The organism is Microbacterium sp. NPDC089189 (genome assembly GCF_040685095.1).
In the GTDB taxonomy this organism is placed as follows: Bacteria; Actinomycetota; Actinomycetes; order Actinomycetales; family Microbacteriaceae; genus Microbacterium.
Genome location: NZ_JBFBHG010000014.1, coordinates 53,916 through 97,741 on the forward strand (window position 1 = coordinate 53,916; position 43,826 = coordinate 97,741).

At 69.4% G+C, this 43,826-nt stretch carries 41 protein-coding genes, 2 tRNA genes and 1 rRNA gene (1 of these 44 only partly in view); 10 read left to right on the plus strand and 34 right to left on the minus strand.

Annotated features, from left to right (window positions below):
* The 4 genes in view from AB0N73_RS09740 to AB0N73_RS09755 are tightly spaced (each overlapping or abutting the next) and all read right to left on the minus strand, a layout consistent with a single transcriptional unit that may run on beyond the window.
* On the minus strand, positions 1 to 708 hold the 5' portion of the coding sequence (locus tag AB0N73_RS09740) for an ABC transporter permease (RefSeq protein ID WP_363562848.1). The gene continues 480 nt to the left of window position 1, outside the view; 708 of the gene's 1,188 nt are visible here — the first part of the coding sequence; the start codon lies at positions 706 to 708; its stop codon lies beyond the left edge, outside the window.
* Positions 705 to 1,418 (minus strand): ABC transporter ATP-binding protein, encoded by a 714-nt coding sequence (locus tag AB0N73_RS09745; protein WP_363562850.1) that lies wholly within the window; start codon positions 1,416 to 1,418, stop codon positions 705 to 707. Before AB0N73_RS09745 ends, AB0N73_RS09740 begins: the two co-directional genes overlap by 4 nt.
* Entirely contained in the window at positions 1,415 to 2,518 is a 1,104-nt protein-coding gene (locus tag AB0N73_RS09750) for a peptidoglycan-binding domain-containing protein (RefSeq protein WP_363562852.1), read from the minus strand. The genes AB0N73_RS09745 and AB0N73_RS09750 overlap by 4 nt, the downstream gene beginning before the upstream one ends.
* Positions 2,515 to 3,240, minus strand: coding sequence for a hypothetical protein (locus AB0N73_RS09755; protein WP_363562854.1), 726 nt, complete (start codon positions 3,238 to 3,240; stop codon positions 2,515 to 2,517). Before AB0N73_RS09755 ends, AB0N73_RS09750 begins: the two co-directional genes overlap by 4 nt.
* Before the next feature lie 140 nt (positions 3,241 to 3,380).
* Between AB0N73_RS09755 and AB0N73_RS09760 the strand changes: the two genes are divergently transcribed.
* Both AB0N73_RS09760 and AB0N73_RS09765 read left to right on the plus strand, forming a co-directional pair.
* Positions 3,381 to 4,046, plus strand: coding sequence for a response regulator transcription factor (locus AB0N73_RS09760; RefSeq protein ID WP_363562930.1), 666 nt, complete (start codon positions 3,381 to 3,383; stop codon positions 4,044 to 4,046).
* Positions 4,043 to 5,290, plus strand: a complete 1,248-nt coding sequence (locus AB0N73_RS09765) for an ATP-binding protein (RefSeq protein WP_363562856.1) — start codon at positions 4,043 to 4,045, stop codon at positions 5,288 to 5,290. The genes AB0N73_RS09760 and AB0N73_RS09765 overlap by 4 nt, the downstream gene beginning before the upstream one ends.
* Before the next feature lie 49 nt (positions 5,291 to 5,339).
* On the opposite strand, the gene AB0N73_RS09770 is transcribed toward AB0N73_RS09765, so the two are convergent.
* A complete protein-coding gene (locus AB0N73_RS09770) occupies positions 5,340 to 6,620 on the minus strand; it encodes an MFS transporter (RefSeq protein WP_363562858.1) in 1,281 nt (426 codons plus the stop codon).
* Positions 6,587 to 7,090, minus strand: a complete 504-nt coding sequence (locus AB0N73_RS09775) for a PaaI family thioesterase (protein ID WP_363562860.1) — start codon at positions 7,088 to 7,090, stop codon at positions 6,587 to 6,589. The genes AB0N73_RS09770 and AB0N73_RS09775 overlap by 34 nt, the downstream gene beginning before the upstream one ends.
* A 103-nt stretch (positions 7,091 to 7,193) precedes the next feature.
* On the opposite strand from AB0N73_RS09775, the gene AB0N73_RS09780 reads away from it, so the two are divergent.
* On the plus strand, positions 7,194 to 7,679 hold the full coding sequence (locus tag AB0N73_RS09780) for a helix-turn-helix domain-containing protein (RefSeq protein ID WP_363562862.1): 486 nt from the start codon (positions 7,194 to 7,196) through the stop codon (positions 7,677 to 7,679).
* Between the two features lie 174 nt (positions 7,680 to 7,853).
* Here AB0N73_RS09780 and AB0N73_RS09785 read toward each other — a convergent pair.
* From AB0N73_RS09785 to AB0N73_RS09815, 7 genes are all read right to left on the minus strand, one after another.
* Positions 7,854 to 7,927 (minus strand) — tRNA-Pro (locus tag AB0N73_RS09785).
* 317 nt (positions 7,928 to 8,244) lie between these two features.
* Positions 8,245 to 10,230: a hypothetical protein gene (locus AB0N73_RS09790; RefSeq protein ID WP_363562864.1), complete on the minus strand. Its 1,986-nt coding sequence runs from the start codon at positions 10,228 to 10,230 to the stop codon at positions 8,245 to 8,247.
* 11 nt (positions 10,231 to 10,241) lie between these two features.
* The gene (locus AB0N73_RS09795) at positions 10,242 to 11,237 is read right to left on the minus strand and encodes a PD-(D/E)XK motif protein (RefSeq protein ID WP_363562866.1); all 996 of its coding nucleotides are present in this window, start codon (positions 11,235 to 11,237) and stop codon (positions 10,242 to 10,244) included.
* Between the two features lies 1 nt (position 11,238).
* Complete coding sequence (locus AB0N73_RS09800; RefSeq protein WP_363562868.1) at positions 11,239 to 13,377, minus strand: Z1 domain-containing protein; 2,139 nt, start codon at positions 13,375 to 13,377, stop codon at positions 11,239 to 11,241.
* The gene (locus AB0N73_RS09805) at positions 13,374 to 14,978 is read right to left on the minus strand and encodes an ATP-binding protein (protein ID WP_363562870.1); all 1,605 of its coding nucleotides are present in this window, start codon (positions 14,976 to 14,978) and stop codon (positions 13,374 to 13,376) included. Before AB0N73_RS09805 ends, AB0N73_RS09800 begins: the two co-directional genes overlap by 4 nt.
* A 9-nt stretch (positions 14,979 to 14,987) precedes the next feature.
* Positions 14,988 to 16,322: a DNA (cytosine-5-)-methyltransferase gene (gene dcm, locus AB0N73_RS09810; protein WP_363562872.1), complete on the minus strand. Its 1,335-nt coding sequence runs from the start codon at positions 16,320 to 16,322 to the stop codon at positions 14,988 to 14,990.
* 229 nt (positions 16,323 to 16,551) lie between these two features.
* Positions 16,552 to 17,181: a tyrosine-type recombinase/integrase gene (locus AB0N73_RS09815; RefSeq protein WP_363562874.1), complete on the minus strand. Its 630-nt coding sequence runs from the start codon at positions 17,179 to 17,181 to the stop codon at positions 16,552 to 16,554.
* A 36-nt stretch (positions 17,182 to 17,217) separates the two neighbouring features.
* Here AB0N73_RS09815 and AB0N73_RS09820 point away from each other — a divergent pair, with 36 nt between their 5' ends.
* Positions 17,218 to 17,766 (plus strand): tyrosine-type recombinase/integrase, encoded by a 549-nt coding sequence (locus AB0N73_RS09820; protein WP_363562876.1) that lies wholly within the window; start codon positions 17,218 to 17,220, stop codon positions 17,764 to 17,766.
* Positions 17,767 to 17,942: 176 nt separating this feature from the next.
* Here the strand turns inward: AB0N73_RS09820 and AB0N73_RS09825 are convergent.
* Positions 17,943 to 18,016: transfer RNA gene (locus AB0N73_RS09825), tRNA-Pro, on the minus strand.
* 122 nt (positions 18,017 to 18,138) lie between these two features.
* Here AB0N73_RS09825 and AB0N73_RS09830 point away from each other — a divergent pair.
* The 3 genes from AB0N73_RS09830 (at position 18,139) to AB0N73_RS09840 (ending at position 20,764) form a co-directional block, all read left to right on the plus strand.
* Positions 18,139 to 18,852, plus strand: a complete 714-nt coding sequence (locus AB0N73_RS09830) for a lysoplasmalogenase family protein (RefSeq protein ID WP_363562878.1) — start codon at positions 18,139 to 18,141, stop codon at positions 18,850 to 18,852.
* A complete protein-coding gene (locus tag AB0N73_RS09835) occupies positions 18,849 to 19,232 on the plus strand; it encodes a S4 domain-containing protein (RefSeq protein ID WP_363562880.1) in 384 nt (127 codons plus the stop codon). The genes AB0N73_RS09830 and AB0N73_RS09835 overlap by 4 nt, the downstream gene beginning before the upstream one ends.
* 110 nt (positions 19,233 to 19,342) lie before the next feature.
* The gene (locus AB0N73_RS09840) at positions 19,343 to 20,764 is read left to right on the plus strand and encodes a DUF222 domain-containing protein (RefSeq protein ID WP_363562882.1); all 1,422 of its coding nucleotides are present in this window, start codon (positions 19,343 to 19,345) and stop codon (positions 20,762 to 20,764) included.
* 58 nt (positions 20,765 to 20,822) lie between these two features.
* On the opposite strand, the gene AB0N73_RS09845 is transcribed toward AB0N73_RS09840, so the two are convergent.
* Positions 20,823 to 21,731: an NUDIX hydrolase gene (locus AB0N73_RS09845; RefSeq protein ID WP_363562884.1), complete on the minus strand. Its 909-nt coding sequence runs from the start codon at positions 21,729 to 21,731 to the stop codon at positions 20,823 to 20,825.
* 170 nt (positions 21,732 to 21,901) lie between these two features.
* Between AB0N73_RS09845 and AB0N73_RS09850 the strand changes: the two genes are divergently transcribed.
* On the plus strand, positions 21,902 to 23,716 hold the full coding sequence (locus tag AB0N73_RS09850) for a ribonucleoside triphosphate reductase (protein WP_363562886.1): 1,815 nt from the start codon (positions 21,902 to 21,904) through the stop codon (positions 23,714 to 23,716).
* 1 nt (position 23,717) lies between these two features.
* Positions 23,718 to 24,461 carry an anaerobic ribonucleoside-triphosphate reductase activating protein gene (locus AB0N73_RS09855; RefSeq protein ID WP_363562888.1) on the plus strand — a complete coding sequence of 248 codons (744 nt, stop codon included), beginning with the start codon at positions 23,718 to 23,720 and terminating at the stop codon, positions 24,459 to 24,461.
* 152 nt (positions 24,462 to 24,613) lie between these two features.
* Here AB0N73_RS09855 and der read toward each other — a convergent pair whose 3' ends face one another.
* From der to AB0N73_RS09945, 18 genes are all read right to left on the minus strand, one after another.
* Positions 24,614 to 26,137 (minus strand): ribosome biogenesis GTPase Der, encoded by a 1,524-nt coding sequence (gene der, locus AB0N73_RS09860; RefSeq protein WP_363562890.1) that lies wholly within the window; start codon positions 26,135 to 26,137, stop codon positions 24,614 to 24,616.
* Positions 26,127 to 26,816: a (d)CMP kinase gene (gene cmk, locus AB0N73_RS09865; protein ID WP_363562892.1), complete on the minus strand. Its 690-nt coding sequence runs from the start codon at positions 26,814 to 26,816 to the stop codon at positions 26,127 to 26,129. The genes der and cmk overlap by 11 nt, the downstream gene beginning before the upstream one ends.
* Positions 26,809 to 27,933 (minus strand): prephenate dehydrogenase, encoded by a 1,125-nt coding sequence (locus tag AB0N73_RS09870; protein WP_363562894.1) that lies wholly within the window; start codon positions 27,931 to 27,933, stop codon positions 26,809 to 26,811. Before AB0N73_RS09870 ends, cmk begins: the two co-directional genes overlap by 8 nt.
* On the minus strand, positions 27,930 to 28,706 hold the full coding sequence (locus AB0N73_RS09875) for a pseudouridine synthase (protein WP_363562896.1): 777 nt from the start codon (positions 28,704 to 28,706) through the stop codon (positions 27,930 to 27,932). Before AB0N73_RS09875 ends, AB0N73_RS09870 begins: the two co-directional genes overlap by 4 nt.
* A complete protein-coding gene (scpB, locus tag AB0N73_RS09880) occupies positions 28,703 to 29,332 on the minus strand; it encodes an SMC-Scp complex subunit ScpB (protein ID WP_363562898.1) in 630 nt (209 codons plus the stop codon). The genes AB0N73_RS09875 and scpB overlap by 4 nt, the downstream gene beginning before the upstream one ends.
* Positions 29,322 to 30,143 carry a ScpA family protein gene (locus AB0N73_RS09885; protein ID WP_363562900.1) on the minus strand — a complete coding sequence of 274 codons (822 nt, stop codon included), beginning with the start codon at positions 30,141 to 30,143 and terminating at the stop codon, positions 29,322 to 29,324. The genes scpB and AB0N73_RS09885 overlap by 11 nt, the downstream gene beginning before the upstream one ends.
* Positions 30,127 to 30,999 carry a ParA family protein gene (locus AB0N73_RS09890; protein ID WP_363562902.1) on the minus strand — a complete coding sequence of 291 codons (873 nt, stop codon included), beginning with the start codon at positions 30,997 to 30,999 and terminating at the stop codon, positions 30,127 to 30,129. The genes AB0N73_RS09885 and AB0N73_RS09890 overlap by 17 nt, the downstream gene beginning before the upstream one ends.
* A gap of 104 nt (positions 31,000 to 31,103) precedes the next feature.
* A complete protein-coding gene (locus tag AB0N73_RS09895) occupies positions 31,104 to 32,759 on the minus strand; it encodes a M28 family peptidase (protein WP_363562904.1) in 1,656 nt (551 codons plus the stop codon).
* A gap of 105 nt (positions 32,760 to 32,864) precedes the next feature.
* Positions 32,865 to 33,461, minus strand: coding sequence for a vitamin K epoxide reductase family protein (locus tag AB0N73_RS09900; RefSeq protein ID WP_363562906.1), 597 nt, complete (start codon positions 33,459 to 33,461; stop codon positions 32,865 to 32,867).
* Between the two features lie 60 nt (positions 33,462 to 33,521).
* Positions 33,522 to 34,445, minus strand: a complete 924-nt coding sequence (gene xerD / locus AB0N73_RS09905; RefSeq protein ID WP_363562908.1) for a site-specific tyrosine recombinase XerD — start codon at positions 34,443 to 34,445, stop codon at positions 33,522 to 33,524.
* A gap of 1 nt (position 34,446) precedes the next feature.
* A complete protein-coding gene (locus tag AB0N73_RS09910) occupies positions 34,447 to 35,040 on the minus strand; it encodes an NUDIX hydrolase (protein WP_363562910.1) in 594 nt (197 codons plus the stop codon).
* Positions 35,033 to 36,739 (minus strand): CTP synthase, encoded by a 1,707-nt coding sequence (locus AB0N73_RS09915; RefSeq protein ID WP_363562912.1) that lies wholly within the window; start codon positions 36,737 to 36,739, stop codon positions 35,033 to 35,035. The genes AB0N73_RS09910 and AB0N73_RS09915 overlap by 8 nt, the downstream gene beginning before the upstream one ends.
* 14 nt (positions 36,740 to 36,753) lie before the next feature.
* Positions 36,754 to 38,451, minus strand: coding sequence for a DNA repair protein RecN (recN, locus tag AB0N73_RS09920; protein ID WP_363562914.1), 1,698 nt, complete (start codon positions 38,449 to 38,451; stop codon positions 36,754 to 36,756).
* Complete coding sequence (locus AB0N73_RS09925; RefSeq protein ID WP_363562916.1) at positions 38,448 to 39,386, minus strand: NAD kinase; 939 nt, start codon at positions 39,384 to 39,386, stop codon at positions 38,448 to 38,450. The genes recN and AB0N73_RS09925 overlap by 4 nt, the downstream gene beginning before the upstream one ends.
* Positions 39,383 to 40,183, minus strand: coding sequence for a TlyA family RNA methyltransferase (locus AB0N73_RS09930; RefSeq protein ID WP_363562918.1), 801 nt, complete (start codon positions 40,181 to 40,183; stop codon positions 39,383 to 39,385). The genes AB0N73_RS09925 and AB0N73_RS09930 overlap by 4 nt, the downstream gene beginning before the upstream one ends.
* The gene (locus tag AB0N73_RS09935; RefSeq protein ID WP_363562920.1) at positions 40,180 to 40,341 is read right to left on the minus strand and encodes a hypothetical protein; all 162 of its coding nucleotides are present in this window, start codon (positions 40,339 to 40,341) and stop codon (positions 40,180 to 40,182) included. Before AB0N73_RS09935 ends, AB0N73_RS09930 begins: the two co-directional genes overlap by 4 nt.
* Before the next feature lie 38 nt (positions 40,342 to 40,379).
* Positions 40,380 to 41,408, minus strand: a complete 1,029-nt coding sequence (locus tag AB0N73_RS09940) for an HAD-IIA family hydrolase (RefSeq protein WP_363562922.1) — start codon at positions 41,406 to 41,408, stop codon at positions 40,380 to 40,382.
* Entirely contained in the window at positions 41,408 to 42,355 is a 948-nt protein-coding gene (locus AB0N73_RS09945) for a hypothetical protein (RefSeq protein ID WP_363562924.1), read from the minus strand. The genes AB0N73_RS09940 and AB0N73_RS09945 overlap by 1 nt, the downstream gene beginning before the upstream one ends.
* Between AB0N73_RS09945 and AB0N73_RS09950 the strand changes: the two genes are divergently transcribed.
* Complete coding sequence (locus tag AB0N73_RS09950; RefSeq protein ID WP_363562926.1) at positions 42,293 to 43,654, plus strand: hypothetical protein; 1,362 nt, start codon at positions 42,293 to 42,295, stop codon at positions 43,652 to 43,654. The genes AB0N73_RS09945 and AB0N73_RS09950 overlap by 63 nt on opposite strands.
* Before the next feature lie 6 nt (positions 43,655 to 43,660).
* On the opposite strand, the gene rrf is transcribed toward AB0N73_RS09950, so the two are convergent.
* A 5S ribosomal RNA gene (gene rrf / locus AB0N73_RS09955) occupies positions 43,661 to 43,777 on the minus strand.
* Positions 43,778 to 43,826: the final 49 nt, after the last annotated feature.

The window sequence follows — 43,826 nt, forward strand, 5'->3', positions numbered from 1 at the left end:
GCGCACCGCGTCGATGTGGCCGGGCTCCGCGCGAACGTAGATGGAGGCGATGTCCCCGGTGGTGTCGCCGGCGATGGTGTCGCGCACCCACCGGTCGCCGAGGATGGCTGCGGTGTCGATGTCGGCCGCCAGGCCCGCGGGGTCGAGGACGCCGAGCACGCCGTACCACTGACCACCGATGTACACGCGGTCACCGGCCCGGTCGATGTTCAGCCGTTCGGCGGCGGTGTGACCGAGGACGGTCACGGGCAGGCTCCGGGTGGCGTCGTCGAACCAGCGACCGGAGGCGAGGCTCGCGTCGATCGCGACGAACACGTCGGGGCGGGCGACGGCGACGTGCAGCCCGCCCGTCTCGGTTTCGGGCACGAGGTCGGTGCGGTAGACGGCGAGATCGGCGGGCGCTGTCTCGAACACGCCCACGCGGGCCACACCATCCTGCCGCGCGATGCTTTGCGGGGCCGTCTCGGGCAGGGGGACGGGTTCGCGGTCGGGTCCGAGCCCGGGGGCGACCACGGCGAGGTCGGCGCCCATCCGGTCGAGCTCGGCGAGCAGGTGGGCACGCTGCGAGGCGGATGCTCCGGTGAGCGCCACGAGCGAGGCGATGCCCAGGGCGATTCCGAGCGCGGCCAGCACGGTGCGCTGCGGGCGGGAGGCCACGCCGAGCCACGCGGTGCGGGCGAGGTCGGCCGGGCGAAGATGGTGGCTCACGGGTGGCCCTCCTGGATGCGCGACGTCTCGGTGGCGACGCCGTCGCGCAGGCGGATGCGGCGGGCGAACCGATCGGCGACCTGCTCGTCATGCGTGACGACGACGACCGTCGTGCCCCGCGCGGCGATGCCGGTCAGCAGTTCCACGACGCCGGCACCGGTGGCGGTGTCCAGCGCCCCGGTCGGTTCGTCGGCGAACAGGATGCCTGGTTCGCGGACCAGGGCTCGGGCGATGGCCACGCGCTGCTGCTCCCCGCCGGACAGTTCGCCGGGACGATGGCCCTGCCGCCGATCGAGGCCGACGGCGGCGAGCGCATCGGCGGCCCGGCGGCGGCGCTCGGCGTGACGGACACCGGAATAGAGCAGACCGGTCGCGACGTTCTCGATCGCGGTGAGGGCGGGCAGGAGGTGGAACTGCTGGAACACGAACCCGACTCGGTCGGCGCGCAGCGCCGACCGTTCTCGCTCCCCCATTCCCGTCACGGCCCGCCCGTCGATCAGCACGGTCCCTGTGGTGGGGTCGTCCAGAGTGCCGAGGATCGCCAGGAGCGTGCTCTTGCCCGAGCCGGACGGGCCGACCACGGCGACCTGCTCGCCGGGCAGAAGAGCCAGGGTCGTCGGGTGCAGCACGGTCACCTCCGGCGGGCCGGGATAGGTCTTCGCCGCCCCTCGCACCTCCACGACGGGCCGGATGGTGGGCGCACCGCTCATCGCGAGAGCACCACGAGATCGCCCACCGTCAGCACGGCACCGGTCGCGCCGTCGATCTCGGTTCCGCTGCGGAGCACCTGGACCCGGGCATCGGCCACAAGTCCGATCTCCACCGGGGTCCGATCGACCGCCGCGCCGTCCCACACCTCGACGGCGTAACCGCCGTCGGCCGTGGCCAGCAGCGCGGTGACCGGCACGACGAGCGTGGCCGGTTGCTCGCCCTGAGGGCGGATGACGACCCTCACGGAGACGGGTCCGGCCGCGGCGACCCCGGCCTGGTCGGCGAACTCGATCGTCGCGGTCGGCGGCGCGACCTCGCCGCCCTCGACAGCCGGCTGCCCGCCGGGGTCGATGCCCGACACGGTCGTTTCGATCTCGGTGCCATCGGGCAGGATGACGACGACCGGGGTGCCCGTGGTCAGCTCCCGTGCCTGGGCCGTCGTAAGCCGGGCCGTGGCCCGGAGGAGCGTCTCGGTAGAGGTGGCCGGGCTCGTTCCGGCGTCGCCGAGCCGAGCGGTGACCTGCGCGATGCGGATGCTCGATGCGTCGGCCACCACCACGTCGGACGGAGCGAACGTCCCGGTCGGCTCAACCCCGAGGCTTTCCTGCCATTGCCGAACGGCCTGCCGGGTCCGCCAGTCGAAGCCGTCGTCGAGGCGCCCCGGTGAGAATCCCAGGTCCGCGAGGTTCTGCTCGAGCTGACGCACATCCGCCCCATCCGAAGAATCCGCGGACAGTTCCCGCCAGAACGGACGCGCGCCCCGGAACAGCACCACCGGCCGCCCGTCCACCTCGTACACGCGTTGCCCGGTCTGCACGGTGGCGTCCGCGACAGGCAGGCCGGTGATCGTCCCGTTCGCAGCCGCCAACGGGACGGGCGCCCCGTAGGACAGCTGCGCGTTCAACCGCACCTCGCTGATCAGCGTCGTCCGCTCCACGGCGGCGGTGACCGGTGTCGGCGTCGTGTCGGCCTGGGCGACGAGCGCTTCCCAGGGACGCAGCCACCAGGCGGCTCCCGCCGCGGTCAGGACGAGCGCGACCGCGATCACACCGCTCCGCCAGCTCGCCCACCGTCGCCTGCCACCGGACCGCCCGCTCACCCGGCGTCCCTGGTGACGCTGATCCCGCCGACGCCGTCCGTGAACTCCATGAGGACGGCCTGCCAGTCGAAGCCCGGCTCCTCCGCGGGCACCGACCAGCCGAACCCGGTGCTCTCGGCGTCCCAGCACGCGGTCAGCACGGCACGGAACTCGTCCTCGGTCAGATCCGTCGGCAAGGCGATCCCTCCCGCACTTTCCGGGCCCGGATCGGCAACCCAGGCGAAGCCCTCATCCCGGGCGCACCGGGCGAACGCGAGCGCCGCCGCCTGCTGCGCGGCGATCTGCTCCTGCTCAGCGGGGCTGCCGGCCGGATCCACGTCGGGCTGCACGAAGTCGGGATGAGCCGTCTCGCATGCGGCGTAGGCGTCCTGCGTGTCGGGGTCGTCGACGAAGTAGGCCGATGTCTGCGCCGCGATCCACACGCCCTCCGAATCACCCATCATCGTCAGCGGGGCCTCTCCGCCCGAGTCGTCCACGCTGCTCGTGACCGCTCCCCCGGGATCGGGCTCTCCGATCTTCACGAGCACATAGCCGCCCGAGATGTCATCGGAGATCTTCGCGTCGACCCCCGCGGCCTTCAGACACGCGACGAACGGAGCTGAGGCTCCGTCGGCGTCTGCGTCGTCCTGGGGTGACGCGGTGCAGCCCGCGGCGGCGAACGCCAGCATCGCGGCGCCGGCAACGGTCATACCGATCCGTGTCCTCATCGTCATCTCGGTCATCGCGGTGTCCTCTCCTTCACGCCGGGCGGTGGGTACGAGGTCACTGTGACGCTCGGGCGGTTCAGCGCAGGTCAGGGTCGACTTGACTGGAACTTGACCACGACAGGTCATGCTGGAGGCCGGGAAGGAGGGCGATGGGGATGCGGTTGCTGCTGGTGGAGGATGAGCACGATCTGGCCGACGGCCTCGCGGACGGGCTCCGCCGCGAGGGATACGCCGTCGAGGTCGCCTACGACGGAGCCACCGCCCTCGCCCGGGCGGGCGCCGCCGACGTGGAGCTGATGATCCTGGATCGCGACCTGCCCGCCCTCTCGGGTGACGCGGTGTGCCGTACGCTGCGGGAGCAGGGTCATCCCGTCCGCATCCTCATGCTCACGGCCGCGGGCACCCTCGACGACCGGGTGGCAGGACTCGACCTCGGCGCCGACGACTACCTCCCCAAGCCCTTCGCCTACGTCGAGCTGCTCGCCCGGCTGCGGGCGCTCGCCCGCCGCACCCCGCACGGCTCCGGCACGATCCTGGAGTGCGCCGGCATCCGCATCGACACCGTGCGTCGCGCCGCCGAGCGCGACGGCCGCCCCCTCTCCCTGACACCGAAGGAGTACGGCGTGCTCGAATCGCTGTTGTCGGCCGGCGGCGGCTGGATCACCGCCGATGAGCTGCTGGACGAGGTCTGGGCGCGGCCCGACGAACGCGGCCGCACGGTGGTCAAGGCCGCCGTGCACACTCTCCGCCGCAAGCTCGGACACCCCGATCCGATCGAGAGTGCTCCCGGCCGCGGCTACCGGATCGGGGCCGAGCGATGACCGGGCGCGGGCGGTGGGGCTTCCGCGCACGCCTCGCCGCGCTCATCGCCGGCGTGTTCATCGGTGGCGGTGTGGTGCTGCTGAGCGTGCAGTACCTCCTCGTACAGCAGCTCTTCACCCAGGGCGTCAGCACGCTCACGACGGGATGCGTCAGCCAGAACGATGGGGGCGGGGCCGGCCCGGTGCCGGACGACGATCTCGCCGCACTCTGCACGATCGGCTCCGACGGGGACGACCAGGTCGCGTTCGGAGGCGGCGGAGTCAGCTCGGTCGTCGTCGCGCAGACCGACGCACTCGGCGAGGAAGTGCTCTCGGGCCTGCTGGTCTGGTCGCTCGTGGTCCTCGCGGTGTTCGCCACCCTGGCCGTGGTCGCCGCCTGGTGGTTGTCGAAACGCTCCCTCGGGCGCATCGCCCGGATCACGGAGACGACCCGAGCGATCACCCGCGACGATCTGCACCGTCGCCTCGACCTTCCCGGCCCGGACGACGAGGTGAAAGAACTCGGCGACACCATCGACGGGATGCTCGATCGTCTGGACGACGCGTTCACCCGTCAGGACCGGTTCATCGCGGGCGCGTCCCATGAGCTGCGCACCCCGTTGACCACGACGCGCACCCTGCTGGAGATCCCGCTGACGCAGGGTCGCGTGCCGGCGGAGCTGGAGCCGGCGGTGCGAGGCGCGCTGGCCGCGAACGAGCGCAGCGAACGCCTCATCGCCGCCCTGCTCACGCTGGCCCGGCTCCGCCACCGGAGCTCGGCGACGCCCGAGTCGCACGAGGCCGATCTGCGTCTGATCGCGGCGACCGTCCTCGCCGAGCACGAGGCGGACATCGCGGCCGGCTCGCTGACGGTGACGCATCCCGCGTGGACGCCGGCGATCGCCACCGCAGAGCCGGAGCTCGTGCGTATCGCCGTCGGCAATCTCGTCGACAACGCGATCCGGCACAACCGCGACGGCGGTGCGCTCGCCGTGCTCGCCGGCACCGACGAGACAGGCGCGTGGATCGAGGTCGCCAACGACGGTCGTGACCTCACCGGAGACGACCTGCACTCTCTCACCGAGCCGTTCCACCGCGGCGAGGACACCCGTCTCGCCGGCGACGGCCTCGGCCTGGGCCTCGCCCTGGTGGAGACGATCGCCCGCAGCCAGGGCGGAGCGCTCATGCTGACGGCGAAGGCCGGCGGCGGCCTGATCGCCCGCCTCCGCCTGCCAGGAGTATTGGATCCCGCGCCGCTTCGGTGAGTCCGCCTCCGTCGCCGATGCGCTCTCCCGCGGCTCGTCCCCGATGTCGTCATAGGTGATGTGCGCGCCCACCCGATGGTCGCCCAGGATGGCGGCGGTGTCGATATCGGCCGGCATCCACGTCATGTCGTCTGGCAAAGAGGACGAGAACGAGGACCGCGACGCACACCAGCCCCAGCGCCGCTGCGCCCACGGTGACGGCCATGCGGAGACCGCTGGTCGTCGCCAGCGCTCCCACACCGATCGCCGTCCCGGCCTGGAGCAGGTAGGCGACGAGATAGACCAGCGATAGCGTCCCGCCGCGGTGGTTCTCGGGCGCGGCCTGATTGATGAGTCCGAGCCCGCCGGTGAAGGCGAAGGAGTATGCCGCTCCGCCGACGATGCACCACACGAGGAAGAGCGGGATCGAGCCGGCCTCGGCGACGAGCACCATTCCGACGAGGCTCACGAGCGAGAGCAGGGCGCCGAGTGTCGCAGCGGGCCTGGCCTGAACCCTCGCGAGCAGCAGTCCGGTCACGCCGATCGCGGCGGAGGAGCAACCGAGCAGCAACCCGACGACCAGGTGATTCTCGGTATCGGCGAACTGGCGGATCATCTCCGCGCCGAGCGCGAGGAAGATCGCGCCGACGCCGTAGGCGAGGGCGACGGATAACGCCGCGATGGCAAAGACCAGTCGGATCCGTGGAGCCAGGCGGGGCGGGACAGGTCGCCAGGGGGCGGCCTCTGCGTTGCGGTCGTCCGGCGTCAGCGCCAGCGCGATGATCACGGCGACGCACAGAGTAAGCAGGACGGCATAGCTGAGGACGAGCGGCAGCGGGGCGAACTGCACGAGAGCGCCGCTGATGACCAGCGCTGCGGTCAGCCCGGTCGAGGTCGAGACAGTCGCGAAGGAACTGGCGAACCGGGGATTCTGAGACACGTTGTTCTCGACAAGCGCGGCGCTGGCGGCGCCCATCGCGAGCCCGGAGCCGGCACCTTGGAGAACTCTGCCTGCGAAGAGGAACCCCACGTGCGGCGCGAGGGCGAAGATGATCGCAGAAGCTGCGAAGAGGGCGACGCCGAGGATCATCACCCGCCGGCGCCCGAAGGTGTCTGAGAGACCGCCGAAGAGGAGCAGCACGATCAGCAACGTGATAGGCGAGGTCGCGAACACCGCGGTCACAACCGCGGGCGTGAGACCCCACTGATCGGCGTAGAGCGGATAGAGAACGCTCGGCGAACCGCTAGCCCACAGCACCAGCGCAAGAACGGCCGCCGATGACCAGAAGGTGCCGCGACGCCCGAAGGAGGGGCGCTTCACTCCGGGGATCCGGTCGGGAAGATCGCGCACGTGCTGGACGCGGTCGCGAGCACCCGACCCGTCGCATCTCGGAGGTCCGCCTCCGCGAAGGCAGCGGAGCGGCCGCGACGAGTAACCCAGCCGTGCGCGGTCACGGTGCCGGTCTCTTCGGTGATCGGTCGCAAAAAAGAGACCTTGATCTCGAGGCTGGTGTAGCCCGTTCCCGCGGGGAGGGTCGAGTGGACGGCACTGCCGCAGACCGAGTCGAGGATCGTGGCGAAAAAGCCGCCGTGCACCGAGCCGACCGGGTTGTAGTGCGATTCGTCCGGCTCGGCGGTCATCACGACGTCGCCGTCGTCGACCGAGACCAGGCCGAGCCCGATGTGCGCGCCCATCGGCGGTGCGGGGATCGTGCCGTCGCGCATGGCTCCGAGTTGCTCGAGACCGGTGAGCCGAAAAATCTCGATCTTGTCGCGCCCGGCCGGGTGATAGCGAACGGGTCGGGTGCGCTGCTCGGACATGACCGCCTCTTTCGTCAGGGAGTTCCCGCCGGAACCGCCTGTCGGTCGACACGGCAGAGTTTCGGCTGAGTTGGTTCTGCCAACACAGCATAGACTGGGCTCCATGACCCGGTCGATCGTTGCTGCCCGCTCGATGGACAGTTCGTGCCCCATCGCGCGTTCGGTGTCGGTGCTGAGTGACCCGTGGAGCTTCCTGCTGCTGCGGGAGGCGCTGCTCGGCCGACGCACGTTCGCACAGTTCCGCGACGCACTCGGCATCGCCACCGATGTCCTGAGTGCACGACTAGCGACCCTCGTGGAGCACGGCATCATGGAGCGCACTCCCTATCGCGAGCCGGGCCAACGAACCCGCGACGCCTACACGCTCACACCCGCCGGGGAAGAACTGAAGACCGTGCTTGTCGCGCTCCAGGAGTGGGGCACACAGCACATGCCTTCGGAGAAGCCGTCCAGGGTCCGCGCACTGACCCGCGCATCGCGGCAGCCCGTCCATGTCGGTTTCATCGACGACGACGGGCGCAAGATCGCCCAGGACGCCGTTGAGTTCGTCCGCATCGAGAACCCCTCCCCGGTCGAACGCCGCCCTTGAATGCCGCTGCCGCCCGCCGGTAGCAACCCGCACCGCGCGAACCGATCCCGCGGCCAGCTCTCGACGGGCTTCGGCGCTGCCGGCCGCGACGGACAAAACGGGCTTAGCCCTAGGGCTGCCCGTTCGGGAACGCAGAAGGGCCGGAGGCTCTCACGAGCTTCCGGCCCTTCTCTGTCGGGATGACAGGATTTGAACCTGCGACCCCTTGACCCCCAGTCAAATGCGCTACCAAGCTGCGCCACATCCCGCTATTGAATTTCGAGGCTGTTTCGACCGTCCTGGACAATCTGTCCCCCAGGTAGACGGTTCCGCCTGATTTCACGTCGTGGATTGCATGGTTTGCATGCGTCAGGTCCCGACCAGGTCCCGGCTCTTGGCGACCGTTCGGCTCCTTGGCTCGACGTCTATGCGGGTTGTACGTGAGATTTAGGCCTGGCCTCCTTGACGGTCAGGCGCGACGTCGCCACGCCTCCCAACCCGCAATATGTGGCAGGGACGTGTCAAGACTTCGGCGGCTCACCGCGGGCGGGTGCTTCGCCCTTCATCAAGAACCGTATCGTCGCCGTCACAACGTGCGATAGTGCATTGAGTCCGGCGCTGTTCGGAGCGCGGGCGGCGCTTGGAATTCACCGGTGGGTAGCACCTCTGGTATCAGTGGATGGCGCGCTGCAGGACCCCACTGATCCCATTGAGCACGGAGGCGAGACATGGACGACTGGCCATCGGCCAATGCGGCTTCGCGCGGGGATTCATCCGCGATCCAGCTGCGGAGTTCCGCCACCGATTGCTGAACGCTCTCGAGTCGTGTGTTGGGTGTGCCGATCCGTCGCCTTGTGGACGCGACGGCGATCTCGACGACTTGAAGGCGAGTGTCAAGCAGCTTCCTGGCGTCGTCATCCCAATACTCGGGGCTACCGTCGATGACTCCAACCGCGTCATCGACCGCGATCCAAGCCGCTGATCGCAACGCGACGCGTTCGGGCTCCTGCCTCATCCGGGCGTCCAAGTTCGCGGGCAGGAACGTAGCAAGTGGCATTTGATCGAGGTGCGATACGGCGAAGTCCCAGGACGGCATCGTCGCGTCGAGCGCAGCAGCATCGACAACGATCAATGGCCCGTTACTGTCAACGGCGCTTACTTCGAATCTCTCAGTTCGGGGAAGCAGACGACGGGCCAGGACAAGCGCCTGGAAACAAGGATTAACATCGCGGTGCTCGATCCGCTGGACTCGAAAATGGGCATGAGGTGTGTTGAGTCGCGCCTCGATGAGGCTGATTCTGTTGGTGCCGAAGAACGCGCGTGCACGATCCCATGTCGGCATTCTGTCTTCTTCCTCCGCCGAGGGAAGGATCCCGGCGTCAGCTCTGACGTGGAGAGCTCGGATGGCGGCAAGACCGGCTTCCGAACCCTGCACGAAGGAGGTGGCGAGGCTAAATGCTGCCGCAACGTGAAGGACGTCGACGTTGCCGTTTTCAGTGATGAACTGCTCAGTAAACCCGTCCCACACTAGGGTCTCGTGAGTTTCGCTGTTGCGCATGTCGGGGAGGACGACGTTACTCACGACCGCCCCTAGCGACCCACCTTCACGGGCGAGTTGCTCTCTCAGGTTCGTGAGCATTGGAGGTGTACTCCACTCGCCTGTCCGGAGGCAATGTGCTGCCCAGCTGTATTGGCGGAATGGCCCCTCGATCGTCCTCTTGTAGGCGTCGGCAAGTGCGACAGCTCGAGCTTCCGCGTCGTCCGTCTGCGCGAGCACAGCCTCGCCAGCTCGGTTAGCGGCCGAGCGAGCTCGACGCAGCGCTGGTTCGGCGGCCCTCAGATGGTCTCGGAACTGATCAGCGATCGTCGGGTCGGCAGCGAGGTACCTGTTGGTCAACGTATTTGCGGCGATGTATGCGGCAACTGGATCGTCGCAGTCGATGATTTGACCGACAGCGTAAACGGCGGCGAGCACATCCGTCACATGCGGTATTCCCAGCGAGACAAGGTGCGGGACCAACAGGGTAAGCAGATCCGAGGCTCGATAGGCGTAGTGCTGCAGGACCCATTCCGCTCGAAAAGAGCCATGAGCCGCCTTCGACGAGAGATCCATTCCGAATGCTCGTGAGAGGCACTCACCGTCACTTGAGGACTTGCGACCAGACCACCAGCCCGCCGCATCGGCTAGCGCTCTTTCGACGTCTGCGACGACCAAGGCGTTGCCTTCGACTACGGCGATGATGTTGGCCGGGAGTACTTCTAGAAGATCCAACAGCTCGTCCGCGCGACGCGGATCGTATGGCTCGAAAGGTTCGAGCGAGAAGAGGAACCCGACGACGCGGTCGCGTTGTTGCAGCAGTTGGGCGATCCAGTCCCGTATCTCCTTGAAACCGCTGCCGGGCGGTACAAGGCTCCGGCTCAGATTGGTGATGGTGTCGGAGAGTGCGTCAGCATGCCACCGCCAGGCCGATTCATCGACGGGAACGGTGTGATAGTCGCGTGCGGATCTCGGCGGAGACTGCACGTTACGCAACGGCTGCAAGAGCTTGTCGATAGCATCAGGCGGGAGCATCATAAGGCTGTCTAAACCGCTTCGACGTCCAGAATTGTTCTCCCGTCAACTGGCGTAGCCGACGAGAAGTCAGATCGGAAGCGGAGTCCAGATACACCGGCGGGGAGGGGGAACTCAACGGATGGCTGAGGAACTGACTCGGATACATAGAACCGGAGGCTGCGACGCGCGACCTCGCGCATGTATCGAGCATCCAGGAACTCGCCAAGAGATGCTCCGCACACGGCGACCAACGAGCGCCAGAGCAGGATGGCCTCGCTTCGCCCCGCGAGGCGCTCTCCGAGTTCCGCAACCACGTCACCGAGGCGAACGCCTGAATCGCGCAGTTCGATGATCACAGACGCGAAGAAGTGGTTGTCCCGAACCATTGGGAGAGCCTGGTGAATCGATAGCTCGTGAACTCGCTGTTGGCTAGACGTCGCCTTGACCTCTACCGACAATGGGGGCGTCGCGAAGGCGAAATCGAGATTGGCGTCCGGGTCGCTGTGCCACGCGCGAATCCAGTCCGCGAGGTGTTCGACGCTGTCGAGAAGAGTTAGTTCTCCGATGAGGCCGATCACCGTGGTGCGCGCCGGCATCTGCAGCCGCCAGAAGAGTGAGACCCACTTGCCGACCTCGGTGTCGACATCGGCATCGCTGGGGCTTGCCGGAAGATCCTTTAAGAGCGCCGCGCAGACGGTTGCGAAGAGGTTCCGTATCTCGGGATCAGACGCGATGCACCGGACTACGCATACGCGAAGCGAGCCGACATCATCCCCTTCCCGCAGTTCGTAGGTTGCGCCGTAGTCCGCGGACAAGAGGCTAAGTCTGAGCGCCGGGACAGGTCGCAGAGACTTGCGAGCTCTCACGACGAGACTCCAAGAGCCGTCCGCATCAACGGCAACGAACAGTGTGCGGCTTGGAGTGAGCGACTCGACCAGGAAGGCGTCCGATGGAGGGAGCACCTCATCCAGACGCGCCTCGACTCGGCGGAAGGCAGAGACGAGGAGGCCCTGATCCCAGCTCATCTCACGTTCCTACCTCAATGAGCCACCCCACCCGAGACTCCTCGGGGATGCGCCAGGCGGTCACGAGGTACTCGCCCAGCGGACGCTTCGTACCCCGCTCGACCACTTCCACTTCATGCAGCTGGATGGTCAGGGGCGCAGCCGGATCGAACTCATCACGGTCTCCGTAGTACCCGGAAGCGTTGCGCCCCTGGAAGAGTTGCACTCCTCCGTCGCTGGTGAGTTGACGTCGAGCGAGTCCGCCGTCGGGTCGCATCCATACAACGCGCACTACCGCTTCAGTTGGCTCATCGTCTTGAAGTTTCGAGAGGTTGAGCAGGAGCGCCTGCACGTTCGGTTCAGCGAGCCACGACTCCGGACTCGTTTGGACAAGGAGTTCGAGGGCGTCGGTGAGCGTTGCGTAGCCAGCGCGGTGTCCAAACGGCGTCTCCGTCCATTCAACCCCGGTGAGCGCCTCGATGGCGTGCGCATGTGCGGTGGCGAGCGGAGGGGCGTCATCTCGGACAGGCTTGGTGTCCGCGATCCATCGATCCTTAGCTTTCACATGGATCATAGGGATCGAGATCACCGAGGCGCGAGTCGCCTTCATCTTGTTGTCCAGAAGGAACTGTCGCTTCCACTCCTTCAGCGATTCGTTACCCGCCTCGATATCGCGCAGTGCCGCGAGCATGTCCTTTTCGTGCTCCACGTACATCTCGAAGTCGTCACGGACGTCGGATTCGAGGTAGACACGGCAGAGTCCAAGATAGGAAGCCTTGTAGCCAAAGAACCGTGCTCGCTGCTGGACGGTGTCGGCGGTTCGGGTTCCCGGTCCACGAGGCATGTAGGTGACCGTCAGCCCCTCGACGGTGAAGCCTCGGTCGATCGCCTGCCCGCCGACCAAGATGTACGACTGCGTCGGGATCCAGTTGATGACAGGCGTCTGCCCCTGGCGGGTGTTCACCTCGACGATGTTGAGGTTCCGAAACACGATGTCGAGCGCGTCCCAGCACTCATCAAACGTCGCAATAGCCGGGTGGGTAGTCGCGAGCTCATTCCACGCGTCGCGGAACTCCTGCTGGAGCTTGACGGGGAAGACTTCGTCCTGATGCTCGTACTTGTCCTGCCAGTCCTTCTTCATGCCGGTGATCCACCGGACGAAGTCAGCGTGCGAGTCCTTCTGGCGCGACGGATGGACGAGCATCGACCGAGTCTTCGGCTTTCCGGTAGTGACGACGTGCGCCACCCCGATGAGGAACTCAAGCATTGCCTGTCGCAACCCCTCGGGCGGCGGGCCATTGGGGTGGTCGGCCGCGGCCAGATCCTGGGCACCGATCGTCTTCACCAACTTGTCGGCAGACCCAAAATACCGATCGCCGCCCGTGTAGCCCACGCCGGGTTCAAGGACGCGGACGAAATCTGGCGAGAGCGCGTCATCGATGGCGATGAGCAGCGGAGCCTGCGGTGTGGCGGTGTACTGAAGGTAGTAGTGGCCGGGGAGCGAATCGCGCAGGGCGAGCAGGTTTCCGTACGTCGCTGACTGCTTCCCCTTCTTTGCCAGCGTGTTCAGGCTCGCCTGGTCCGCCTCATCATCGATGATGAGCACCCGCTGCCCCGAGAAATCGACTCGATCGAAGAGGCCAGTGAGGTTAAGAATGCCGCCGTGGTGCTTGAGTAGCACCACAACCGCAGTCTGCTTATATGCCTTCGGCGTGGATGCTTTGCTCCAATTGGCCTGCACATTTTGGAGCGCCTGCTCAATCTGCTGCAGAGATTGCTGCTTATCGTTGGGCACGGCGAAGAGCCAGCCGTCCTTATCGGCGCTCCCGAGGTCACCTTTGAGCCGCCGCTCGCCCTGCGTGAGAAGAGGGTTTGAAATCCCGCTGATCACGATCACGAGGGAGAAGCCATTGTCTCGCGCGAGCGCGATGACGCCCTCGTAGGACAACGTCTTGCCTGACTGCACCCGTCCAACAACGAGGCCAGTCGAGCTCGGCCCAGCCGAGAGCGCACCTTCGAGAACGTTGATGGCGCTCGCGCGGACGGAGTCGCGGGCGTCGTCGTTTACGACCTCCTGCAGAAACCCGGTGAACGTGTCGCCAACCACGAGATCGCCACCGCCCACCGGATCGTTCCCAGGAGTCAAGATTCCGTCGATCACGTGTCACTCCTCAGTCGTTTGGACAGGGCGGCGCCCAGCAGCACATTGACCTGGCGCATGAACTTCGCGGCGCTCTCGCCGTCACCAGCGGTGGTCTGCAAACTCTCGGAAACAACGAGCGCAACGGCCACCCGGAACACTGCTTCAAGTGCGTCAGAACTCCCCAGCGCGAACTGCTTGAGGAACGGATGCCCCGTGTTGAGCACGAGTTGCGCAGTGATGTTGCCACTGCCGCGTTCAACCTCCACGTGGCGAACCAGCCAGTCGTTCTCCGACGTCCGACTGCCCGCAGTGATGGTGACGCTCCACATGCGGTCATCGTGCATGAACGTGAATGTCTGGGAGACATCGTGTGACGAGGTATCCGGCTTCGCCGCCGCTTGAGTCGGAGGGGCAGGCGCAGCCGCTTCCTCGACAACCTGATTGAGAACGGGCGGTATAGCTTGCTCCGCTACCTCAGCGGTGTTCTCAGTCGCGGCGCGAATTCGCTTGAGCTCAGCGCGGCTGGCCTGGCGCGCTCGATAGTGTTCGGCCTGCTTCAGCAGGGGCAAGGGCTCCGCGTCGAGCGCGTCTCGAAGTCGTTCGTGAAACTCCTCCTCGAGCCCCTGCCACTGGAAGCCATCCTTCGTGTGGCTAACCGGCAGCCCTTCAACCTCGAGCTCGCCGAACAGTCGCTGCGATCGGTAAGAGTTGCCCTGGCCGTAGATGCGGGCGGGTCGGTACGGTGAATCACCGGTCCCGACGATCACACGTCGTCGCCGGAAAAGAGACAGTCCGTTCCCGCTCGTCTTGCCCTCGGCTCGGATCGCAGCCCAGCCCTTGACGTGGACTCGCCCGTCGAGATGAAGGTCAATGTGCTTGCGCCACTCTCGAGCGTCGTCCGTTACTCCCTCGGCGGAGTTAACGCGGTAGTCCGGGGCCTGCAGCACATCTGGCTCAACGAAATCCATATTCTGCCCGGCTACGGACAGAATCAAGGTGTCGTCTCGAAGGAATGCTCGATAGATCTCGCGCAGGTGGTCGCGCACCTTTCCCAGCGTCCGTCCGCGTAAGAACTGGTTGAGGTTCCATAGTTCGATGCGCGTGAAGTGACTGTCAATGTCGCCCTCGGCGGCGGTGACATCAAGGCGTTCTACCTTGTCGTTCAGAACCGCGCTCATGTCGAACTCGATCGAGTGGACGTTGGGGTCGCCGATGCTGGTCGTCACCACGCGCCAGTTCTTCGCGAACCAGATCGAGGCGCTCTTCATTCCCATGCCGAACTCCGAGAGCCCGGTGCGGTCGGGAGGCACTTCGGCGGCCTTGAACGCTCGACTGAAGTCTCGTCGCGCGATTCCTCCGGCGTTGTCAACGATCGTGATACGCCCCCCCTGGCGCTCGTCGTAAGTGACGTCGACGTGAAGCTGAAACTCCGGCTCGACCTGACATAGCCGCGCATACGACCTCGCTGCGCTCTGGATGGCATTGTCAACATACTCAGCTAGTGCGTACCACGGCTCGTAGTTGAGATTGCTCAGCACACCAAGGATGGAGACGCCGGGCACGATGCTGACCGCGGGCTCGAAGTCCTCGGGCTCAACTGGGACGGTCGCGTCACTCATGGATGCGCCCTACGCGGCAGCCGCCACGCCTCGGTCGATAGGGGCAAGCAACGGGCGCGCGATCTCCTCAACGACCTTCGCATTGACGGCGTTGCCTAGAGCCTTGTAGGCCTGAAGGTCACTCTCGGGAAGCTGAATGGAATCGAGGCTCTGCAGGCGAGCGCACTCCTCCGGAGTCATGTAGCGGCGCTCCCAACCGAGAATCGGGACTTGCGTGTGCGTCATCGCGATCAGACTTGGAGCAGTGTTTGTCCGCTTTACCCGAACGCCCGACGCGCGGATCTGCAGGACATAGTGGTCAATCGAGCGTTCACCGCCTTGGGCATTCCACTCGAACTTCTGGAGGCTCGACGGCAACTCCCAGAGCCGAGAACGGCGCAGCCACGGATCGATCCAACTCTTGTTTGCGTTGTAGAACGCTCGATTCTGCGCGATGAAGTTCACCTTCCAGCGAGGGAAGCGGTAGTCGAGCCGACGTCCGTGGCTAGGGAGGAGTTCGCGCTGTCCCTCCTCGCTATAGCCACGCAGGGACACTCCGAAGCTGCCCCTGAACTTGTCGAGCGACTTCGAGCCGAGCTCAGCCTGCAGAGCGGCCGGTGTCGCATCTGCGTACGGATATGTCGCGCCGAACTCCATCGCCCAGATTGGGAACGACGGAAGCTTCACGTGCTTGGGGGACGACTTTAGGAAATCGTCCCAGATGTCGATCGCTCGCAGCGTATGTTCGGGCACCGCTCGATGAGGCGTCGCGCCCACGTCGAGGACGTCAGTGATGTCGGTCGGCCCCGGGTGCTTCTTGGGCCACTCGAACTGCGAAAGGCTCTCCTGCGATCCGACGAAGTAGGCGCGCTCGCGGATCTGTGGGATCCCAAAGTCATGCGGAGAGAACCGCTCGATCTTGACGTCGTAGTTCAGTTCACGAAGAAGGCCCTCGATCTTCTCGAGCGTTCTCCCGCCGTCGTGTCGAAGGATGTTCGGAACGTTCTCGAGGATGAACTGCCCCGGGCGCTTCTTATCGAGCACCTCAAGAACCTTGAAGAACAATTGTCCCTGGAGCGTGTGCTCGAAGCCCAACTGCTCGCCAGCCTTCGAAAACGGTTGGCACGGAAACCCTGCTGCGAGCACATCGTGAGCAGGGACTTGGCTTGCCACGTCGGTGAGCTTGTTGACATCGCCCCACGGCTTGAGATCGAAGTTGACGTTGTAGAGTGCGTTGAGCGTCGGATCCCACTCCGCAGCGAACACCGCGCTGCCGCCGAGGTTCTCCAGCGCGATGTGGAAGCCTCCGAGGCCGGCGAACAGATCGACGAACGTGAATGGGTCGATCGATCCTGTCTGCTGCATCTTCTCAGGGTACCCAAGGAGTCAGACATCGCCCGGTAGATGGTGGTGTCGGCGAGCCCCCAAAAGTTGAAGTGCTTCGGGTGCACTTCACCTGCCAACTCCAGCGCGTCCTGGAGTCTTCAACCTCAACCCGCGTCCAGCAGGCCAAGGAGTCGCGGGAGTGTGACGGTTGAGTTTGGAAGCTGCCTCGGGGGTGTGCGCAACCGGAACCAAGAGCTCTCCCGACTGCTCAACTCGCCCTCCCGAACGCCTGCTCGAGGAACCCTGCAGTGGCGGGGTTCACGGTCTCGTTTCGGCGAATGTAGTGCTCACGGGTGATCGCGGGGTCGCTGTGGCCGAGGAGCTCAGAGGCGAGCTGGAGCCCTCCGACATCGTTGATCGCGGTGGCCGCGGTACGACGGAACCTGTGCGGGGTGACGTCTTCGATGCCGGCCTGGTCCATGACGTCACGCAGCTGACGGCGGACGTTACTCGTCGTGTGCGATGTCCCGACACGGGTTGCGAACAACAGTGTCTCCGGGCCGGCAAAACGCAGCGCGCGGACCCGAGCACGGACCGCGAACCCGGGGAGCGCGACGCGACGGACCGAGCGTGCGGTCTTCGGATGATCCTGTCGATGTGTAGGTTCGCCCTTGCGACTGACGATCGTCCCCGCGACACGGACCATCGGCACGGGTGCGTCGAGGTCGAGGTCGGCGACGCGGATCGCAAGTACTTCGCCGATTCGGGCGGATGTGCCAAGCATGAATTCGACGATCTGCCCGAGTTGTCCGTCGGGACGGGGACCGGCGAGGATGGGCCGCTTCTCCCAGTCGCGGGTCGCGGCGCGGATAGCGGCGATCTCGTCCCAGGTAAACACGTCGGGACTTCGCGCCGGTCTGCGCAGGCGCGAGACATGGTCCTGGGATTGCGCGGGAGGATCTCGTGGCGCACGGCGAGTCCGAGGGCGAGGCGGAGGACGACGCGTGCTTGGCGGGCCTACCCCGGGTCCGGCGGACTTGTCACCAAGCAGACCAAGGGACGAGCCGCGCGTTTGATCCCGATCCTGAACGCACTCAAGCCAGTGTTGGAGCGTCTAACGGCGGACCGCGAGCCCGACGAGCGGCTGCTGCGCGGTCCCCGCGGCGGCGTACTGACCACAGCCAGCGTGCGCGACGCGACCAAGTGTGACGACGTCGTCACCGAGCTCGGACTGCCCTCACTGACTCGGCACGGGCTCCGCCACACCGGCGCGACCTGGATGGCCGACGCCGGCATCCACCTGCACGTGCTGCAACGCATCCTCGGACACAAGTCCATCGAGACCACGCGCGGCTACCTGCACCCCGACACCCGCCACCTTGCCTCCGCCGCCGAGCGGGCCAACGCATTCCTCGACGCCCAAGAACAGCGGCAGGCGCCCTCCCGGACCTCCGCCGGGACGCGGCCCTCACCGCACCGCTGATCTCCGTCACGAGCGTCGAACGGGGCGCCGGCGTCCCGGCTGTGTCCCGGCGCTCGGCAACCACCCACTCCTCGACATCGTGGCGCAACGGGACCCAGTCCACGAAGGTCCCCATAAACCTCGGACGGGAACGACGAAGCCCAGGTAAGAAATAAGCTCTCACCTGGGCTTTTCCGTCGGGATGACAGGATTTGAACCTGCGACCCCTTGACCCCCAGTCAAGTGCGCTACCAAGCTGCGCCACATCCCGATGCCACCCGCAAGCGGGCAACTCGATTATCTTACCCGCTCTCGGCGGTGCCCGCGAACGCGGCCGGCTCCCGCGCGCGCCGAGGCCCGCGACGGCGGCGTTCCGGCCGATAACGTGGGGGCATGCGCACCGCAGCCCCGGCATCCGATCGCGTCGCCTCGGCGCGCTCGACGCTCTGGGGCTTCGCGCTGTTCGCCGTCGTCGTCGCCGTACACGTCGTCGCGCTGGCCGTGGATGCCGCGGCTGTCGCCGATCCGACCAAGCTGCTGCTCATGCCGGTGCTGGCAGGCGCCGTGATCTGGGCGGCCCGGCGATCGCGCCCCGCGGGGTTCGCGGCCCTGCTCACCGCCGTCGCACTGTCGTGGCTGGGCGACAGCGTCGGTGTTCTCCCCGCGTTCCTGCCGACGATCCCCCTCATGCTGCTGCTGTTCGGCCTGGCGCACGTCGCCTACATCCGCCTCTTCGTGCGCTGGATCGCCGTGCAGCGCCTGCCGCGATGGACCCTGGTCTACGCCGCGTGGTGGGTCGCCCTGCTCGCGGCGATGGCCGCGCTCCTGCTGCCCCAGCCCAACGGCGGGCTGATGCTCGCGGCCCTCGCCGTCTACGGGGTGCTGCTGGGTGCGACCGCGATCACCGCCGCGCGCTGCACGCCCGCCGTCGCCGTCGGTGCTGCGCTGTTCCTGGCCTCCGACAGCCTGCTCGCCTTCCGCCTGTTCACCCCCGACGGCGCCCTCGAGTGGACGAGCCCGCTCATCATGCTGCTCTACGGCGCCGGGCAGGGCCTCATCGCCCTCGGCGCGGTGCGCACTCCCCCGCGCCAGGCGGTGCCCGCATGACGGATGCCGTCGGCCCGGTCCGCATCGACTCCTGGCTCTGGGCAGTGCGTGTGTACAAGACCCGTTCCGCCGCCACGACCGCGTGCCGCGCGGGTCACGTCCGCCTCGGCGGCGAGCGCGCGAAGGCGGCGCAGCTCGTGCGCCCGGGCGACGAGGTGCGCGTGCGCATCGCCGGGTTCGACCGCATCCTGGTGGTGCGCCAGACGATCGTGAAGCGCGTGAGTGCTCCCCTCGCGGCCCTGGCGGCGGACGACAAGACTCCTCCCCCGCCCCCGCGGGAACTGACCGCGTTCGTGCCGATGCGCGACCGCGGCGCGGGGCGTCCGACCAAGCGCGAGCGGCGCGATCTCGACAAGCTCCGCGGACGCGAGTCGGAGTAGATCCCGTTCTCAGGACGACGTCGCCGAGTGCACGGGTTAGCCGCGAAAAAGATCTTCTGATCCGGTCTTTCACGGCCCGGAATGTCGGAGGCCCTCGGCAGAATAGGGGTATGGACAGCTTCGTCGACACCCTCCGCGACCTCGCGGCGCAGGTCGGCGAGGTCGTGTCTACGGCCCTGGCATCGGGCACCGTTCGCGGTCTTTCCGATGCCGATGTGCTCGCACTGCTCGACACCGCGGGCGAGATCGGCCGCCGCGCCGACGCCGCGCTCGTCGAGGCCACGGCGCAGGTTGCCGTGCGGTCCGAGACGGTCGCGACCGCCGACCGCCTCACGACGCGTCACGGCTGCCGCACCGTCGCAGAGCTCGTGCAACGCACGGCACGGGTGTCCGGGCAGACGGCGCGCTCGGTGGCCCGTGCGGCCGAGGCCGTCGCCGAGCCCATCGCGCTCACCACGGGGGCCGCGATGCCCGCGGACTTCCCCGCGCTGCGCCAGGCGCTCGTCGACGGGATCGTGGGCGTCGACGGTGTCGTTGCGGTGTCGGGCGCGATCAGCACGGCCACCCGCGACGCTGCCCTCCGGCTCGCCGCCGACACCGAGCTGGCCGCCGCCGCGCGCGGTCCGGGGGCGGATGGGGGCGGGTCCGCCGCGGCCCCGCTGCCGTGCGCCGACGAGCTGCGTGCTCAGGCATCGGTCTGGGCGATGTACCTGAACCCCGACGGTGCCGAACCGGCCGAGGCGGCGGCCATGCGTCGCCGGGGCGTGCGGTTCGGTGTGCCGCGGGACGGTCTCGTGCCGCTGCGCGGCGAGCTCCTCCCCGAGGTGGCCGGGCAGCTGCGCCGTCTGTTCGACAGCATCCTCAATCCGAAGAACGAGCCGACCGGCCCGCGGTTCATCGACGAGGACCTCACCGTCGACGCCCCGTCCGAGATGCGCACGCGCCCGCACCGCGAGCACGACGCCCTCGCGACGATTCTCACCGTGGCCGCGCGGGCGGGCGAACTGCCCACGATCGGCGGCGCCGCACCCACACTCGTGATTTCTGTCACGCAGGACGACCTCGTCACCGGGCGCGGCATGGCGCACATCGACGGACTGCCCTCCCCCGTTTCGATCGACGCGGCGCGGCAGATCGCCTGCACGGGCGGCGTGCAGCGCGTGGTCTCCGACACCCACGGTCGCATCCAATCGATCTCGATCATCGATCGGGTGTTCGCCGCCCACCAGCGGCGTGCGATCGCCCTGCGCGACGGCGGCTGCATCATCCCCGGCTGCGACGTACCCGCCGCCTGGTGCGAGATCCACCACGTCACCGAGCACGCCGCGGGCGGTCCCACATCCACCGACAACGGGGTGCTGCTCTGCTGGCATCACCACCGCACCCTCGACTCCGGCGGCTGGACGATCCGCATGCGGCACGGACTCCCCGAAGTGCGCGGGCCCTCGTGGTGGGATCCCTCCCGAACCTGGCGAGCCGTCACCCGCTCGCCGATCCGGATGCGGCAACGCCTCGCCGTCGCGCGGCAGTAGCCCGCGCGGCGGGAGCCCGTACGGCAGGAACCCGTAGCAGCGCCCCGCGGCGAGCGCCTCAGCCGAGCAGGTCGAGCAACCAGCCCGCGCCGTGCACGGTGGCGCCGCCCGCTGTCGCCCGGTCGGCCAGCGCGCGATCGCTCGTGACGACCGTCACCGCCTCGCCGGATGCGGCGGCGGCGAGCACCTGCGCCACGATCTCGTCGTCGCCGGATGCGGGGGCGTGCACCACATCCACGCCTCCCGCGGAGCCCACGGTCCGCGCCTCCCGCGCGGCGCCTTCGAGCACCACGACGATGCGCGGGAACCAGCGCGCGGCGGGCAGCCCCAGGGCGTCGGCGACGATCCCCTCGGACGCGATGCCCTCGAGCCGGGTGAGCAGCCGCGCGGCCGCGCCCGCGCGGTCGCGCCACCAGCCGTCGGGAACCGAGCCCACAACGTTCGCCGCGTCGACGACGACCACGGGCCGGCGCTCGAGCAGGGGGCGCAGCAGGGTCCACGAATCCGCGAACCCGGGATGCAGGGGGTACGTGTCGACCTCGGAGATCGGCACCCACGACAGCTCGACGCTTTCGGGGTCGCTGATGACCGGTTCGAACGGGCGCACCACGTCGGCGACGAGCGTCGTGTACGACCAGTAGCCGAGGTCGAGGACGCTGAGCAGCCGCGGCCGCACCGCGCCGTCGGGCACGCCGGCCTCCTCGGTCGCCTCGCGCATGGCGCCGTCGACGGCCGACTCGTCCTGGTGGCGGGCACCGCCCGGCAGCGCCCACGTGCCGCCGAAGTGACTCCATGACACGCGGTGCTGCAGCAGCACGCCGCGCTCGGCGTCGACGGCGAGCAGACCCGCGGCTCCGAAGCGCCCCCAGAAGCGCTGGCCGTCGGGCGCAACGACCCACGCATCGCCGGGATCGCGCGGCCCGAGAGGCCGGCGCGGCTCACCCGGGGACGGCGGTTCGACGGTCATCGTCCCACCTTCCCACATCCCCGCCCCTCCCCCGCGGCCGGTGTCATTCCGAGACCCGAACACGACACCCGAACGGCGCCGATTATTCACCGCCCGCCGCCCCTCCCGCGCGCCGACCCGACGCCTACAGTGATGGATCCACACGCCGCCCGCCGATCCCAGGAGTCCGCATGAGCACATCCCGCACCGCCCGAAACGTCCCCGTCGCCGCGACGATCGACGAGTATCTCTCCCGGGGCGACTGGCGGGTCAATGCGAACGCGAACCAGGGCTATTCGCTCGGCGGCATGATGCTCAACACCTCGGGCAAGGTCATCGCCAACTACTGGCTCGACGAGGTCTACGCCCCGGCCGCGGGCACGGCGCACCGCGAGGGCGACATCCACATCCACGACCTCGACATGTTCGCCGGGTACTGCGCGGGCTGGTCGCTGCGGATGCTGCTGGAGGAGGGCTTCAACGGCGTGCCCGGCAAGGTCTCGTCGGCCCCGCCGCGCCACCTCACGAGCGCCCTCGGCCAGATGGTCAACTTCCTCGGCACGCTGCAGAACGAGTGGGCCGGCGCCCAGGCGTTCAGCTCGTTCGACACCTACCTCGCACCCTTCGTGCGGCTCGACGCGCTGACCTACCCCACCGTCCGCCAGGCGATCGAGGAGTTCGTCTTCAACCTCAACGTGCCCTCGCGGTGGGGCACGCAGACGCCGTTCACCAACCTCACCCTCGACTGGACCTGCCCCGACGACCTCGCCGAGCAGCGCCCGCTCATCGGCGGCACGGTGTGCGATTTCACCTACGGCGACCTCGGCGACGAGCGCGCGATGATCAACCGGGCCTTCATCGAGGTCATGACCGAGGGCGACGCGCTGGGCCGCGCGTTCACCTTCCCCATCCCCACCTACAACATCACCAAGGACTTCGACTGGGACGACCCCGCCGTCGACGCGCTCTTCGCGATGACCGCCAAGTACGGGCTGCCGTACTTCCAGAACTTCGTGAACTCCGACCTCGACCCCGGCATGATCCGCTCCATGTGCTGCCGGCTGCAGCTCGACCTCACGCAGCTGCTCGCGCGCGGCAACGGCCTCTTCGGCTCGGCCGAGCAGACCGGCTCGCTCGGCGTCGTCACGGTCAACTGCGCGCGCCTCGGGTTCCTCCACCCCGGGGATGAGGCGGGCCTGCTCGCGCGGCTCGACGAGCTCATCGAGATCGCCCGCGACACCCTCGAGGCCAAGCGTGCCGTCATCCAGCACCACATCGACGGCGGCCTGTTCCCGTACACCAAGCGCTACCTCGGCACGCTCGACAACCACTTCTCGACGATCGGCGTCAACGGCTTGAACGAGATGGTGCGCAACTTCAGCGGCGACCGCATCGACATCACCGACGACGAGGGTCACGACCTCGTCGCCCGCGTGCTCGACCACATCCGCGCCCGCATGGTCGAGTTCCAGGAGGCCACCGGCACGATGTACAACCTGGAGGCGACGCCCGCCGAGGGCGCCACCTACCGCTTCGCCAAGGCCGACCTCGCGCGCTTCGACGGCATCCACCAGGCCGGCAGCGACGCGAACCCGTACTACACGAACTCCTCGCAGCTGCCGGTGGGCTTCACCGACGACGCCTTCGAGGCCCTCGCGATGCAGGAGGACCTGCAGCAGAAGTACACCGGCGGCACCGTGCTGCACCTGTACATGGGCGAGGCGATGACCTCGTCCGCCGCGTGCCGCACCCTCGTGCGCCGTGCGCTCGAGAAGTTCCGGCTGCCCTACATCACCATCACCCCGACGTTCTCGATCTGCCCCACGCACGGGTACCGCTCCGGCGAGCACACGGTGTGCCCCGACTGCGGCAGCGCGTGCGAGGTGTGGACGCGCGTCATGGGCTACTTCCGCCCGGTGTCCTCGTTCAACATCGGCAAGCAGGGCGAGGCGGCGGAGCGGTTGGCATTCGCCGAGGAGCGCTCGCTCGCCACGGCGGCGCGCTGACATGGTGCCGCTCGCGGCGCCGCCCCACGACATCCGCATCGCAGGGCTCTCGAAGCTCTCGACCGTCGACTGGCCCGACCGCCTCGTCGCCACGGTCTTCCTGCAGGGGTGCCCGTGGGACTGCTTCTACTGCCACAACCCGGACCTGCGTGCGCCCCGCGCACCCGGCGTGATGAGCTGGCAGCGGCTCTGCGCGTTCCTGCGGCGCCGCCGCGGGCTGCTCGACGGCGTCGTGTTCTCGGGCGGCGAGCCCACCATGCAGCCCGCGCTGCCCGGCGCGGTGGCGGCGGTGCGGCAGATGGGCTTCGCCGTCGGGCTGCACACCGCCGGCGCCTACCCCGCGGCCCTGCAGCGCCTGCTGCCCCAGCTCGACTGGGTGGGCCTCGACATCAAGGCCGGGCGCACGGGCTACGAGCGGGTCACCGGGTACGCGAACGCCGCCGAGCGCTCGTGGGGGTCCCTCGCGGTGCTGCTCGGCGCGGCCGCTGCCCGCGCGGGCAGCCCGCGGCCGCTCGACTACGAGATCCGCACGACCGTGCATCCCGACGCGATGGATGAGGCGCAGCTCACCGCGCTCGGCCACCGGCTCGCGGATGCCGGTGTGCACACATGGGCGGTGCAGCGGTTCCGGAGCGAGGGCGTGCGCCTGCCGATGCCGCGCACCGACGGCGAGTCCGCAGACCTCGCGCCGGTCGCGTTCGACGACCTGCCGGCGCACCGGTTCGACCGGTTCGTCGTGCGGTGAGCGTCGTGGGGGGGGGGGGGGGGGGCCCCGCCCCACGCGACCCGACCGGCCCCAGCGCGGGGACCCCCTCCCCGCGGGCGCCCGGGTCCGCGCGTTTGGTGGGGGGGTGGGGGCGGGGCGGGGGCCGTCGGGGCCCCCGCCACGACGTGCGCTCAGCGCTGGCGCTTCTCGCGCACCCGCATGTTGACCACGATCGGCGTGCCCTCGAAGCCGTACAGCTCGCGCAGGCGCCGCTGGATGAAGCGACGGTAGCCGGGGTCGAGGAACCCGGTCGTGAACAGCACGAAGGTCGGCGGACGCGTGCCCGCCTGCGTGCCGAACAGGATGCGGGGCTGCTTGCCACCGCGCAGCGGGTGCGGGTGCTCGGCGACGAGCTCCGACAGGAACGCGTTGAACTTTCCGGTCGAGATGCGCTGATCCCACGACTCGAGCGCGGTCTCGAGCGCCGGAACCAGCTTCTCGAGGTGGCGTCCGGTGCGCGCCGAGATGTTGACGCGCGGCGCCCAGGCGACGTGGGCGAGGTCCTGCTCGATCTCGCGCTCGAGGTACCGGCGACGATCCGCGTTCTCGAGGTCGTCGTCGTTCAGGCGATCCCACTTGTTGAACGCGAGCACGAGCGCACGGCCAGACTCGAGCACCATGTCGATGATGCGCACGTCCTGCTCGCTGATCGGCTGCGAGACGTCGATCACGACGACCGCGACCTCCGCCTTCTCGAGCGCGGCCGAGGTGCGCAGCGACGCGTAGAAGTCCGCGCCCTGCTGCAGGTGCACGCGGCGGCGGATGCCGGCGGTGTCGACCAGACGCCAGAGCTTGCCGCCCAGGTCCACGATCTCGTCGACCGGGTCGCGCGTGGTTCCCGCGAGCTCGTTGACGACCACGCGCTCCTCGCCCGCGGCCTTGTTCAGCAGCGACGACTTGCCGACGTTCGGGCGTCCGAGGATCGCCACGCGACGCGGGCCGCCGATCTCCTGCTTGGCCACCGCCGACACCTCCGGCAGCACCTTCATGACCTCGTCGAGCAGGTCGGCGACGCCGCGACCGTGGATCGCCGAGACCGGGCGCGGTTCGCCGAGTCCCAGGCTCCACAGCGCTGCGGCTTCAGGCTCCTGGCGCGCGTCGTCGATCTTGTTCGCCACGAGGATGACCGGCTTGCCGCTGCGACGCAGCAGCTTCACGACGTACTCGTCGGTCGAGGTGGCCCCGACCTTCGCGTCGACGACGAACAGCACCATGTCGGCCAGGTCGATCGCGATCTCGGCCTGCGCCGCGACCGAGCGATCGATGCCGCGGGCGTCGGGCTCCCAGCCGCCGGTGTCGACGAGCGAGAAGCGCCGGTCGAGCCACTCCGCCTTGTACGTCACGCGGTCGCGCGTGACGCCGGGGGTGTCCTCGACGACGGCCTCGCGGCGACCGAGGATGCGGTTCACCAGCGCGGACTTGCCGACGTTCGGGCGACCGACGATCGCGACGACCGGCAGCGCGGCCGAGTACTCGATGCCGTCGCCGTCACCGATCAGCCCCTCGAGGACGTCGGCGTCGTCCTCGTCGAGGTCGTAGTCCTGCAGCGACGCGCGCAGCGTCGCCGCGCGCTGCTCGGCGAGGTTCTCGTCGAGGTCGGCGAGCTTCTCCTCGAGCTGGTCGGGTCCTGCGTCGTATTCGTCGTCAGCGTGCATTCTGGGCCTCCCGCATCCGCTCGGTGACCGCGAGTACTGCCGCCACCGTCTGTTCGAAATCGAGGTCGCTCGAATCGACGACCTCCACACCTGGGGCCGCCGACATGAAGTCGACGACGGTCGAGTCCGACGCGTCGCGTCGGTGCAGGGCGTCCGCGACCGATGCCGCGTCCTGCCCGTGGGTCTCGGCGCTGCGCCGCGCCGCGCGCACCTCGGGGGCCGCGGTCAGCAGCACCCGGACGGGCGCGTCGGGGGCGACGACCGTCGTGATGTCGCGCCCCTCCACCACCACGCCGGGCCGGCCGGACTCGGCCACGAGCTCGCGGAACCGCGCGTTCACCGCGTGGCGCACGACGGGCACGCGGGCCACGCCGCTCACCGCGTCGGTCACGCGGGACTCGCGGATCGCGTCGGTGACGTCGTTCTCGCCGACGCGCACCCAGTAGCTGTCGGGGTCGAGCGAGATGCTGCCGTCGAAATCGCCCATCGCGTCGACGACCGATGCCGCATCCGACGTGTCGACACCGCGATCGAGCGCGTGCCACGCGAGCGAGCGGTAGACGGCGCCGGTGTCGAGGTACCCGTACCCCAGCCGCCGCGCGACCTGCTTCGACACCGACGACTTGCCGCTTCCTGCGGGCCCGTCGACGGCGATGACCACGACATCCTCGTTACTCATTGACACTGCTCGCAATCCTCCATCCGCGCGCCTCGAGCCCCGCGACGGCGGGACCGGATGCGGCGGGCACGACACTGATCTCGGCGAGACCGAACTGTGCGCCGGGCGAATGCTCCAGGCGCAGATCCTCCACGTTGACACCGAGCTCGCCCAGCTCACCGAAGAGGCGACCCAGCTGGCCCGGGGTGTCGTCGACCATGACGACGATGGAGTCGAAGCGACGGTTCTGACCGTGCTTGCCGGGCAGGCGCTCGACGCCCTGGTTGCCCTGCCGGATCGTGTCGGCGACGGCGCGGCGGGATCCGGGGGCATCGGGAACGCGCAGCGCGTCGGTGACGGCGGCGAGGTCGGCGGCGAGCGCATCGAGCACGTCGACCACGGGCGCCGCGTTCGCCCCGAGGATCTGCACCCAGAGCTCGGGCGCGGATGCGGCGAGCCGGGTCGTGTCGCGCACGCCCTGCCCGGCGAGGCCGAGCGAGCCCTCCGGGGCCTCGGCGAGGCGGCCGGCGAGAAGCGTCGAGACCAGCTGCGGCACGTGAGACACGAGCGCGACGGCGCGGTCGTGCTCGTCGGGAGCCATCTCGATCGGCATCGCACCGAGGTCGAGCGCGAGGCCCTCCACGAGCGCCAAGTGCGCGGCGGAGGTCTCCTCGTCGCGGCAGACCACCCACGGGCGGCCGATGAACAGGTCGGCGCGCGCCGAGATCGCCCCACCGCGCTCGCGCCCGGCCATGGGGTGCGAGCCGATGTAGCGGGTCAGGTCCACGCCGCGCGCGCGCAGCGCCTCGAGCGGCTCGGTCTTCACACTCGCCACATCCGTGACGACGGCGTCCGGGTACGCGGCCAGCTCGCGCTCGACGACGTCGGCGATGACATCGGGCGGCACCGCCACGACGACGAGGGAGGGCGTGTCACCGGGCGCGGGCGCCCGGCCGGCGCCGTAGTCGATCGCGAGGCGCAGCTGCGCGGGCGAGGTGTCGTCGAGCACCACATCGACGCCGCGCGCGCGCAGCGCGTGGCCGATGCTCGCGCCGAGCAGGCCCGCGCCGACCACGCGGACGGTGCCGGCGGTCCGCGAAGCGACGCGCACGGCGCCTGCTGCGGTGGACTCGCTCACACGTTCTCCTGGTCTGCGGGCGGCGCCGTCTCGGCGTCACGGCGCGCGAGAGTGAGCAGCGCCCCCCGCTCGATTTTAGTCAGTTCCCGCGACCGGCCCGCCGGGAGCGTTCCCAGGTGCAGCGGACCGAACTGACGGCGCACGAGTTCGAGCACCGGATGCCCGACGGCCGCCATCATCCGGCGGACGATCCGGTTGCGCCCGGAGTGCAGGGTGAGCTCCACCAGGCTGCTGTCGTACGACGCGTCGAGCAGCCGCGCCTTGTCGGCCGCGATCGGGCCGTCCTCCAGCTCGATGCCGCGCGTGAGCGAGGCGATGCTCTGCGGCGAGACCCGCCCCTCGACCTTCGCGATGTACACCTTCGTCACTCCGAACGAGGGGTGCGCCAACACGTGCGAGAGGTCGCCGTCGTTCGTCAGCAGCAGCAGCCCCGACGTCTCGGCGTCGAGACGGCCGACGTTGTACAGCCGCTCCTCGAACTCGTCGGTGTAGCGCCGCAGATCGGGGCGACCGCGCTCGTCGCGCATCGAGCTGACGACCCCCGTGGGCTTGTTCAGCATCACGTAGCGCATGGACTGGTCGAACTGCACGGCGATGCCGTCGACATCCACCATGTCCGTCTCGGGCCGGATGCGGCTGCCCAGGGCGTCGACGACGGTGCCGTTGACGCGCACGCGCCCCTCCGCGATCATCTGCTCGGCGACGCGCCGCGAGGCGACTCCCGCGTTCGCCAGGGCCTTCTGCAGGCGGACGCCCTCGTCGTTCTCGGTCATCGGATCCCCTCGTCGAAGCCGGTCGACCCATCGTCGAGCAGCGGTGAGATGTGCGGAAGCTCGTCCAGGGAGTTGATCCCGAGCTTCTCGAGCAGTGCGGCCGTGGTCCCGTAGAGGATCGCCCCGGTCTCGGGGTCGTGTCCGACCTCGGTGATCAGCGCCCGACCCACCAGCGTACGCACCACGGAGTCGACGTTGACCGCGCGGATCGAGGCGACCTGGCCGCGGGTCACGGGCTGCTTGTACGCGATGACCGCGAGGGTCTCGAGAGCCGCCTGCGAGAGGCGGGACGGCTGCTGGGTGCCGAGGAACTCGGTGATGAGACGGTCGTAGTCGTCGCGCACGTAGAGGCGCCAGCCGCCGCCGACCTCCCGCAGCTCGAAACCGCGACGCGGTCCGCCGGTCTCGCCGTCGTAGTCGGCCACGAGCGCGGCGATGGCCTTGCGCACGGCCGGCACGGGTGCGCTGACGGCGGCGGCGAGGCTCACGACGCTGTGCGGCTCGTCGAGGATGAGCAGCACGGCTTCGAGCCGGCGCGCGACCGAGCCGACATCCTGCGGCCAGGCCGTGGGCTCGTCCTCGCCCTGCGCGGCGGGTGCGGCGGGCGCTTCGGTGTCATCGGTCATAATCGGCTCCCAGCGTGGCGAGGTTCTCCTCGGACCACCGTTCCGCGCTCCAGCGGAGCGTGAGCTCACCGAGCGGTTCGAGTTGCTCGAACGACAGCGCGGCGTGGCGGTACAGCTCGAGGATGGACAGGAATCGGGCGACGACGATGCCGGGGGCGGCGACCCCGGCGATCAGGTCGCGGAACGACAGCGTGCCGCGCTCGCGCAGCAGCGTCACGACGATCGCGGCCTGCTCGCGGATGCTGACGAGCGGGGCGTGCAGGTGGTCGAGGCCGACGTGCGGGATCTCCTTGGGCGCCAGTGCGAACATCGCGAGCGCCGCGAAGTCGTCGGGCGTGAGCGTCCACACCAGCTCGGGCGCGGCCCGGCGGTACTTCTCGTCGATGCGCACGGTGCGGATGTGGCGTCGGTCCTCGCGCTCGAGCGACCGCGCGAACCACGCCGAGACCTCTTTGAACGCGCGGTACTGCAGCAGACGGGCGAACAGCAGGTCACGCGCCTCGAGCAGCGCCACCGACTCGGCGTCGACGAGCTCGCCCTGCGGCAGAAGCCCGGCCACCTTCATGTCGAGCAGCGTCGTGGCGACGACGAGGAACTGCGAGGCCTCATCCAGATCCGCATCGGGGCCCAGCTGGCGCAGGTAGGCGATGAACTCGTCCGTCACCGCGCTGAGCGCCACATCCGTGATGTCGAGCTCGTGCTTCGAGATGAGCGTCAGGAGCAGGTCGAACGGGCCGTCGAACACCCCGAGCGACACACGGAATCCACCGTCGTCGGTTGGCGTCTGCTCCTGGTCAGGCGACAGCGCCACGGGCGACCAGCTCCCGCGCGAGCCGCAGATAGGCCTGCGCGGCCGCGTGCTCGGGCGCGAACTCGGTGATGGGCATGCCCGACACCGAGGCGTCGGGGAACTTCACCGTGCGTCCGATGACCGTCTCGAGGACGTCGTCGCCGAACGCCTCCACCACGCGCTCGAGGACCTCGCGCGAGTGCAGCGTGCGCGGGTCGTACATCGTGGCCAGCACGCCGTCGAGGGTGATGCTGGGGTTCAGCCGGTCACGCACCTTGTCGATCGTCTCGATCAGCAGCGCCACACCGCGCAGCGCGAAGAACTCGCACTCGAGCGGGATCAGCACGCCGTGGCTGGCCGTGAGGGCGTTGACGGTGAGCAGACCCAGCGACGGCTGGCAGTCGATGAGGATGACGTCGTAGTCGGCCACGACATGGCGGAGCACCCGGGCGAGGATCGTCTCGCGCGCGACCTCGTTGACCAGGTGCACCTCGGCCGCCGACAGGTCGATGTTCGCCGGGATGACGTCGAGACCCTCGACCGCGGTGTGCACGATCGTCTCGCGCGGGTCGCGCTTGGTGTCGAGCAGCAGGTCGTAGATCGTCGGCATGTCGTGCGTGTGGATGCCGAGACCCGCCGACAGCGCGCCCTGCGGGTCGAAGTCGACCGCGAGCACCTTGCGCCCGTAGGCGGCGAGCGACGCCGCCAGATTGATCGTCGTCGTGGTCTTGCCCACGCCGCCCTTCTGGTTGCAGAGGGCGATGATCCGGGCGGGCCCATGGGCGGCGAGCGCCGGAGGCGTCGCGAAGCCCTGATACGGTCGCCCGGTGGGCCCGAGGGTCACCTCAGTCTTCGAGGTCTTCCCCGCTTGCTTCACCGCGCGATCCGCCACCGTACTCCTGCTCTCCGGGTCGTTCGATCGATTCTACCGACGCGGGGCGCTCGAGCGGGCAGGGCATGCCGGTGCCCTGCCCGCTCGTGTCACGACCGGGTGCGGCGCAGGGCCCCGCGGCTCACCACGAGCCCGCCGGCGAGCACGGCCAGCACGCCCGCGGCGATCCATCCGCCGGGTGCCGTGCCACCGGATGCGGCGAGGTAGCCCTCGCCCTCGTTGGTGACGTCGGGGGCGGGCGCGGGCACCGGGACGGGGTCGACGATCGGCACGACGCCGTTGATGGCGGAGGTGTCGTTCGCGAGCGACGCGGTGACGTTCGCGATCGCGCCGAGCATGATGCCGAGCGCTTCGACGTTCACGTTCGTGATGTCATCCGCGGCCGTGTGGTAGTTCGGATCCATCAGGATTCCGGCCGTGCCGCCGAACAGCGCCACCTGCTCCGCCGTCTTCACATCGTCGGCGCCGGTGAACAGACCGGATGCCGGGATGTCCGCGCGGATGAAAGCGTCGTAGTCGCTCCGGCCGTCGAACGCCGTGTCGATCCACGGCTGGCCGCTCGCGTCGAAGTAGTCGGTGAACGCCGCCTCGGTGGCCACCGAGCCCTCCGGCACGATGACGGGCGCCTCGTAGGTCGACTCGTTGGCGTCGTAGACCGAGATGACGTAGTTGGGCGAGGCGACCATGTCGAAGTTCAGGTAGGTCGCGATCGTGTCGAGGGCGGCGTCGCCGCCGGTGTTGTACAGGTCGTCGACGTAGTACGCGGAGCCGAGCAGCCCGATCTCCTCCGCTCCCCACCACGCGAACCGCACGCGGTTCTCGAGCTCGCCCGAGGCCGCGAGCTGCAGCGCCACCTCGAGGATGGCCGCCGAGCCGGACCCGTTGTCGTTGATCCCCGCGCCGTCCTCGACCGAGTCGAGGTGGGCACCGAGCATCACGACGTTGTCGGCGCGCCCCGTGGGCGTGTCGGCGATGACGTTGAAGGTCTCGATCTCGTCGATGTGCTGCTGCAGGTCGAGGTCGGCAGTCACGACGCCCGCCTCCATCGCGGCGAGGATCTCGGCGCCCTGCGACTGCAGGATGCCGACGGTCGGCACGAGGTCGGGGGTCTGCCCGCCCAGGGTGCCCTCGAGCGGTCCGACGTCGTTGTTGTAGATGATCGCTGCGACCGCGCCGGCGCCGGCGGCGGCCGCGGACTTCTCGGCGAACGAGCACACGCCCCGCGAGACGAGGGCGATCGCGCCGGTCGCGTCGACGCCGTCCCAGTCGGCCGCGGAGCAGCCGTTCGCCGCCGACGGCGCGATCAACGGCACGTCGACGAGTCCGCCGGCGGGGGTGCCGGGCGTGTACTCCATCGGCACGCCGAGCGGATCGGCGGTGCCGTCGTCATCCTCATCGTCGTCGAAGATGATGCCGTCGATCGCGAGCGAGAAGGCGTCGATCGTCTGCAGGGCGGCGTCGAAGTACTGGCGCACGGGCGTGTAGCCCGCGGAGGTGAGGGCGGCCTCGATGTACGCGGCGCTCGCCTCGTACCCGGGCGTGCCCGCCGCGCGGTTGCCGCCGTTCGCGTCGGCCACCGCCTGCAGCTGCTCGAGGTGCACGAGCACGGCGTCGGTCGTCACCCGCTCGTCGAGATCGGCGGGGTCCACCGCTGCCGCGGGGGCGATGCCGGCCACGAGCGCCACGGCGGCGCCCGCCCCGATGCCCACCAGGATCCGGGCGGAGTGGTGTCGTGCTCTGTTCACAGTGAAGTCCTCTCGCGTTTCCCCGGATGCCCCGACGCTAGCCGCTGACCGGGGTATCCGTACAGAGAATTCACAGAATCGCAATACCGCGCGCGGCGCGCAGGGTCAGAACAGAGAGCCGAGCGCGTCGAGACGCAGCTGGGCCACGACCGCGATCAGGGCGATGTCGGCGATGGCCACCAGCGGCGCCCAGCTGCGGAGGAACTCCCCCGGGCGCACCGCCCATCTGCCCCAGATGCCCTCGCGCGCCGACCAGCCGAGCGTCACCCAGAAGAGCGGGATCGTCACGAGCCACACGATCATGCACCAGGGGCAGAGCGAGCCGTACTCGAAGACGCTGCGATAGGCGAGCACGTGCACGAAGATCATCGCGCCGGTCACGAAGCCCGTGAACACCCGCCAGTACGCGTCGCGCTGACCGCCGACGGTCGCCAGCGCCGTGACGCCCGCGAAGATCGGACCGAGGAAGAGCACCACCCCGATGAGCGAGTTCGAGAAGCCGAGCAGGTTGCCGCCCGGTGAGAGCAGGTTCGGCCCGCACGTCACGATCACGCTCAGCTGGCAGGTGACGATCGGTTCCGCGCCGCTGAGCTGTCCGATGTACTCCAAGTACAGCAGGAACGAGACGCCCCATCCGATGAGTCCGACGATGATCCAGAAGACGGCCAGGGCACGGGACGGGAGCGCGGTGGGGGCGGGCACGGCGCCATCCTGCCCCGCGCCGCCGCACCGACGGGGCCCGAGGGGCCGGGGATAACCGTCTCAGCGCGCGCGGGGGTGCGACGTCGCGTAGACGTCGCGGAGCGCGTCGACGCTCACGTAGGTGTAGATCTGCGTGGTGGCCACCGACGAGTGCCCCAGCAGTTCCTGCACGACGCGGACGTCGGCGCCGCCCTGCAGCAGGTGGGTCGCGAAGGAATGGCGCAGCGTGTGCGGCGACACGTGCGCCTCGAGCCCCGCACGCTCGGCCGCCTGCTGCAGCACGGCCCACGCGCTCTGGCGCGACAACGGCGCCCCGCGGGCGCCGAGGAACAGCCGCGGCGACGCCCGCCCGCGCGCCGCCAGCTCGGGCCGCGCCCGCACGAGGTAGGCGTCGACCGCGGACCGTGCGTACGACCCGACGGGCACGACGCGTTCCTTGGAGCCCTTGCCGCGCACGCGCAGCATGTCGCCCGTGGCGAGATCGTCGACATCCAGCTGGATGACCTCCGACACGCGCGCTCCGGTGGCGTACAGAAGCTCGACGAGCGCGCGATCGCGCACCGCGACGGCCTCGGCGGAGCGATCGGCACCGGGCGCGGGGCCCGCCGCGTCGAGCAGCCGCTCCACCTGGTCGATCGTCAGCGCCTTCGGCAGCCGTTGCGGCAGCTTGGGCGGACGCAACGTCGTGGCCGGATCGTCGTCACGGATCCCCTCGCGCACGAGGAATCGGTGCCACCCCCGCACCGAGGACTGCAGGCGGGCGAGGCTCGACGCGGCCGGCCGGGGCTCGGCGCGCGCCCGCTCGGCCCCGAAGTCGGCGACGTGAGCGGCGGTGATCTCCGCCACATCCGCGAGACCGGCCTCCGCGAGCCACGCCGCGTAGACGGCGAGGTCCCGCCGGTAGGCGTCGACGGTGTGGGCGGCGAGACCCCGTTCGATCGTCACGTGCCGGAGGTAGACCTCGACCGCGCGCTCGATGCGCATCTCAGACGCCCGTGCCGTCCCGCCTGAGGCGCTCCGCCGCGGCGAACACGCCGGCGGCCAGGATGCCGTTGCGCATGCGCCCCTCCAGCACCGCCGTGATCGCGTCGTGAAGCGGCACCCACGCCGTGCGGATGTCGGCCTCCTCCGCCTCGCGCTCGTGCGCGTGCGGGGCGGGACTCAGCCCGCGGGCGAGGAAGAGGTGGACGATCTCGTCGCTGCCGCCCGGTGTCGTGTACATGCGGAGCAGGGGCTCCCATCGGTCGGCGACGAGATCCGCCTCTTCGGCGAGCTCGCGCCGCGCCGCCTCGAGCGGCTCCTCCCCCACGACGTCGAGGAGACCCGCGGGCACCTCCCAGTCGCGCCGGCGCACCGGGTGGCGGTACTGCTGGATGAGCAGCACCCGCCCGTCGGCGTCGAGCGCGACGATCGCCGCGGCGCCCGGATGCGCGACGTACTGCCGCACGATCTCCCCGTCCGCGTAGCGCACGGTGTCCGAGCGCACGTCCCAGACGCGCCCCCGGTACACCGTGTCGCTCGCGAGGATCTCCGCGTCGACGGGGTCGTCGCGGAGATCCGTCACGGCGTCGTCAGTCATTCTCAACGTCGAAGAGCTCGCTGGCGCGGTGGCGATCCAACGCCGCGCCCACGAGACCGCGGAAGAGCGGGTGGGGCGAGGTGGGACGCGACCGCAGCTCCGGGTGCGCCTGGGTGGCGATGTAGTACGGGTGCACCTCGCGCGGCAACTCCACGTACTCCACGAGGCCGAGCTCGGGGTTCAACCCCGAGAAGACGAGCCCCGCGTCGGCCAACTGCTCGCGATAGGCGTTGTTGACCTCGTAGCGGTGGCGGTGACGCTCCTCGGCACGGTCGGAGCCGTAGACCTCGGCCGCGATCGAGCCGGCGGCGAGATCGGCCGGGTAGAGGCCCAGGCGCATGGTGCCGCCCAGATCGCCGCTCTCGAGGATGTCGACCTGCTCGGCCATGGTCGCGACGACCGGGAACGGGGTCTCGGGATCGAACTCGCTGGAGGACGCATCCGCGAGCCCGGCGACGTTGCGCGCGTACTCGATGACCATGCACTGCAGACCCAGGCAGATGCCCAGGGTCGGGATGCCCTGCTCGCGGGCGAAGCGCAGCGCGCCGAGCTTGCCCTCGATCCCGCGGATGCCGAAGCCGCCCGGCACGATGATGCCGTCGAGGCCGCCGAGCGCCTTGGCCGCGCCCTCGGGCGTCTCGCACTGGTCGGACGGGATCCACGTGATCTTCACGTGCGCCTCGTGGGCGAACCCGCCGGCCTTCAGCGCCTCGGTGACCGAGAGGTACGCGTCGGGCAGGTCGATGTACTTGCCGACCAGGCCGATCGTGACCTCGTGCTTGGGGTTGTGGACGGCCGAGAGCACGTTCTCCCAGCGCGACCAGTCCACCTCGCCCGACTTCTCGAGCCCCAGGGTGCGCACGATGTACTCGTCGAGGTTCTGGTCGTGGAGCATCGTGGGGATGTCGTAGATGCTGGGCACGTCGATGGCGTTCACGACGGCGTCCTCGTCGACGTCGCACATGAGCGCGATCTTGCGCTTGTTCGACTCGGTGACGGGCCGGTCGCTGCGCAGCACGAGCGCGTCCGGCTGGATGCCGATGGACCGCAGCGTCGCGACGGAGTGCTGGGTGGGCTTGGTCTTCTGCTCCCCCGACGCCCCCATGAACGGCACGAGCGAGACGTGCACGAAGAACACGTTCTTGCGCCCCAGCTCGTGACGGATCTGCCGCGCGGACTCGATGAACGGCTGCGACTCGATGTCGCCCACCGTGCCGCCGATCTCGGTGATGATGACGTCCGGGCGCGGCTCTTCGCTCGCCTGCAGACGCATCCGTCGCTTGATCTCGTCGGTGATGTGCGGGATGACCTGCACGGTGTCGCCGAGGTACTCGCCCCGGCGCTCGCGCGCGATGACCTGGGAGTAGATCTGGCCCGTGGTCACGTTCGCGGCCTGGCTCAGCTCGATGTCGAGGAAGCGCTCGTAGTGACCGATGTCGAGGTCCGTCTCGGCCCCGTCGTCGGTCACGAAGACCTCGCCGTGCTGGAACGGGTTCATCGTCCCCGGGTCGACGTTCAGGTAGGGGTCGAGCTTCTGCATGACGACCCGCAGCCCGCGGGCGGTGAGGAGGTTACCGAGACTGGCGGCCGTCAAACCCTTGCCCAACGAGGAGACGACACCGCCCGTCACGAAGATCTGCTTGGTGGTGTCGTCGTCGTTCGTACCGTGAGAAAGGCCTGAGCCGGAAGAGTGCGTCACGGGCTTCCATCCTATCAGCGCGTGGGGCGGGCGAGTGCGAGGAGTTCCCTCGCGTGGGTGAGTGCGGCGTCGGAATCCGCCAATCCTGACAGCAGGCGGGCCATCTCCGCTTCGCGCGCATCGCCGTCCAGACGCTGCACACTCGAGGCGGTGACGGAGCCGTCGTGCTGTTTGATGACGCTCAGGTGGTTGTTCGCGAAGGCGGCGACCTGGGCCAGATGCGTCACCGCGATGACTTGCGAGGTCTCGGCGAGTCGGGCGAGTCGCCGGCCGACCTCGATCGCGGCGGCGCCGCCGATCCCCGCGTCGACCTCGTCGAAGACGAACGTCGGGACGGGGTCGGTGCCGGCGATGACGACCTCGATCGCGAGCATCACCCGGCTGAGCTCTCCGCCCGACGCGCCACGGGCGACGGGGCGGGGATCCGCGCCGGGATGCGGCGACAGGAGGATCGCGACGTCGTCGCGCCCGGCCGTCGAGCCCGTCGCCGGTGTCACGGCGACCTCGACACGGGCGTCCGGAAGGGCGAGGGCGTGCAGCTCGTCGGTGACGGCGGTCGCGAGGGAGCGGGCCGCGAGGGTGCGGGCGGCGGTCACGGCCTCCGCCGCGGTGTCGAGCTCGGCCGCGAGCGCGTCGCGTTCGGCCTCGAGCCGCTCCACCCGGGAGCCGTCGTCATCCAGCTCTTCGAGCCGCAGGGCGCCGTCGGCGCCGAGGTCGATGGCGGCCTGCAGCGAGCCGTGCGCGCGCACGAGCGATGCCAGCACCCCGCGGCGCTCGTCGACGGCGGCGAGCTCTGCCGGCCCCGACTCGTCGAGATCGGCGAGGTAGCCGCCGAGCGATGTCGCCAGGTCGCCGAGGCGGTACTCGATGTCGGCGGTCTGCTCGGCGAGGGACTGCAGCGCGGTGTCGCTGCCCGCGGCTCTCTCGAGCGCGCGTCGCGCCTCGGCGACGAGCGTGCTCGCGTCGATCGCGTCGTCGTCGTTCGAGACGGCGGCGTGGGCGAGGGCCGCGGCCGCACGGAGCTCCTCGACGTGCGCGAGCTTCTCGGCGCGGGCGGCCAACGTCTCGTCCTCGCCCGGTTGCGGGTCGGCCGCGGCGATCGCGTCGAGCGCGGCGCGCAGCTCCTGCGCCTCCTGCGCCCGTTCGTCGCGGCGGGTGACCAGGTCGTCGAGTTCGGCGTCGAGGGCGCGCACCCGGTCGAAGGCGGCGCGGTAGCGCGCCAGGGGTGTTGCGACGCTCTCGCCCGCGTATCGATCGAGCGCGTCGCGCTGCGCGGCGGCCGAGCGCAGCCGCAGCTGGTCGGATTGCCCGTGCACGACGACGAGCAGGTCCGCGAGGTCGGCCAGCACGCCGACGGGTGCGGCACGACCCCCGACCGTGGCACGGCTGCGTCCCTCGCTGGTCAGGGTGCGACCGAGGAGGAGCTCGGCGCGTCCGCCGCCGACGGGGTCGAGGTCTCCCCCGGCGTCGCGCACGCGTTCGGCGACGGGGCCCTCCTCGTCGACGAGCCAGACGCCGTCGACGGATGCGCCCGCGGCTCCCGAGCGCACAGCGCCCGAGTCCGCGCGGGCGCCGAGCAGAAGCCCGAGCCCGGTGACGACCATGGTCTTGCCGGCGCCGGTCTCACCGGTGATGGCGGTGAAGCCGCGGCCGACCGGCAGTGCGGCGTCGGCGATCACGCCGAGATCCCGCATCCGCATCTCTTCGATCATGAGGGGACCTCGCTCCCGGCGGGAAGCGACTCCGGGCCGCGCCAGCCGGTGACCGGCAGGTGGAACTTCTGCACGAGGCGGTCGGTGAAGGCGGGCGGATGAAGGCGCGCCAGGCGCACCGGCCGCGACGACTGTCGGACGACGACGCGCGCGCCGGGCGGGAGCTCGTGCGACCGGCGTCCGTCGCACCAGAGGATCCCCGTGCCGTGGGTGCGCGCGAGCACCTCGATCGCGACCGATGCCTCGGGGTCGACGACGAGCGGCTTGGCGAACAGCGCGTGTGCCGAGAGCGGCACAACGGCGATCGCCTTGACGCTCGGCCAGATGATGGGCCCCCCGGCGGAGAAGTTGTAGGCGGTCGAGCCGGTGGGCGTCGCGATGACGACGCCGTCGCATCCGAAGCTCGACAGCGGGCGGCCGTCGATCTCCATGACCACTTCGAGCATGCGCTCCCGACTGGCCTTCTCGACCGTCGCCTCGTTCAGCGCCCAGGTCTCGTAGATGACGGCGCCGGCGGCGCTCTTCACACGCACCGAGAGCGCCAGGCGCTCCTCGACCCGGTAGTCGCGGGCGATCACCCGGGCGACGGCGTCGTCCATGTCGTCGCGCTCGCTCTCGGCGAGGAACCCGACGTGGCCCATGTTGATGCCGAGCACGGGCGCCGCGCTGCCGCGCACCATCTCGGCCGCGCGCAGGATCGTGCCGTCACCGCCCAGCACGATGGCCAGCTCGATGTCGTCGAGCGGCACGTCGATGCCGAGCGCGGCGATCCGACCGCACTGCGGCAGCACCTCGGCGAGCTCGGCACGGTCGTCCTCGGCGAGGACGGGGATGGCGCCGGCGGCGTGGAGGGCGGTGATCACGCGGTCCGCGGCCTCCACGGTGTCCTCGCGGCGCGCGTGGGCGACCACGAGGATGTGGCGTGGGGCGGTCATCGGACTCCCGTCAGCTCGGTCACGGTGCTCTCCCATTCTGACGGAATCCGGCCGCTCTCCACGCCGAGATGCACCAGGTACTCGTGATTGCCGTGCGTCCCCACGATCGGGGAGGAGATGAGCCCGCGTGTGCCGAGGCCCTGATCCCACGCCTGCCACAGCACCTGCGACACCGCTTCGGCGCGTTGGGCGGCGCTGGTCACCAGCCCGCCGCGCACGGCGGTTCGCCCCACCTCGAACTGCGGCTTGATGAGGAGCACGATGTCGGTCGCCGCGGCGCTGACCGCGCGGACGGCGGGCAGCACGTGCGCCAGGGAGATGAACGACAAGTCGCCCGTGACCACCTCGGGCGCGAAGGGATGCCCGACGGCATCCGCCAGCAGTGCGGGGGTCATGTACCGGACGTTGAAGCCCTCGACGGAGCGGACGTCGGGGTCGGCGGCGACCGCGGCGGCCAGCTGGTCGTGCCCGACATCGACCGCGACGACCGGCGTCGCACCGCGTTCGCGCAGCACCTGGGTGAATCCCCCCGTCGACGCCCCCATGTCGAGGGCGGAACGCCCCGACACGTCGACGGCGAAGGCGTCGAGGGCGGCGATGAGCTTGTGCGCGGCACGGCTGACGTAGTGATCGGTGCCTGCCACATCGAGCACGGCCTCGGGGCTCACCCGGTGCGATGCCTTGACGATGCCGACGCCGTCGACGGTCACGAGGCCGTCGGAGATCAGCTGCGCGGCGTGCGTGCGCGAGCGCGCGAGACCGCGGCTGGCGAGTTCCGCGTCGAGACGGGCGGTCATGCGCCGGTGGGGCCGGACTCGAGCCGACGAGACAGGTCGTCGAGCACGGCCGCATAGGCGTCGGCCCGCGAGGCCAACGGCTGCTGCTCGATCACGTCGAGCGTGGCGAGCAGGTCGTCGGGACGATCTGCGTCGGCGTCACTCCGGTCGCGCTGCATCCCTCCAGAATAGGACGTCACGCGGCTCCGGCGGCGCGTCAGGGCCGATGGAACGGATCCGCGTACAGCTCCTCGGGAACACGGAACCCGAAGATCGCCCGCCCGGTGGCCCAGATCGCGGCCGCGCCGGCGCGCACCAGGTCGATCGGGCGGTCGCCCGTCGAGAGGATGCGCAGATCCACACCGTCGACGGCGACGCGCGCGTCCCCGACGATCGTGACATCGCCCTTCACCCGCGTCTCCGGGTACGGCTCGTGCAGTTCGCGAAGATCGCCCAGGATGAAGTCGGGTCGCGAGCTCGGCGGTGCGGCCAGGACGTGCTTGGGCCGGTCGATGCCGGTGAGCACGAGGGCCGACGGGATGCCCGCGGCCTGCGCGCCGGCGATGTCGGTGTCGAGGCGGTCGCCGATGAAGAGGGGATGCCGCGCGCCGAAACGCGCGACGGCCACCTCGAAGATCGGCGTCTCCGGTTTGCCGGCCACCGTGGCCAGGCGGCCGATCGCGGTGTGGACCGCCGAGACCAGCGTGCCGTTGCCGGGGGCGATGCCCCGCGACTGCGGGATCGTCCAGTCGGTGTTGGTCGCGATCCAGGGGATGCCGCCCTCGTCCTCCGGGAGCTTCAGCGCGAACGCTGCTTCCGCCAGATCGCTCCATCCGACGTGCGGAGCGAAGCCCTGGACGACGGCGGCCGGCTGGTCGTCGGCCGAGCGCGTGACGACGAAGCCGGACTTCTCGAGTTCGACGACGAGACCCTCCCCGCCCACCACGAGGATCGTCGATCCTTCGGGCACGCGGGTGCGCAGCAGACGCACAGCCGCCTGCGGGCTCGTGACGACGTCATCGGCCGCCACCGTCAGACCGAGGTCGGTCAGGTGCTGCGCGACCGACGCATCCGTCCGCGACGCGTTGTTCGTGATGAACCCCAGCCGGCGGGTGGTGGCCGCCTGGTTGAGCGCGTCGATGGCGTGGGGCAGCGCCCCGGCGCCCGCATAGACGACACCGTCGAGATCGGCGAGCACCGCATCCACATCGTCGAGCGGCGTGCTCCGGCGCGAGAACAGCCCCATCAGTCGCGGTCCTTCTCACCCTCGGCGGGAACGTCATCCTCACCGAGCAGCTCACGGACCTCGGCCTCGATCGGATCCTCGAGCGCGGGCTCGGGCTCGGATTCCGGCTCGAGCTCGGACTGCGGCTCGGACTCCTCGCCCGGCTCGGCGACCACGTCGTCGGTCTCGGTGGCGACGACGTCTTCGTTCTCGTCGTCTTCGTCGTCGTCGAGTTCGTCGCCGTCGAGTTCGTCGCCGTCGAGTTCGTCGTCGTCGAACTCCTCCATCACGATGATCTCCTCGTCGGTGCCGACACCAGACGCGTCGTCGAGCGCCTCGGCGGCCACAGCCGCACGGTGGCTCCACTCCTCGGCCTCGTCCTCACGGCCGAGCTCCTCGAGCACGGTTGCGCGCGCCAGGAAGAGCGCGGGGCTCCACGCGAAGGCGCGATCGGGGTCGAGCTCGGCGATGTCGAGTTCGGCGAGGGCACGCTCGGCCTCGCCCAGATCGAGCCGCGCGCCGGACATCGCGATGGCGAGATGCACGCGCACCTCCACCGGAAGATCGGTCTTGTCGACGGAGCGGCCCGACTCGAGCGCCCGGTCGGGGCGTCCCATGCCGCGCTCGCTGTCGACGATGAGCGCGATCTGCTCCTCGCTTCCGGAGATACGCCGGTAGGTACGCAGCTCGCGCAGCGCGAGCGCGAAGTCGCCGGTGGCATACGCGGTGATGCCGACGGTCTCGCGCACCACGGCCACGCGGCCGGCACGTCGCGACGCGGCCATGGCGTGCGCGTGCGCGCGCTCCGGGTCTTCGTCGATCAGCCGTGCTGCCATCGCGAGGTGACGCGCGACAGCCTCGGCGTTCTCCTTGCTCAGCGTCTTGAGCTCGTTGCGTGCGCTCGAGTGCAGATCGAACGGAGTGATCTCCTCGGGGATCTCCGGCTCTGCGCTCTTGGCCTCGCGCATGTCGGAGGAACGCGGCGGGCGGCTGGAACGACGGTCGTCTCCCCCGCGATCGCGATCGAAGCGGTCGCCTCCGTAGGAGCGGCCGCCGGACGAACGGTCGGAGGAACCGCCGCGCTGCGGACGGTCGCCGTCGCGCTGAGGACGGTCACCGTAGGGACGATCGGTGCGAGGGCGGTCGTTGTACGGGCGGTTCGTGCGGGGACGGTCGCCGTCGCGGTTCGGACGATCGCCGTAGGGACGCTCGGTGCGCGGACGGTCACCATCGCGGTTCGGACGATCGCTGTAGGGACGATCGGTGCGAGGACGGTCACCATCGCGGTTCGGACGGTCACCGTAGGGACGGTCCGTGCGCGGCCGGTCGTTGTACGGGCGGTCCGTGCGGGGACGGTCGCCGTCGCGGTTCGGACGGTCGCCGTAGGGACGATCGGTGCGAGGGCGATCGTTGTACGGGCGATCCGTGCGCGGACGGTCGTTGTACGGCCGGTCCGTGCGGGGACGGTCGCCGTCGCGGTTCGGACGATCGCCGTAGGGACGGTCCGTCCGCGGCCGACCGTTGTACGGGCGATCCGTGCGCGGGCGGTCGTTGTAGGGGCGATCCGTGCGCGAACGGTCGCCGTCACGGTTCGGACGGTCGCCGTGAGGACGATCAGTACGCGGGCGATCGTTGTACGGACGGTCGCTCCGGGAACGTTCGCTGTACGGCCGGTCCGTCCGGGGACGGTCGCCGTCGCGGTTCGGACGGTCGCCGTAGGGACGGTCCGTGCGCGGGCGATCGTTGTACGGGCGGTCCGTGCGCGGACGATCGTTGAAGGGGCGATCGGTGCGCGGCCGGTCACCACCGCGGTTCGGACGGTCACCGTACGGCCGGTCGTTACGCGGCCGGTCTCCGTCGCGGTTCGGACGGTCCCCGAAGGGACGATCCGTGCGGGGACGATCGCCGTACGGACGGTCCGTCCGCGGACGATCGTTGAAGGGGCGGTCGCTCCGCTGCCGGTCACCGTCACGGTTCGGACGGTCACCGTAAGGGCGGCTCGTACGGGGACGGTCGCCGTCACGGTTCGGACGGTCGCCTCGGGACCGGTCGCCGTCGCGGCTCGGCCGATCCGAACGCGGTGCACCACCCGAGCGTCCCGCGCCCGACCGGTTCGAGTCAGAGTAACGAGGACGGTCCGACGCACCACGATCGTGGCGCGCGTCACCGCTCTTCTTGTCGCGGTCGTCCTCAGTCATGACGTCTCTTTCTCGTTTTTGGGCATACAAACAGAAATGGCCACCCATCGATGGGTGGCCATTTCATGAAAAGAAGTCCGGCGGTGTCCTACTCTCCCACAGGGTCCCCCCTGCAGTACCATCGGCGCTGAGAGGCTTAGCTTCCGGGTTCGGAATGTGACCGGGCGTTTCCCTCTCGCTATGGCCGCCGAAACACTATTGATGTTTCAATCGTGCACACAACAAAACAGTTGTTGGTGCG

Excerpts from the sequence above, each read along its gene's own strand:
- AB0N73_RS09765 (WP_363562856.1), top strand. The coding sequence starts at position 4,043 with ATGACCGGGCGCGGGCGGTGGGGCTTCCGCGCACGCCTCGCCGCGCTC.
- AB0N73_RS09780 (WP_363562862.1), top strand. The coding sequence starts at position 7,194 with ATGACCCGGTCGATCGTTGCTGCCCGCTCGATGGACAGTTCGTGCCCC.
- der (WP_363562890.1), bottom strand. The coding sequence starts at position 26,137 with ATGCACGCTGACGACGAATACGACGCAGGACCCGACCAGCTCGAGGAG.
- AB0N73_RS09930 (WP_363562918.1), bottom strand. The coding sequence starts at position 40,183 with ATGACCGCCCGTCTCGACGCGGAACTCGCCAGCCGCGGTCTCGCGCGC.
- AB0N73_RS09840 (WP_363562882.1), top strand. The coding sequence starts at position 19,343 with ATGGACAGCTTCGTCGACACCCTCCGCGACCTCGCGGCGCAGGTCGGC.
- AB0N73_RS09925 (WP_363562916.1), bottom strand. The coding sequence starts at position 39,386 with ATGACCGCCCCACGCCACATCCTCGTGGTCGCCCACGCGCGCCGCGAG.
- AB0N73_RS09775 (WP_363562860.1), bottom strand. The coding sequence starts at position 7,090 with ATGTCCGAGCAGCGCACCCGACCCGTTCGCTATCACCCGGCCGGGCGC.
- xerD (WP_363562908.1), bottom strand. The coding sequence starts at position 34,445 with ATGCGCATCGAGCGCGCGGTCGAGGTCTACCTCCGGCACGTGACGATC.
- AB0N73_RS09760 (WP_363562930.1), top strand. The coding sequence starts at position 3,381 with ATGCGGTTGCTGCTGGTGGAGGATGAGCACGATCTGGCCGACGGCCTC.
- AB0N73_RS09875 (WP_363562896.1), bottom strand. The coding sequence starts at position 28,706 with ATGACCGAGAACGACGAGGGCGTCCGCCTGCAGAAGGCCCTGGCGAAC.
- AB0N73_RS09790 (WP_363562864.1), bottom strand. The coding sequence starts at position 10,230 with ATGCTCCCGCCTGATGCTATCGACAAGCTCTTGCAGCCGTTGCGTAAC.
- AB0N73_RS09850 (WP_363562886.1), top strand. The coding sequence starts at position 21,902 with ATGAGCACATCCCGCACCGCCCGAAACGTCCCCGTCGCCGCGACGATC.
- AB0N73_RS09940 (WP_363562922.1), bottom strand. The coding sequence starts at position 41,408 with ATGGGGCTGTTCTCGCGCCGGAGCACGCCGCTCGACGATGTGGATGCG.
- AB0N73_RS09945 (WP_363562924.1), bottom strand. The coding sequence starts at position 42,355 with ATGCGCGAGGCCAAGAGCGCAGAGCCGGAGATCCCCGAGGAGATCACT.
- AB0N73_RS09845 (WP_363562884.1), bottom strand. The coding sequence starts at position 21,731 with ATGACCGTCGAACCGCCGTCCCCGGGTGAGCCGCGCCGGCCTCTCGGG.
- AB0N73_RS09745 (WP_363562850.1), bottom strand. The coding sequence starts at position 1,418 with ATGAGCGGTGCGCCCACCATCCGGCCCGTCGTGGAGGTGCGAGGGGCG.
- scpB (WP_363562898.1), bottom strand. The coding sequence starts at position 29,332 with ATGACCGATGACACCGAAGCGCCCGCCGCACCCGCCGCGCAGGGCGAG.
- AB0N73_RS09935 (WP_363562920.1), bottom strand. The coding sequence starts at position 40,341 with ATGCAGCGCGACCGGAGTGACGCCGACGCAGATCGTCCCGACGACCTG.
- AB0N73_RS09820 (WP_363562876.1), top strand. The coding sequence starts at position 17,218 with ATGGTCCTGGGATTGCGCGGGAGGATCTCGTGGCGCACGGCGAGTCCG.
- AB0N73_RS09805 (WP_363562870.1), bottom strand. The coding sequence starts at position 14,978 with ATGAGTGACGCGACCGTCCCAGTTGAGCCCGAGGACTTCGAGCCCGCG.
- dcm (WP_363562872.1), bottom strand. The coding sequence starts at position 16,322 with ATGCAGCAGACAGGATCGATCGACCCATTCACGTTCGTCGATCTGTTC.
- AB0N73_RS09855 (WP_363562888.1), top strand. The coding sequence starts at position 23,718 with ATGGTGCCGCTCGCGGCGCCGCCCCACGACATCCGCATCGCAGGGCTC.
- cmk (WP_363562892.1), bottom strand. The coding sequence starts at position 26,816 with ATGAGTAACGAGGATGTCGTGGTCATCGCCGTCGACGGGCCCGCAGGA.
- AB0N73_RS09795 (WP_363562866.1), bottom strand. The coding sequence starts at position 11,237 with ATGAGCTGGGATCAGGGCCTCCTCGTCTCTGCCTTCCGCCGAGTCGAG.
- recN (WP_363562914.1), bottom strand. The coding sequence starts at position 38,451 with ATGATCGAAGAGATGCGGATGCGGGATCTCGGCGTGATCGCCGACGCC.
- AB0N73_RS09910 (WP_363562910.1), bottom strand. The coding sequence starts at position 35,040 with ATGACTGACGACGCCGTGACGGATCTCCGCGACGACCCCGTCGACGCG.
- AB0N73_RS09830 (WP_363562878.1), top strand. The coding sequence starts at position 18,139 with ATGCGCACCGCAGCCCCGGCATCCGATCGCGTCGCCTCGGCGCGCTCG.
- AB0N73_RS09755 (WP_363562854.1), bottom strand. The coding sequence starts at position 3,240 with ATGACCGAGATGACGATGAGGACACGGATCGGTATGACCGTTGCCGGC.
- AB0N73_RS09835 (WP_363562880.1), top strand. The coding sequence starts at position 18,849 with ATGACGGATGCCGTCGGCCCGGTCCGCATCGACTCCTGGCTCTGGGCA.